Annotated in this window: 47 protein-coding genes and 3 pseudogenes (1 of these 50 running past the window's edge); 25 read left to right on the top strand and 25 right to left on the bottom strand. The window is 41.9% G+C overall.

Annotated elements, in window-relative coordinates; genetic code table 11:
- A protein-coding gene (locus tag PHF18_RS10480; protein WP_300102243.1) for a NosD domain-containing protein crosses the window boundary here: on the top strand, positions 1 to 667 show its 3' end. It extends 3,254 nt beyond the left edge of the window; 667 of the gene's 3,921 nt are visible here — the last part of the coding sequence; its start codon lies off the left edge, out of view; its stop codon occupies positions 665 to 667.
- A gap of 553 nt (positions 668 to 1,220) precedes the next feature.
- Here PHF18_RS10480 and PHF18_RS10475 read toward each other — a convergent pair.
- The 6 genes from PHF18_RS10475 to PHF18_RS10450 all read right to left on the bottom strand — a co-directional run bounded on the left by PHF18_RS10475 (position 1,221) and on the right by PHF18_RS10450 (position 8,137).
- Positions 1,221 to 1,811 (bottom strand): FumA C-terminus/TtdB family hydratase beta subunit, encoded by a 591-nt coding sequence (locus tag PHF18_RS10475; RefSeq protein ID WP_300102240.1) that lies wholly within the window; start codon positions 1,809 to 1,811, stop codon positions 1,221 to 1,223.
- Positions 1,811 to 2,653, bottom strand: coding sequence for a fumarate hydratase (locus PHF18_RS10470; RefSeq protein ID WP_300102237.1), 843 nt, complete (start codon positions 2,651 to 2,653; stop codon positions 1,811 to 1,813). The genes PHF18_RS10475 and PHF18_RS10470 overlap by 1 nt, the downstream gene beginning before the upstream one ends.
- A 474-nt stretch (positions 2,654 to 3,127) precedes the next feature.
- Complete coding sequence (locus tag PHF18_RS10465; RefSeq protein ID WP_300102234.1) at positions 3,128 to 5,734, bottom strand: PKD domain-containing protein; 2,607 nt, start codon at positions 5,732 to 5,734, stop codon at positions 3,128 to 3,130.
- Between the two features lie 12 nt (positions 5,735 to 5,746).
- On the bottom strand, positions 5,747 to 6,148 hold the full coding sequence (locus tag PHF18_RS10460) for a hypothetical protein (protein WP_300102231.1): 402 nt from the start codon (positions 6,146 to 6,148) through the stop codon (positions 5,747 to 5,749).
- Positions 6,149 to 6,624: 476 nt separating this feature from the next.
- A complete protein-coding gene (locus tag PHF18_RS10455; RefSeq protein ID WP_300102228.1) occupies positions 6,625 to 7,542 on the bottom strand; it encodes a DUF169 domain-containing protein in 918 nt (305 codons plus the stop codon).
- The gene (locus PHF18_RS10450; RefSeq protein ID WP_300102225.1) at positions 7,466 to 8,137 is read right to left on the bottom strand and encodes a flavodoxin family protein; all 672 of its coding nucleotides are present in this window, start codon (positions 8,135 to 8,137) and stop codon (positions 7,466 to 7,468) included. The genes PHF18_RS10455 and PHF18_RS10450 overlap by 77 nt, the downstream gene beginning before the upstream one ends.
- Before the next feature lie 751 nt (positions 8,138 to 8,888).
- Here PHF18_RS10450 and PHF18_RS10445 point away from each other — a divergent pair.
- From PHF18_RS10445 to PHF18_RS10430, 4 genes are all read left to right on the top strand, one after another.
- Positions 8,889 to 10,004 carry an FIST signal transduction protein gene (locus PHF18_RS10445; RefSeq protein WP_300102222.1) on the top strand — a complete coding sequence of 372 codons (1,116 nt, stop codon included), beginning with the start codon at positions 8,889 to 8,891 and terminating at the stop codon, positions 10,002 to 10,004.
- Positions 9,997 to 12,213: a response regulator gene (locus tag PHF18_RS10440; RefSeq protein WP_300102219.1), complete on the top strand. Its 2,217-nt coding sequence runs from the start codon at positions 9,997 to 9,999 to the stop codon at positions 12,211 to 12,213. Before PHF18_RS10445 ends, PHF18_RS10440 begins: the two co-directional genes overlap by 8 nt.
- Positions 12,210 to 12,599 (top strand): response regulator, encoded by a 390-nt coding sequence (locus PHF18_RS10435; protein WP_300102216.1) that lies wholly within the window; start codon positions 12,210 to 12,212, stop codon positions 12,597 to 12,599. Before PHF18_RS10440 ends, PHF18_RS10435 begins: the two co-directional genes overlap by 4 nt.
- A gap of 218 nt (positions 12,600 to 12,817) precedes the next feature.
- Entirely contained in the window at positions 12,818 to 13,198 is a 381-nt protein-coding gene (locus PHF18_RS10430) for a hypothetical protein (protein ID WP_300102246.1), read from the top strand.
- A gap of 66 nt (positions 13,199 to 13,264) precedes the next feature.
- On the opposite strand, the gene PHF18_RS10425 is transcribed toward PHF18_RS10430, so the two are convergent.
- Positions 13,265 to 13,909: a TetR/AcrR family transcriptional regulator gene (locus tag PHF18_RS10425; RefSeq protein WP_300102213.1), complete on the bottom strand. Its 645-nt coding sequence runs from the start codon at positions 13,907 to 13,909 to the stop codon at positions 13,265 to 13,267.
- A 158-nt stretch (positions 13,910 to 14,067) separates the two neighbouring features.
- On the opposite strand from PHF18_RS10425, the gene PHF18_RS10420 reads away from it, so the two are divergent.
- The 6 genes from PHF18_RS10420 to PHF18_RS10395 all read left to right on the top strand — a co-directional run bounded on the left by PHF18_RS10420 (position 14,068) and on the right by PHF18_RS10395 (position 19,113).
- A complete protein-coding gene (locus tag PHF18_RS10420; RefSeq protein WP_300102210.1) occupies positions 14,068 to 14,208 on the top strand; it encodes a hypothetical protein in 141 nt (46 codons plus the stop codon).
- Between the two features lie 67 nt (positions 14,209 to 14,275).
- Positions 14,276 to 15,445, top strand: coding sequence for a hypothetical protein (locus PHF18_RS10415; RefSeq protein ID WP_300102207.1), 1,170 nt, complete (start codon positions 14,276 to 14,278; stop codon positions 15,443 to 15,445).
- A gap of 5 nt (positions 15,446 to 15,450) precedes the next feature.
- Positions 15,451 to 16,620, top strand: a complete 1,170-nt coding sequence (locus tag PHF18_RS10410; RefSeq protein ID WP_300102204.1) for an ABC transporter permease — start codon at positions 15,451 to 15,453, stop codon at positions 16,618 to 16,620.
- A 165-nt stretch (positions 16,621 to 16,785) separates the two neighbouring features.
- Positions 16,786 to 17,955: an ABC transporter permease gene (locus PHF18_RS10405; RefSeq protein ID WP_300102201.1), complete on the top strand. Its 1,170-nt coding sequence runs from the start codon at positions 16,786 to 16,788 to the stop codon at positions 17,953 to 17,955.
- A gap of 70 nt (positions 17,956 to 18,025) precedes the next feature.
- Complete coding sequence (locus PHF18_RS10400; protein WP_300102198.1) at positions 18,026 to 18,709, top strand: ABC transporter ATP-binding protein; 684 nt, start codon at positions 18,026 to 18,028, stop codon at positions 18,707 to 18,709.
- A gap of 152 nt (positions 18,710 to 18,861) precedes the next feature.
- Positions 18,862 to 19,113 (top strand): hypothetical protein, encoded by a 252-nt coding sequence (locus tag PHF18_RS10395; RefSeq protein ID WP_300102195.1) that lies wholly within the window; start codon positions 18,862 to 18,864, stop codon positions 19,111 to 19,113.
- Between the two features lie 209 nt (positions 19,114 to 19,322).
- Here the strand turns inward: PHF18_RS10395 and PHF18_RS10390 are convergent, their stop codons facing one another.
- Positions 19,323 to 19,901, bottom strand: coding sequence for a helix-turn-helix domain-containing protein (locus PHF18_RS10390; protein WP_300102192.1), 579 nt, complete (start codon positions 19,899 to 19,901; stop codon positions 19,323 to 19,325).
- 86 nt (positions 19,902 to 19,987) lie between these two features.
- Between PHF18_RS10390 and PHF18_RS10385 the strand changes: the two genes are divergently transcribed.
- Complete coding sequence (locus PHF18_RS10385) at positions 19,988 to 20,113, top strand: hypothetical protein (RefSeq protein ID WP_300102189.1); 126 nt, start codon at positions 19,988 to 19,990, stop codon at positions 20,111 to 20,113.
- Between the two features lie 101 nt (positions 20,114 to 20,214).
- On the opposite strand, the gene PHF18_RS10380 is transcribed toward PHF18_RS10385, so the two are convergent.
- Positions 20,215 to 20,451 (bottom strand): DUF3006 domain-containing protein, encoded by a 237-nt coding sequence (locus PHF18_RS10380; protein WP_300102186.1) that lies wholly within the window; start codon positions 20,449 to 20,451, stop codon positions 20,215 to 20,217.
- 2 nt (positions 20,452 to 20,453) lie between these two features.
- Positions 20,454 to 21,902 (bottom strand): lamin tail domain-containing protein, encoded by a 1,449-nt coding sequence (locus tag PHF18_RS10375; protein WP_300102183.1) that lies wholly within the window; start codon positions 21,900 to 21,902, stop codon positions 20,454 to 20,456.
- Positions 21,903 to 22,279: 377 nt separating this feature from the next.
- On the opposite strand from PHF18_RS10375, the gene PHF18_RS10370 reads away from it, so the two are divergent.
- Positions 22,280 to 23,311, top strand: coding sequence for a class I SAM-dependent methyltransferase family protein (locus PHF18_RS10370; RefSeq protein ID WP_300102180.1), 1,032 nt, complete (start codon positions 22,280 to 22,282; stop codon positions 23,309 to 23,311).
- Positions 23,312 to 23,375: 64 nt separating this feature from the next.
- On the opposite strand, the gene PHF18_RS10365 is transcribed toward PHF18_RS10370, so the two are convergent.
- From PHF18_RS10365 to PHF18_RS10355, 3 genes are all read right to left on the bottom strand, one after another.
- Positions 23,376 to 24,011 (bottom strand): hypothetical protein, encoded by a 636-nt coding sequence (locus PHF18_RS10365; RefSeq protein WP_300102177.1) that lies wholly within the window; start codon positions 24,009 to 24,011, stop codon positions 23,376 to 23,378.
- A 109-nt stretch (positions 24,012 to 24,120) separates the two neighbouring features.
- Positions 24,121 to 24,690 carry a hypothetical protein gene (locus PHF18_RS10360; protein WP_300102174.1) on the bottom strand — a complete coding sequence of 190 codons (570 nt, stop codon included), beginning with the start codon at positions 24,688 to 24,690 and terminating at the stop codon, positions 24,121 to 24,123.
- Between the two features lie 184 nt (positions 24,691 to 24,874).
- Complete coding sequence (locus PHF18_RS10355) at positions 24,875 to 25,006, bottom strand: hypothetical protein (protein WP_300102171.1); 132 nt, start codon at positions 25,004 to 25,006, stop codon at positions 24,875 to 24,877.
- Positions 25,007 to 25,163: 157 nt separating this feature from the next.
- On the opposite strand from PHF18_RS10355, the gene PHF18_RS10350 reads away from it, so the two are divergent.
- Positions 25,164 to 25,574, top strand: coding sequence for a DUF3303 domain-containing protein (locus tag PHF18_RS10350; RefSeq protein ID WP_367279187.1), 411 nt, complete (start codon positions 25,164 to 25,166; stop codon positions 25,572 to 25,574).
- Between the two features lie 54 nt (positions 25,575 to 25,628).
- Here PHF18_RS10350 and PHF18_RS10345 read toward each other — a convergent pair whose 3' ends face one another.
- On the bottom strand, positions 25,629 to 26,141 hold the full coding sequence (locus tag PHF18_RS10345; protein WP_300102165.1) for a GNAT family N-acetyltransferase: 513 nt from the start codon (positions 26,139 to 26,141) through the stop codon (positions 25,629 to 25,631).
- A gap of 297 nt (positions 26,142 to 26,438) precedes the next feature.
- Between PHF18_RS10345 and PHF18_RS10340 the strand changes: the two genes are divergently transcribed.
- A complete protein-coding gene (locus PHF18_RS10340) occupies positions 26,439 to 27,338 on the top strand; it encodes a DUF2156 domain-containing protein (RefSeq protein WP_300102162.1) in 900 nt (299 codons plus the stop codon).
- A gap of 898 nt (positions 27,339 to 28,236) precedes the next feature.
- Here PHF18_RS10340 and thiC read toward each other — a convergent pair.
- Positions 28,237 to 29,523 (bottom strand): phosphomethylpyrimidine synthase ThiC, encoded by a 1,287-nt coding sequence (gene thiC, locus PHF18_RS10335; protein WP_300102159.1) that lies wholly within the window; start codon positions 29,521 to 29,523, stop codon positions 28,237 to 28,239.
- Between the two features lie 529 nt (positions 29,524 to 30,052).
- Here thiC and PHF18_RS10330 point away from each other — a divergent pair.
- The gene (locus tag PHF18_RS10330) at positions 30,053 to 32,638 is read left to right on the top strand and encodes a DNA topoisomerase (protein WP_300102156.1); all 2,586 of its coding nucleotides are present in this window, start codon (positions 30,053 to 30,055) and stop codon (positions 32,636 to 32,638) included.
- A 218-nt stretch (positions 32,639 to 32,856) separates the two neighbouring features.
- Positions 32,857 to 33,561 (top strand): type 1 glutamine amidotransferase, encoded by a 705-nt coding sequence (locus PHF18_RS10325; RefSeq protein ID WP_300102154.1) that lies wholly within the window; start codon positions 32,857 to 32,859, stop codon positions 33,559 to 33,561.
- A 354-nt stretch (positions 33,562 to 33,915) separates the two neighbouring features.
- On the opposite strand, the pseudogene PHF18_RS10320 reads toward PHF18_RS10325, so the two are convergent.
- From PHF18_RS10320 to PHF18_RS10300, 5 genes and pseudogenes are all read right to left on the bottom strand, one after another.
- A pseudogene (locus PHF18_RS10320) lies at positions 33,916 to 34,500 on the bottom strand (transposase); the annotation flags it as partial.
- Positions 34,501 to 34,553: 53 nt separating this feature from the next.
- Positions 34,554 to 34,832, bottom strand: a pseudogene (locus tag PHF18_RS10315) (DUF1670 domain-containing protein); the annotation flags it as partial.
- Positions 34,829 to 35,632, bottom strand: coding sequence for a DUF1670 domain-containing protein (locus PHF18_RS10310; RefSeq protein WP_300102151.1), 804 nt, complete (start codon positions 35,630 to 35,632; stop codon positions 34,829 to 34,831). The gene PHF18_RS10310 and the pseudogene PHF18_RS10315, both read right to left, overlap by 4 nt.
- Before the next feature lie 137 nt (positions 35,633 to 35,769).
- Positions 35,770 to 37,431, bottom strand: coding sequence for an IS1634 family transposase (locus PHF18_RS10305; RefSeq protein ID WP_300102148.1), 1,662 nt, complete (start codon positions 37,429 to 37,431; stop codon positions 35,770 to 35,772).
- A 139-nt stretch (positions 37,432 to 37,570) separates the two neighbouring features.
- Positions 37,571 to 37,717 (bottom strand): hypothetical protein, encoded by a 147-nt coding sequence (locus PHF18_RS10300; RefSeq protein ID WP_300102249.1) that lies wholly within the window; start codon positions 37,715 to 37,717, stop codon positions 37,571 to 37,573.
- 349 nt (positions 37,718 to 38,066) lie between these two features.
- Between PHF18_RS10300 and PHF18_RS10295 the strand changes: the two genes are divergently transcribed.
- Entirely contained in the window at positions 38,067 to 39,302 is a 1,236-nt protein-coding gene (locus tag PHF18_RS10295; protein ID WP_300102145.1) for a TULIP family P47-like protein, read from the top strand.
- 15 nt (positions 39,303 to 39,317) lie between these two features.
- Entirely contained in the window at positions 39,318 to 41,051 is a 1,734-nt protein-coding gene (locus PHF18_RS10290) for a TULIP family P47-like protein (protein ID WP_300102141.1), read from the top strand.
- An 863-nt stretch (positions 41,052 to 41,914) separates the two neighbouring features.
- On the opposite strand, the pseudogene PHF18_RS10285 reads toward PHF18_RS10290, so the two are convergent.
- Positions 41,915 to 43,485 (bottom strand): annotated as a pseudogene (locus PHF18_RS10285) (IS1634 family transposase).
- A gap of 75 nt (positions 43,486 to 43,560) precedes the next feature.
- Between PHF18_RS10285 and PHF18_RS10280 the strand changes: the two are divergent.
- Together PHF18_RS10280 and PHF18_RS10275 are read left to right on the top strand one after the other, a co-directional pair.
- Positions 43,561 to 43,977, top strand: a complete 417-nt coding sequence (locus PHF18_RS10280; RefSeq protein ID WP_300102138.1) for a hypothetical protein — start codon at positions 43,561 to 43,563, stop codon at positions 43,975 to 43,977.
- Positions 43,974 to 44,675: a hypothetical protein gene (locus PHF18_RS10275; RefSeq protein ID WP_300102135.1), complete on the top strand. Its 702-nt coding sequence runs from the start codon at positions 43,974 to 43,976 to the stop codon at positions 44,673 to 44,675. Before PHF18_RS10280 ends, PHF18_RS10275 begins: the two co-directional genes overlap by 4 nt.
- Before the next feature lie 319 nt (positions 44,676 to 44,994).
- On the opposite strand, the gene PHF18_RS10270 is transcribed toward PHF18_RS10275, so the two are convergent.
- Positions 44,995 to 45,198: a hypothetical protein gene (locus tag PHF18_RS10270; protein ID WP_300102132.1), complete on the bottom strand. Its 204-nt coding sequence runs from the start codon at positions 45,196 to 45,198 to the stop codon at positions 44,995 to 44,997.
- A gap of 471 nt (positions 45,199 to 45,669) precedes the next feature.
- Between PHF18_RS10270 and PHF18_RS10265 the strand changes: the two genes are divergently transcribed.
- Complete coding sequence (locus tag PHF18_RS10265; RefSeq protein WP_300102129.1) at positions 45,670 to 46,203, top strand: 4Fe-4S binding protein; 534 nt, start codon at positions 45,670 to 45,672, stop codon at positions 46,201 to 46,203.
- Positions 46,200 to 47,963, top strand: a complete 1,764-nt coding sequence (locus PHF18_RS10260; protein WP_300102126.1) for an aldehyde ferredoxin oxidoreductase family protein — start codon at positions 46,200 to 46,202, stop codon at positions 47,961 to 47,963. Before PHF18_RS10265 ends, PHF18_RS10260 begins: the two co-directional genes overlap by 4 nt.
- A 119-nt stretch (positions 47,964 to 48,082) precedes the next feature.
- Here the strand turns inward: PHF18_RS10260 and PHF18_RS10255 are convergent, their stop codons facing one another.
- Entirely contained in the window at positions 48,083 to 49,663 is a 1,581-nt protein-coding gene (locus PHF18_RS10255) for a dicarboxylate/amino acid:cation symporter (RefSeq protein ID WP_300102123.1), read from the bottom strand.
- A gap of 513 nt (positions 49,664 to 50,176) precedes the next feature.
- On the opposite strand from PHF18_RS10255, the gene PHF18_RS10250 reads away from it, so the two are divergent.
- Entirely contained in the window at positions 50,177 to 50,941 is a 765-nt protein-coding gene (locus tag PHF18_RS10250; RefSeq protein ID WP_300102120.1) for a P-loop NTPase, read from the top strand.
- Between the two features lie 195 nt (positions 50,942 to 51,136).
- Here PHF18_RS10250 and PHF18_RS10245 read toward each other — a convergent pair whose 3' ends face one another.
- Entirely contained in the window at positions 51,137 to 54,934 is a 3,798-nt protein-coding gene (locus PHF18_RS10245) for a NosD domain-containing protein (protein WP_300102117.1), read from the bottom strand.
- Between the two features lie 1,302 nt (positions 54,935 to 56,236).
- Here PHF18_RS10245 and PHF18_RS10240 point away from each other — a divergent pair.
- A complete protein-coding gene (locus PHF18_RS10240) occupies positions 56,237 to 56,452 on the top strand; it encodes a hypothetical protein (RefSeq protein ID WP_300102114.1) in 216 nt (71 codons plus the stop codon).
- Positions 56,453 to 56,564: 112 nt separating this feature from the next.
- Here the strand turns inward: PHF18_RS10240 and PHF18_RS10235 are convergent, their stop codons facing one another.
- Positions 56,565 to 57,479 (bottom strand): hypothetical protein, encoded by a 915-nt coding sequence (locus PHF18_RS10235; protein WP_300102109.1) that lies wholly within the window; start codon positions 57,477 to 57,479, stop codon positions 56,565 to 56,567.
- Positions 57,480 to 57,671 lie beyond the last annotated feature (192 nt).

Below are 57,671 nucleotides of genomic sequence, written 5' to 3'. Positions count from 1 at the left end.
TGTTCCGGGAGATTCCGGAGCTTCAGATGTGAAAAAGGTTTCCGGAGCCCAGCAGAGAGTAACTGCAGGAAAGGAGTCACATTTGCAGTTTAACGGTGCCGAAGCAGATGTGCTTGGGGTCGTTTTCACGGCAGAAAAATATTCCGGAATTGTTGTTGCCAGGGTCGAGGTTCTCGATAAATCGGTCTCCGGGTCTTCTGGGAACGCAAAAGGAATCGTTTACCAGCAGATGAACCTCCTGGTCGGGAATGAACGCTTTGAAAGTTCTGAAAATATCAAAAAAGCATACATAGATTTCAGGGTTCCGAAAACCTGGGTAGAGGAAAACAATATCGACGTGTCCACAACCACCCTTAACAGGTTCAAGGATGACAAATGGAATCCACTTTCAACAGAGCAGACAGGTGAAGACAAGGAATACTTCTATTTCAGGGCCGAGACGCCAGGCTTCTCTCTTTATTCGATTACCGGAAAGAAATCAACAGCATCCGGCACTCCTGAAGAAAGCGGAAAAATGGAATTGGTTCCCGATCGTTCAGCTTCGGAAGAAGCCCGTACCTCCACCGCCTCAGCTCCCATAAAAGAAGAACAGTCCCCCGGTTTCGGAACAATCGCAGTTGCTGTTTGCTTGCTGCTTTCGACCGGTTTAATAAAAAGGAAGATCTGAATAAATATATTGAAAAAAAATAAATTGAAAAGATAAATTGAAACGATGAATTGAAAAGATAAATTGGAACGATAAATTGAAAAGATAAATTGAAACGATGAATTGAAAAGATAAATTGGAACGATAAATTGGAACGATAAATTGGAACGATAAATTGGAACGATAAATTGGAACGATAAATTGGAAAGATAAATTGAAAGGAAAGTTTAAAGGGTAAATTTGGTGGTGAAAACCGACATAAACCTTTAACTTTCCACAGGTTTGCTGCCCGGTCCCATCAGTGGATAACCGGGAAGCATTTTTTTGGTTTAACGATTTTTTTGGCTTCTCCCTGCTACATGGTTGATATTCCAGGCTGAGAGTTCCCGGTCCGAATAATGATTTCGTTTTCATCTAATGTACACCGGCGGGCTCAAGCGGGGTACAGCACATGGAGGACGAAAGTGAAATACTAATACTACGGTCATTCCGGAATAATAACAACCAATTAACCAGGGAGCATCGAATTTTTTGAAGAGATTTTTTTGTAAAGAGTTCTGTTCTTAGAAGGGTTTCATTTCTTCATCTCTTCAAGTACTTTTTCAGCTTTTTCTCTGACCTCTGCAAAAATATCTTTCCCTTTTGTATCGATTCCTACAATGAGAGGCCCGAATTTCTCAACCCTGAGCACCCAGACTGCTTCAGGCATACCAAGGTCAAGCCAGTGGACGGTTTTCACCTCCTTTATCAGTTCTGCGGCAAGGGCTGCGCATCCTCCGGTGTACGCAAGGTAGACGCACCTGTCCGTCATGGATTCGGAAACGTTTTTCATCCCGCCTTTTCCGATAATTGCCCGGACATTGTGGGCTTTCAGGAGAGGAGGAGTCATTTTTGACATCCTGCCGCTGGTTGTGGGGCCTGCGGAGACCACTTTCCATTCCTCCCTAACTCCTTTCCCGTTTTTCTGCATAAGGGGTCCGCAGTGATAGACTACTGCTCCTTCAAGGGAGAAAGGAAGTTCTTCTCCTTTTTCTTTCATCTCTAGAATTCTTGCGTGGGCTTCGTCCCGGGCTGTCAGGATCTCTCCGGAGATATAAACAATGTCTCCAGCATTGAGTTTCTCAATATCATCTATCTTCAGCGGGGTTTGCAGATGATACTCCATTATTTCTCCCCCCCGAAAACGACTGAAGCATGTCGGTTCGCCCAGCACTGGATGTTTATGGCTACAGGAAGGGAAGCCGTATGGCAGTGTGCAGTTTTCACATGCACGGCAAGGGCGGTTGTGCTGCCTCCAAGCCCCATACAGCCGATTCCAAGGGCGTTTACTGCGTCAAGGATTTCCTTTTCAAATTTGTTCATAGGGGTGTCAAGGGGTTCAAGAAGGGCTTCTTTTGCAAGCCTGGCGGCTTTGTCAAAGGAACCTCCGATACCCACGCCAAGAGTCAGAGGCGGACAGGGCATCCCGCCTGCGCTTACCACGGTCTCAAGCACGAAGTTTTTGATACTTCCGGTTTCAGTTGGGTTCATCATCTTGAGTGCGCTCATATTTTCCGAGCCCGCACCTTTCGGGGCAACCGTGATCTTGAGCTGCTTTCCGGGAACAAGCTTCCAGTGAATATCCGGAATTCCGATTCCTGTATTATCTCCGCTGTTCTTGCGGGTCAGGGGGTTCACGGCATTAGGACGGAGAGGAATCTCAGCTGTTGCAAGGACAACGGCTTCTCTGATAGCAGCTTCCAGGTCAAAGCCGGATTGAAATTCCGTCCCGAGCTCGGCAAAAAAGATCATTATGCCTGTATCCTGGCACATGGGAACCCCATGATTTTTTGCAAGCTCGATATTCTTCAGGATTGCCCGGAGCTGGGACTTAGCAACCGGTTTTTCTTCCCGGGTTTCGGTTTTCCTGAGTGCTTCAATCACATCATCAGGAAGCTCTATTTCTGCTTTTCTTAGAAGGTCTGCAATAGACCGGATGAAGGTTTCACGGCTAATTTTCGAAGACAAAAGACCACCATTGTATGGGAGAAAGGAATTTCTTATAATTTAAGAGGGTAGGCATGAATGCAGGTAATGAATGTATTGAACGTATGTATACAATGAAGTCGGTGAGGCTCTCAATAAGCTAGTGAAAGCCTTAATAGTAGAATATCTAAAAGCTAGAATATTTAAGGGCTAGAATATATATAGGCTAGAATATCAGGACACCTTTTTGCTTTTAATGTTTAAATATCGAGCGCCCGAGTATTCTGAGAATATTGTGCAACTGTTTAACGTTCTGGTATGCTGGAGTAAGATAGGGCTGTTTTTTCATTCTGGTATAGTGAGTGAAACAAACAGTTGTATAAAAGGTATTGTGGAAATAAAATAAGGTCTTGCGGAACTATGCTGGAATTTAGATTTCCCAACATTTTACCTCTAGCTGCTTGCTCTTGCGTAAGGTATTGAAATATCCCAGAAGTTTCGCAGGTATAAATCATTTCAGGATACAACAATTTCTACAGGCATGGATGTACTCTTGCCTGCTTCATTAGTTATTGTTAAAGTGACATAATAATTTCCAGGACTCGTAAATGTGTGTGTTGCATTCATTGCGTGTTTTGAGTTAATTCCATCTCCAAAGTCCCAGTACCACGAGGCAGGTTCTTCTCCTGTACCGGTATCGGTAAAGAGTACCACAAGAGGTGCATTTCCGGAAGTCACATTCGCCGTGAATTCGGCTACAGGTGGGTTCAAAGCTGTTACTGTGATATATTCTTCCCTGGTTTTGGTACTGCTATCTGCTTCATTAGTTACTGTTAAAGTTACGGTGTACGTTCCGGGTTTGGTGAAGGTGTGGGTAGCTGTTTGGGCATGTTTAGAGTCAATTCCATCTCCAAAGTCCCAGTACCACGAGGCAGGTTCTTCTCCTGTACCGGTATCGGTAAAGAGTACCACAAGAGGTGCATTTCCGAAAGTCACATTCGCCGTGAATTCAGCAACTGGGACTTCAGGGGGGAGAGCTAAAACTTCAAGAGTAATTGTCCCCTGTTTGTTTTCTCCATTCGAGTTAATCGTAATGGTTCCTTCATATATCCCTGGATCCAGATCATCTGTATCAATTGTAACGGTAACTGTTTCTAAATTTGTTCCTCTCTCAGGTTTTAGAATTATCCATTCCTTATCGGCACTCACATCCCACTCAAGAGCTCCCTCTCCTTCATTTGAGATTATGAATTTCTTAGATTCCGATTCTCCTTTGATTATTTTAAATTCAAAGGAAGGGTCAGGATTAACGACTAATTCCGGATCTCCATCGGGGCCATTGGAGGGGGGAAGCACATCAAGATGTATAGTAAATTCTTCGCTGCCGTCATTCGAGTTTATCGTAATGGTTCCTTCATGTTTCCCCGGATCTAAATCATCTGTATCAACTGTAACCGTAACTGTGTCTGTATCTGTACCACTTTCCGGGCTTAGTTTTATCCAGGTTTCATTTTCACTCACGTTCCAGTTAAGTGTCCCCCCACCTTTGTTTGTGATCTGAAGCTCTTTGGAAGCCAATTTCCCTTCGCTCAAACTAAAACTTAAGGAATGAGGGTCCGGGGATAAAGCAAGAATTGGGGGAATACTTTTAGATTCAGTAACCGGCGCAGGAGTAGTAGTATGTGTAGAAGTATTATGTGTAGAAGTATTATTAACTGGATGATTGTCAGGTTCAGGGGTTGGTGGGAAGGGTAGTAAGTATATGATCAATATCAAAATAATTCCGCAAATAATGCAGATTGTAATCAGCTTTTTCCCTGAAAAACTCTCTTGTTTTTTTGAAGGAGGCGAAGAGGCCTGGAATTTCGAGGTTTCCTCAAGCTTCTTCCTTTCGGTCTCTTCTCTATGCTTTCGGAGTTTTGCCTGCTCTTCCTGCTCTCTTCTGGCTTTTTCTTCTTCTTTTTTGGATTCTGTTTCCTGTTCTTCCGTCTGTTTTGCTTCTAGAACTACTCTTTCTTTTTTTTCTGTTTTCTCTTCTTTTTGTCTGTGAAGTTCTTCCTTTTGTTTTACCTCCTCTGCTTTCTTTTGGAGCTCATGTTCTTTCTCTTCTTTCTCTCCTTCCTGTATTTCCTCCTGTTTTTGCTCTTCTCCTCTTTGCTTCTGACGTTTTTCCTGATATTTCATGATTTTTATATAATTCTCAACTTCAATTTTGCCATCAAGAAGGGATTCAAGGTGAGGTTTTATGTTTACTTCCATGGGGTCTAAAGCCGATGGGTCTTCGTAGATTTTTTGAAGGATTGTAAGAGATCTATATAACACATCAGGAGGAGCAGAACCAAGATATTTCATCAATCTTTCGTTTTTTTCATCAAGCTCTTTATGCTTAATTTTTGGGATATTTCTTCCAAGGATCATTTCTCCTTCGTATGATCCTTTTTTCTGGGGCCGCTGTAAACCTTTAGCTTTAGTTTCATTAAAAGTATACTTGTAGAGATCATCGACCGTTATAATTCCATCATTATTATCGTCAGCTGCCCAATCTTTCAATCCTTTTAATAAGTAACTTGTAAAAACTCCATGTTTGAGTTCTCTGTCTTCTTTTGCTATATTCGAACCCGTTTGTCCCGTTGAGGTGAGTAATATATTACCGGAACCTGAGTACGTTGAGAGCATCTCGTCGAGATAATCTCCTTTCATACCGGCAGTCCCGCTATAACAGCAGTCAAGAATTATGACCAGGCGTTTGCAGGCGGATTGTTCTTTACATTCATTAATGTAATCAAATTTTAGTGAAGTTGCCAGCAAGCTTTCAGGATCACTGTCCCTGAATAACAAACACAGATCAAATTTATAACTCGGTTTTCCATGACCTGAATAATAAATCAGAACTTCATCGTTTTGTTTTGCATCTTTAAAGACTTTTTCTATAGTCTGTGAGACCGCTTCTTTCCCTTTATCTATTAACTGGATAACTTCGTCAAATCCGCAGATATCCGGATCCAAGAGTGTCTTTGCCATCTCTCTTGCATCACTCTCTGCGAACTCTAATTTGTCCATTTTTGAATATTCATTGGTACCTATTAAAATCGCAATTCTTCTGCCGCGCTCAGTTTCAATCACTTTACTCCCAGCTTAAATTTTACTTGCCTGTAGCGATTTTTCAAATAAGCCTAAAACTTCAGATTTGGAAAAACCTGTTACTCCCGAAATCTCAATCTCATTTCCGTTTGGAAATTTCATTACGACCTTTGCTTTCGGTCTGAAGTCCAACCACACTTTGACCACATCAAATACATGCCCAACGCTTTTTATAGATAAACCGGAAGCTGAAAGAATGTTAAATACTGTAATTATTCCAGCTCTTTCGCCCTCTGCAGCCTTACAGGTTAAAGGCTCTATTGAGCCTTCCATAATATTTCGGTTAATTGCATTGTAAAGAGTGCAGCACTGCTTTTGCCAGTATTCACTTAGCTCTTCGGCTTCTTCGGATTCTAGTAAGAGTTGAAACGGAGGTATTTTTGTTTCCTGTTCCATTTGATCCCCAACGTTTGGTGCCCATTTTTATTTGAGTAGTTATATTATTAGTATTATATTTATTACAACTATTTATTACTCTCAGTACTATTGTTACATGGACAGAAAATTTTATTTTTTCTTTTCCACTGCCTGCCCTCAACATGAATAAAGTGAAAATTATACCCCAAGGTAAGGAAGAACTTAAAGAGCATTCCAGAAAAACAGCCTACTTTTAGCTGCACAATTTTATAATATGTAAACAATAATTGTTGAAGATAGCAGAACAATAATTACGAATAAAAAGTAGTTGAATAATTACCGTGAAATTCTTGAGGGACGATTAGTATGCATTGAAGGATCGGCAGTCGTTTGTTTGCATATTTCTCCCGTAAAAATTTTTATGGCTTATAGAGAATGGCTTAATAGGAATGCTTACAGGGAATTTTTCAGCTTCGCAATATCTTCAGCTCCGCGACCTCAATTCCCCGGTATTTTCATTTCTGTATGTCCTTTCCCCGCGGCTTTATGACAACACGGTTTTCAGGATATGCTATCCTGCTCCGTTTGCAGATAAAAGACTTTTCCAGATCGGCTGCCATCTGCTGCGCAAGCGCTGAGGGTATGCCCATGACCATCAATTCCGGAGGCAGCCAGGGGTTCCCAGTAGGATCGATAGGACCGACAAAAGCTGAGTCTTCTGGTGCGTTTTCTGCCATGCCCGCCGGAAAAGCAAGCATCAAAGCACAGGTTGGCCCTCCGGGTATTATCGTTCTAAAGAAGGGGTCGGAGTTGCTGAACTGCGCCAGTCCGCAGAGGTTCCTGATCTGCTCACTGCCTGCGAACAGGATAAAGGACCTGACAGTTTCAGGTGCAATGTAATCAGTACACGGGACAATGACGGTGTATTTTCCGGGAGGAGTAATTTTTCCTGCGCGTTCTTTCTGTTCATCGAACAGCTCAGGGGTTGCCTTTAAATGTTCGGCGGCTCCACCCCGGAAGTCCGGTGTGCCTACAGTCACGAAGTACTTTAGCTTCGGGTGCGGTTCAGCGAGCCCCATCCAGACCATTCCGCCGGGACAGCACTGTTCGTGAGATGCTTCAATGTAAATTGAAGGAATTTCTTCAAAAAGGGCGGCAGTATAGACTGCTTTTGCTACACAGCGGTCTACCGTATAAGATGGAACTGCTCCTTCCGGAAGTTCATCCGTGCCATAGACGCACAGAGGACGCAGTTTCAGCCTGCCGGCTTCGGCAAGCTTTTCCCCCAGCTCTTCAACGCTTAACATCGCAGCTTTCCCCATTGTATCACTTTCCCCGGTATCAAGCTTGAAAATCTTATTCTTTGATCCAGCCCTTTTCCAGCCAGTAATCGCAGTTGTGCGTCCAGTTGTCTTTGTTGGCAAGGATAACATACTTGAAGTGGTCTCTCCATGCCTCATGTGCAACTTCCTGTTCCGGGTATTGCCTCTTCTCTTTTATCGCTTCAACAAGGTCTTTGCCCATTTCCCTCGATTTTTCAATTGCTGCTTCCATTGCTGAGGGGCCCTTTGCCATTGCGCAGCCCACTCCTCCGATGGTGTTGCCTCCGCAGTGTGCCATATAATTATTCATAATGTCGAGGACAAAATCAATCTCCCCGCTGCCTGCAGTTGTCAGAGAAAAGCTATATTTTCCGGCAAAGAGTTGCTCATGAATAACAAGAGGGCTTCTGTCGAACAGGGTCTTGAGCTGAGCTGTCACATTTGTTATGTAATTGGGACTGCTAAAGATTATGCCGTCCGCAGCCAGCAGCTTTTCCAGCACACCGTTATAATCGTCTTTTATTGAACATACGCCTGTTTCCTGGCAGGTATTGCATGCTGTGCAGTATTTGATCTTCAGTTTCGCAACGTCGATTGACTCGACTTCAGCTCCTGCTTTTGCGGCTCCTTCCAGAGCTGCATCCAGCAATTTTAAGGTGTTGCTGTTTTTGCCTCTTGGACTTGATGATATCCCGACTATTTTCATGGTATCCCTCTATGATTTTTTACAAAATAACACTACTGTATTCAATTAAAACTTTATTATCTTCTCTGATTGGAAAAATTAATAATCACAGTAATTTCAAGATCGAGCTTCTTTCTGGGAGCGATTTGAGAATTGGAGGCCATTTGACTCCAAAATCCACAAAAACAAGATTTTCACATTCCCGTTTTTCTTTTTAACACGTCTGTGGAATAAAACTCTCTATCCAGGCAGAGAAACTTAATTTTGAAGTCCAGTCTTTTGATGATGTTGATAAAATGGGTGAGGCATTCAATTTTTGTTACAATGTCTGGAGTTTTTAGGTTTATAATTGTTCCTGGGTTATTACTATGAATATCTGTAGTCGTAACACTGACAATTTTATCTTTATACCACAGTTAAGGGCCCAGCAATTTTGGCTCAGACAGTTCAAAAGAACTTTCATACTATAATATCTGTGATCGAGTTTTGTTGGTAATATTACAGATTCAGTAAACAACGTGCGATTGACAAGGGCGGTAAGTAATGAATTCATGGGTGAATGAGCAAATGGTATATTCGGATATTAAGAACCAATTCTTGTATACTTAATCTAAAAATAAGATCTTTTTCAGCCAATACATTTCAATAATTTTAAAGTAACGAAAATCAGAAATTATATATATCACTACTGTAATAAATCTAAACTAAGTACTAATGTAAAACGCGAAACTTAAGACTATTTTTAATAAACAGTCTTCGCGAGAGGGAGAAAATGTATATTCCTGCTTCAGGTTTTGATGAGATTATTACAGCGGCGGAAGGACTTAATCCAAAAGATGACGAAGTTGTACTTATACTGCTTGCTGAGGAACAGATGCCCGATATAACCACCCTTATATCATCCCTTAATCAAAGAGGTATCAACTTTATCGGGGGCATATTTCCCAGAGTCATTCATGGAGAAGACCTCCACAGGTCCGGCGCTGTAGTGAGGCTGCTTCCTCTGGTGAATAAACCTTTACTTGTGACAGAACTGAGTACAAGCACAATTAATATCCAGCATCAACTATCCGATTTGAAATTTTCGAAGGGAAGTACTGCCTTCATACTTGTGGACGGTCTTTCTACTTCCATACACTCTTTCCTTTCCCTGGTTTTTCAGCAACTTGGTGTATCGGTCAAATACTTCGGGGGAGGCGCCGGTTATCTAAGTTTCCAGCAACAACCCTGCATCTTCTGCCCCCAGGGGATATATAAGGACGCCGCAATAATTGCTTTTATTGATATGGACAGTGAACTTGGGATACGGCATGGTTGGAAACGCATAGCTGGCCCCTTTGTGGCAACAAGATCTGAAGGGGGTGTCATCAAGGAACTCAACTGGAGCAATTCTTATGATGTATATAAAAAGGCCGTTGAACATGAATCCGGCCTTAAATTCGATGAACACTCTTTTTTCGAGATTGCCAAAGGCTACCCATTTGGTATCTATAGTGAGGGTAGTGAGGATATTGTAAGGGATCCTTTTCAGGTAACCGAGAAAGGGGAAATCATATGTGTAGGTGAAGTCCCTGAAAATGCCGTGCTCAACATACTCAAAGGTGAAAAATCTGCCCTCATAGATTCAGCAAGGCAGGCAATCAAAGATTGTTTCAGTTCAGGCTTTAACAACATTGAATATTGTTTGGTAATGGATTGTATATCCAGAGTGCTTTTCCTTGAAGAAGACTTTAAAGAGGAACTTGTGTCCCTATCACGAGAAATAAGCTTTAATAATTCATCAGTTGTGCCGGAGGGAGCTCTCACAATTGGAGAGATAGCTTCTCGTGAACAGGGTATCCTTGAGTTCTACAACAAAACTATCGTAGTGGGCGCTTTCCATGAGTGAGCAGATGAAATCCAGTGAAATGATCGACGAAATATCACTATTGTATGAGCTTTCTCTGTCTATAGGCACTTCTCTTGACCTGCAGGATAACTGTGACATATTCATAAGAAAATTGCTTTCCCGTAAAAACCTGGACTTTGCCTCTGTCTGGATTAAAGAAAGTGCTCTGTGTTTCCAGGACAACGACAATGCCCAGGTTGTATACGCATATCCTCAGCACAGAATCTCACTCACCCAACTGTCTACCTCGCACCCTGTCTTTTCCCTAAGTGAAAAGTGTGAAGTACTGGTTGTGAACTCTTCTGATGAAAATTTTAGCCAGTTCATCACTGAAAAAGAGGTTTTTTGTGGTACTTTCATAATTATTCCTCTTGGAACAATAGGCATCTTGAAGCTGTATTCTGTAAAGGAGATGGAGGACACAAAGGCTTCCAGAATAGCCAGTCAGCTGCGCAATATTCTATCAAAATTCGAGGTGTCTCTGGAAGCTTGCCTCATGCATAAGCGTACTTTGTTAGAGATGAGTGAAAAAGAGAAATTAGCGAAAGAACTGTTTTATTCAAAGATAGTCGCAGAGACTGCAAATCGTGCCAAGAGCGAATTCCTTGCAACTATGAGTCATGAACTGCGGACACCACTGAATTCCGTCATAGGTTTCTCTGACCTGATGATAGCAGGCAATGTTGGAGAGCTGTCTCAGATGCAGAAAAAATTCCTGGGCAACATATCCACGAGTGGGAAACATCTGCTTGCTCTCATAAACAACGTACTCGACATATCCAAGGTCGAAGCGGGTAAGATGGAGTTGAATTGTGAGATCTTTGCCGTTAAAGAAACGTTTACTGAAGTAAAACAGCTGACATCACCCCTTGTTGAGAAAAAGGGGCTTAAAGTGGAGTTCTGTCTGGACGAGAAACTTGCAAATATATATGCTGATAAAATAAGGTTCAAACAGATTCTTTTCAATCTTGCGAGCAACGCCATTAAGTTCACTCCTGCGGGTGGAAAGATGACCATCTCCTCAAACATGTACGGAGAAATGGCACAGTTCACCGTCAGAGATACGGGTATAGGGATAGCTGAAGAGAATAAGCACAAGCTATTCAAGCCTTTCACACAGCTTGATTCTGCTACAAACCGCATGTACGATGGGACAGGGCTTGGGCTTTCCCTCGTTAAAAGTTTTGTAGAGCTGCATAAGGGGGAGATATGGTTTGAAAGTGAAGTTGGGAAGGGCACAGCTTTTACTTTTGAGATACCTTTAATTGCCGGCTTAAATAAGGAAGGCACTGCAGAAGCAATAACAGAGGACACTGAGACGATCCCAACAAAGGATATTGAGAATATCCCTGAACCCATTATCTATATCCCGCAAATAATCGAACCACTTTATAGCAGCAGGGATGAGCCACTGATACTTGTGGTGGAAGACGACGATGCTTCAAGGGAGTTGCTGGAGGTCACCCTGACGCAGGAAGGTTACCGTGTGGTATCTGCTCCCAATGGAAAAGAGGCCCTTGAACTTGCCAATAGGATGAAACCATTTGCAATTACTCTGGACATTATGATGCCTGGAATGAACGGCTGGGATGTCCTGAAGTATTTGAAACTGGAGGAACATACCCATAACATTCCAGTAATAATCACTTCTATGCTGGATGAAAGAGAGATGGGTGTCATATGGGGAGCTGTGGAACACTTCATCAAACCTATTCAAAAGGACACATTACTTTCCACACTTGATAAAATCAAAGAAAAGGCAGCAAAATCGTCTCTCAGTGTGCTGGTGGTGGATGACGAAAAAAGTGCAGTTGAACTGGTAGCTGCGATGCTGGATGGAAAGGAGTTCAATGTGTTGAAGGCTTATGGGGGACAGGAGGCCATAGATCTTGCATTCAAAGAACGACCGGACTTAATCGTTCTGGACCTTATGATGCCTGATATCAGTGGTTTTGAGGTTATAAAAGCGCTTAAGAGCAAGCCGGATACCATCGATATTCCCATAATTATCTGTACTGCAAAGGATTTGGAACCAACTGAAATGAATACACTGGATGAGAACGTGTCCTATATCGTACACAAGGGTATGTTTAACAGGGAGAATCTTATTGGCATTATAAAAGGTGTTCAAAAAAAGACCTGTAGAAAGACGGACTGTTACCATAAGCAGCAATATGAACACGCATTAACAATTGAGAGGTTCCTATGACAAATATACTGGTAGTAGAAGATAATTTTGTAAACATGGAACTGGTAGTCTTTCTTCTTGAGTCAAATGGAATGGAAGTTACGTCGGCTTTCGATGGATGGGAAGCATTAGAGATACTCAAAGATAGTTGTTTTGATATTATATTGCTCGATATACTGCTACCTGGAATAGATGGAATGGCAGTTCTAAAACATATTAAGGAAAACCCAGCCTTACAGCACATACCTGTTGTGGCCTTAACAGCACTTGCCATGCAAGGGGACGAACAGAGATTAATTGGTGCTGGTTGTATAGGCTATATTTCAAAGCCTATAGATATATCCCAATTCCTAACAACCGTAAATTTCTATCTAAACAAGGGCATTAATCATGCGAATACGCAATAAGAAGCTGATGATATCTGTTAAAATTGAATGGCTTCTCAGAAAAGCTGCGTGAATACCTTTCAGTTTGTGTCAAGACACTTTGTAGCCCAACCTTGATCCTCTTTGCCTCTACAACTCCAAGAATTTTTCCCATTCACAGAGTGCATAATCTGAAGATCCAAATTCCATAGGGTACTCTTCAATCTCATCTTTTTTGTGAACCATATCTAGTTTCTCGCATCATCCAGATCCTGAGGGACCAAACTTTAGACCTCCACGAAGCCATCTTCAAGGCCTTCGATCGCTTCGACGAACATCTCTATGAGTTTTCACTTGGCGTGGGTCCGGATGATAGGTCTGCTGTCTACTCACTACCAGCGGAAGTGGAGTTCTCTGGCCTGGAAGAAGAAATGGCTGGCGATGTCCGCACCACTACAATTGATTCCATGGGCCTGGAAGTAGGCCGAGCTTTTGGGTATCGCTTCGATTTCGGGGACGACTGGCTGCACCAGATAGACGTCACAGGCATTGATGGTTATTCGGGAAAAGGAAAGTATCCGAAGATTACAAAGAAAGTGGAACAAAGCCCGCCGCAGTACCCTGATGAGAACAACGAATAAGGAATGGTTTCTTAGAATTAACTTTTGACGCGGAATAGCTACTGACTGGCTTGAGCCTGAAAAATCTCAGGGTGCCTGATAACCCCATATCTTCAAGGAAAGGTCTACCATCAGGTCGGTCAGGGATTCCTCACTCTTGATGAAATTCGGTGAGTAGATTGTATAGAAGATAATGCCATCTACCATAATCCCCCAGTCCGTAAAGACTTCCAGAGGATCTTTGTCGCCTATCTCAACGCCGTTGAAACGGCAAAAAAATTCGGATGCTGCTTTGTGTTTTTTATATTCAAAATCCATTTTATCCATTTTTTTGTATTCTTCCATAATTTCGCCGTCGAGTAGTGCAGACAGGATTAATGCTTTTGCTAAAAAGCTATTGTCTTTAGCGTATTGCAGAATATTACTTATTACATTTCTTATGTAGCCCGGAAAATCATTAAAATTAATATTTTCGGGTTTCTCTGTCATCAATAGCTCGCCCGTGTATCGAGAGCTAATTTCCTTAAGGATGTCAAACTTGCCGCCCGGGAAATATTTATAGATCAGCCCTATGCTCACACCGGCAGCCTCAGCTATGTCCCTGATGGTTACATTTCCATAACCTTTTGTCTCTATCAGCATGTACGTGGCCTCCTGAATAGAGATAATTTTCGCCTTTTTGTCCCGTTTGACATTCGTCTGATTGTCCTTATCGCGTTTTTTAGCTAGCATATAATATCCCCTAAGTGAACATTGTTCAAAAGCCTTATTAATAAGTTGTGCTAATCACCTCCTATCAAGTGAACATTGTTCACCAACCATGAGCAAATCTATTTATATGAGGTAAATATCATATGTTATATAACGTGTGTTATTTAACGAAGGTCTGTATGCTGCCCAAAACAAAATTTTACAGAGAAGCCATTGTGGAAGCCGCTTTTGCCATTGCAAAAGAAGAAAGCTTTGCCGGCATCACCGCGCAGCATAGCGAAACGTCTTCGTTGTTCGGTTGCGTCGATCTTCGTGCATAGCTCAAAAAAATAATTAAAAGTCTTTCAGATCAAAACAATGTGTTTGTTATCGAATCGGGGTAAAATCATGAAATCAATACTTTTCGTACTTGCTTTGCTTCTTTTATCGACCCTCCATGCCTCTGCAGCAGACACCTCTCAGGTCGATGGAACGGATCCAGCTTGCATAGTCGAACTATACAGCGATCTCGAGTCCTTTGATGTAGCAATCTACTCAGCCCAGCCGGAAGAGAACCTGACCCTTGAGACATCTCTGATCAGGCCGGGAAGGGGGAGTGAAGAAATCATTGCTACACAGGAATTTTTAACTGGTAGTTTTCCTGCGAATACAAGAGTTATGAAAGTTGGCTTATGGAATGTCAGGAATCCCGAGCGTGGGGCTTATACTCTGAGAGCAAGGCTTATGGAACAGGGGCAGGTACTTTCGGAAGCGGAGTATGATTTTGTTTACGGCAGCTACTCAGCTCCCAGACTCCATGTGGATGATCTTGTCCCTAACTCCGATGGGATCTCTGTTGTACTCTCCCCAAATCAGGCTTCACTTTTTGATATCGAATATATGCTTGTAAACGGGCACGACGTAATCTATGAAACAAAAACCGAAAAGGCATCCTTGACCAGCGTTCCGGAAACCTTTTCTGCGCCCTGGGGGGCTCTCCTTGAGAATAATAAAGAGTATTATGGGAGAGTAAAGGTTCATGTTTACTCCCCAGGCCAGGGGTTTATAGCTTTAACAGAGCGTTTCACTGCCAGAGACGATGCCGAGATTACTGACATCTATGAAGATGAGACCGGAGCAAGTGCAACTGTTTTAGGGCGTTCCCAGGTGCCTTTTGGAGGAAGTCTGGTTTTTTCCGTATATGAAGTGCAGGAACCTTCAGGACGCGGCAGTCCGATGTTTGTTGAATCCATCCGCGAGAGAGTCCCGGTTCTTTTGACCGATGACGATGAGACCGTTGAGGTCGCCTGGAAAGAAAGGCTCACTGAAGGAGTTTACAGGCTTGAGATTGAACTTATCGGTAACGACGGAGATGTTATCGAACGCAGGGAAACCATTATTGAGTCTGATCTTTCTCCTATGAATGAGAGTGAGACAGTCCCTGATACAGGAAATGAAAGCTCAGAAGAAGACGATGGGAATGGTATCACTGGCTCTTCTATTATTGCAGGAACTGCGGGGATTGCTATGGTTTTTGCCTTTTTTAAAAACCATAATAAAAACTCAAAAAGGCCGTGAATCCCATGCGTTATGAACTTTTAATTGCTCTCAGGCAGATTCGGGCAAGAAAATTTCAGACCCTACTTTCGGTAGGAGCAATAGCTCTCGCTGTAATGGTACTTACAGTTTCCCATTCTCTTTTGGTGGGTGTTACAGGGGAGCTTTATAACATTACCGTGGACAAACTCCCTCAAGTCTCGGTCTCTCCGGAGGAAGGTGAGGATTACATCTATCTCTACGGCACTCTGGTAGAAAGGGTTAGTTCAATTGAAGGAGTTACTGCAGTTTCTCCTTTCCTTACAGGGCAGGCTTCTTTCAAGTTCAAAGACAATTCCCTTAACTCCGAGCTTAGAGGCGTGATCCCTTCACAGGAAAATGAAATCAGCTCTATCGAAGAGGATATGGTTGAAGGCAGTTTCCAGGAAATCGAGTTTTCGAGAAATACGGTGGTTATAGGCTCAAAGCTGGCGGAAAAACTGGAGGTTAATCTGGGGGATTCCGTAGATGTGTCTTTTCCGAATGCAAATCCCCTCTCTCTCAGAGTTGTGGGGATCTTTCATACCGGATCTCCTCTTGACGAGGTCCTGACATATACCTCCCTGGATACTGCCCAGCAATTCTATGATGCCTCGAACGTGGTTAATGGGGTTTCAGTCCATCTCAGGGATTTTAACAGGGATAGAGAAGTCGCAAACGAGATCAAAAAACTTGGTTATAATGCAAAGAGCTGGACAGAAACAGATCCTGCAATCCTCCGCACCATTGCTATCGAAAGCACTTCAAACGCTGTCATATACGGGCTTATTGTTGTCATAGCCTCTTTTGGTGTGGTCAGCACACTGAACCTTTCGGTTATCAGTGCAACGGGTCAGATAGGTATGCTTCGCGCTATGGGTGCACAGGTCTCAGGCATCCAGAGGATTTTCATCCTCCAGAGCGGGATTATTGGCCTGCTGGGCGCTCTTTTCGGCACTTTTGCAGGAGTCCTTATAGCCCTGGCAATAGGACAGTATGAGATCCCGGCAGATCAATCCGATCTTTACGGAAGTATTTCCTTCATCCCCATTGCCGTGCGCCTTCACGATATATTATTCATCATTTTCGCCGTTTTTCTGCTGAACCTGATTACCGGCATTTATCCTGCGCGACAGGCGGCGAAACTGGACCCTGTAAAGGCTATCAGTTCAAAGTGAGTGCAGCTGTAATACAATTTCACAGCATATTTCTAAATTAATGGTAAATGTGAAAATGTAAGTATTCTATTGGCTTAAAATCTTAATAAATTTAATAATTTGAATATTATAAAATCTCCATAGTCTAAAAACTCTATACATATTCATACCAAGGAGCTTATTCAGATGTATGAGCTGAAAATCGCTTTGAGGCAGGTATTGTCCAGAAAAAAGCAGACCCTTTTTGCCATACTTGCCGTTGCTCTGGCAGTTGCCGTAATCACGATGATGATGGCAATGATTTCGGGTTTTCAGGATGAGCTTGTAACTTCAAGCATCGAAAATAATCCCCATATTGTTATCAGCCCTCAGGATGAGGAAGAAGAGGTCATCCATCTTTACAGGTATACGTCTGCCATGATCTCAGAAAAGGAAGGAGTTATAGCCGTCTCCCCCAAATATCTTGGCCAGGCGGCGCTTGAGTACAGGGACAATGCCGAAGGGGTTTCTCTTCAGGGAGTTGACCCTATGGCTGAAGAGAGTGTCATGAGAGTAAATGAGGATGTTGTTAAAGGCGACCTCATGACCCTTGTTCATACAAGATACGGGATCCTGCTTGGGGATCAACTTGCAGAAAACCTGGAGGTAAATGTAGGAGATCAAGTAAATGTCGTTTTTCCGGGCTCGCAAACAACCTCTTTTAAGGTTATAGGCCTGATCCATACCGGCACTGCTGCGGATGAGGTCACAGCCTATGCGAGGCTCGACTCGATTCAGGATTTTTTCAATGAACCGGGAGTTGTAAGCACCATAGGAGTCAGAGTAGCAGACCCTTATCAGGCAGACATCATTGCAGGTTCTATTGAGAGAGAAACCGGACTTGATGCTGTAAGCTGGAGCGAAGCAAATGCTGCAATTCTCAGTCTCTTAGAGTCCCGGGCGATCTTTGCAAATATTTTCTATTTCCTGATTTACGGAATTGCAGGCTTCGGAATTGCAAACACCCTGATCACAATCGTTGCTCAGAGAACCAGGGAAATAGGCATCCTGAAAGCTATGGGAACTTCGCAAAAGAGCATTATGCTTGTCTTTCTTTTCCAGTCCATGATCCTTGGAGCAGCAGGCCTCGTGCTCGGGACAATTCTCGGTTATATTGCGACAATTGCGCTCCAGAGCTATGAAATAGAAATCCCTCAGGAGACGTATTTCGGGCTTCAGACTCTTCCTCTTGAAGTCGAACCGCTTAATTTTGTGTATGCGGCTTTCTTTGCTTTTATTGTCAATATCCTCTCAGGAATTTATCCTGCGCGGAAGGCTGCAAAACTTGACCCTGTAAAAGCCATTGAAAGTGCCTGAACTGAAAAAGAATAGCAGTAAACAATTAATTGTCTAAATTTCAATAATTTTAAGGAGGTATCGGAAAAGCATGACAGACGAAAGCACGGTTATAGAGCTTAAGAACCTGACCAAAGTTTACCAGAACGGAGTTGAATTTCGCGCTCTCGACAATGCAAACCTGAGAATTGAAAAAGGGGAATTTGTTGCAATTGTAGGGCCTTCCGGTTCAGGTAAAAGTACGCTTATGCACTTAATAGGTCTGCTGGACACGCCAAGTTCAGGCACCCTGCTTATAGATGGCAAAGATGTAACCAAAATGTCAGATAAGGAGCGTTCCGGAATGAGAAACAGGATACTGGGATTTGTCTTTCAGTACCATCACCTGCTTCCCGATTTCACAGCTCTGGAAAACGTAATGATGCCGCTCCTTATTGCAGGCAAGAGCAGGGAGAAAGCAAAAAATGTCGCCGAAGAGCTTCTGGAGAAGGTAGGGCTCGAAGGAAGAATGGACCACAGGCCTGGTGAACTTTCAGGAGGGCAGAACCAGAGGGTTGCAATAGCAAGAGCTTTGAGCTGTTCTCCTGCAATCGTACTCGGAGACGAACCTACAGGCAACCTTGATACAAAATCGGGTGACATGATCTATGAACTACTCAGGCAGCTAAACAGGGAGTATAATCAGACATTTATCGTAGTTACTCACAACGATGACCTGGCTTCAAAAGCTGATAAAATTATCAGGCTTGTAGATGGGAAAATTACAGTTCGGTAAGGAGAAAAATGTTAAAAAATAGCAACTGAACACAAAAAACTTAAGGAAATAGTCACATTAGAAGATTTTCCTGGTTGAATTATATTTGCGCTATTTTCGGCGATTCTCATGAGATTGTTTATAAGACCATAATTTAAACGGAGATGTGAAATATGACCCGAATTACTAAAAAAGCATGGTTTGACAAGAGGATTCTTGGATGGGGTTATCGTCCCATCAGCTTAGAGGGTTGGTTGGTAACTGTAGTAGTTTTAGTTGCGATTTTTGCTAGCATAACTTATCTCGAGGAAACGGCAACTCGTTATGTCATTCTTGCTGTAATCCTGATAGTCTTTCATATTATTATTTACCTGACTGGCAATGCCCCGGGCTCTAAGTTATGGGATAAGTTAAGGAATAAATAACGGAAGCATGTAAGGTGATTTGAGTAATTCAAAAGTGTTGTAACCATTGCAATTTTCTAATGCCTTATGACTTTTTGGATAGGTACTAAATCAAAGGTCACAGATCGTGTAGTTTAGATGTTGAAAGGGGAACTACTTTCAAAGCCATTTTTCCGGGTAAAGATACCGGCGCTCAATCCGGCGATACCCACTTATAATGATTATTTTTTTCATTCCCCCTTCTCCTTTTGTTTTATTTGCTGTATACGCAGGATATCCTCCCCCATTTCCATAAGCAGCTCCTCAGCAGCCTGATCATCAAGCCAGGACGGCAGATGACCGTTGGCGACCATGACCGAGAGACCCGTTTGAAAAATCCTCATTTTTAAGAGCAGGCGCCTGCGTTCCTCGTACGTCAAATCACGCAGGTTTTCATCTTCAGCCATTGCTTCAACCAAAGCATCCTGAACGGTTTCGTACGAAGCCATGTACGGATTTTTCTGAATTACCAGTTCACGAAACAGGACCGGGTATTCCCGCGCAAACACTAAACTGGCTTTCCCTATATTTTCGAAAAGGTCCGATCCGTCTTGTTTTTTCAGCAGTTCATCCGAAAGGGCAAAAACACGCTCGACTACAGCCTTGATCAAATCATCAATTGTTTCGAAATTAAGATAGATCGGCGCAACCGAACAACCAAGACGTTTTGCCACGTTGCGTGAGGTGATCCCGGCAAAGCCTTCTTCTTTTGCGATCTCAAAAGCGGCTTCTACAATGGCTTCTCTGTCAAATTTTGTTTTTGGTGGCATACAGACCCTCCTAAGACTAACACGTGTTATGTAACATATGTCATTTGTTATAATAAAAAGATATTTGTCACGAGAAAAAATGCAAAATGTTAACAAACGATGCGAATATCGGAAGGGGAAGGAAAAAACAGATCGAGTATGTAAGTAACCTGACAGAAAACCACAAAGAAGATGTTCCCTGGACGGAAGAAAGGCCGTCCGGACAACTGTAAGGTGCTTATTTACAGGCACGGGAGATTATGTGTTTTTTTTTTCTCTACCTTGATGAATATATATGTGAGTTATCTTAAATCCGGAAGAAGGAGAGATAGTTTCATTTAGCCCCATAATTTTTATTTTTAAGTTTATCAAGCAAAGCTGACACTCTTTCTTTAGCGGCTTCTGTTTCTTGAGTATCTCGGACAATGCTGATATCCAGAATATCGCCCTCCTTGCTCTCCGGAGGCAGTAAAAAAAGAGGGATGTCAATTTTTATTGACTCCTCGTCCCTTAAAAGCAGTACCGCAATACTGCCCTCTATTCTGTCAAGTGTAACTTTGAAGCTTTCCATTTTCACCTCTCCAATACATCAACCAGCTTCTCACTGTCATCATAGAGATACGCTGTGTCTCCATCGTTGTTCCAGATTGGGCTTTCTCTCCAGTATAATTCGGTAGCTGTATCAGTGCCCTCTCCGGTATACAAAGTTAAAGTAGTTTGGGAATCCAGCGTACAGGAAGGAAACGTATAGGTGTGCTTACTGCCTTCATCCTCGATTTTCCAGCCTTTCAATGAAACAGGAGAGGACCCTTTGTTTGTAATCTCCACCCATTCATCCTGCAGGCTCAGGTCGCTAACATAGACTATTGATTTTGTAGAGCTGGAGGCTACATTCTCTTCGACTTCAGCGTCTTCAGGTTCGTTTTCTTTAATTATCATCGAAGCCGAAGAACTGTCAGCTCCACTCTCAGCAGGCTCGGTTTCGATCACTTCTTCTCCAGATCCTGCTTTCTGAGCAATTACTGTATAGGCAGATCCGTCAGTTGTAACTACAATCGAGCCGTCAAGATCGGTCCTGTAAACCCTGGAAACCTTTTGTAACCTTTCAAGGACTTCGGGATGGGGATGCCCGTAGTCGTTATCTGCTCCAACTTCGATTACGCTTATTTCGGGACTTACGGCTGAAATAAATTCATCTCCGCTCCCGGATCGGCTGGCATGGTGCCCGACTTTAAGAATATCAGAGTCCAGGTCATACCCGGCATTCATGAGGTTTTCTTCAGTTTCAAGTCCTGCATCGCCCATAAGCAGGAATGAAACTTCCCCGTAGCTTACTTTAAGGACCACGGAATTTTCATTCAGATCATCGGAGTATTCGGGCCCGGGGTTCAGAACTTCTACATCAACAGCAGGGTCAAATTCAATTTCTTCTCCTTTTTCAGCTACCTCAAAAGGGATATTTTTCTCATCAATAGTGATCAGCATATTCTCATAGGTTTTTGAGGTCTGTGGAAAGCCGCTGTCAATGAAATGTTCAACCTGGAAGCCGTTAAGTATCTCGTCCATGCCCCCTATATGATCCGCATGAGGATGGGTTGCAACAACATAATCAATGCCGGAGATATCATGCTCGTGAAGGTATGCTGAAATCCCTGATCCCTGGTTTCGTTCCCCTGCGTCTACCAGCATAGCTTTTCCATTATATTCCAGGAAAATTGAATCTCCCTGGCCAACGTCAAGAAAATGAACTGTTAAGTTTTCATCAGCCGGGTATCCACCGTTAGCAAGATTATTTTCTGCAAGCCCGCTGTCCTGGCCTGATGCTGTCTCTTCAGCACGAACCTGAGCCTCAAGATCTGTATCTCCTGCCTGCTGTGCGGTCTGCTGGGGCTCTTCAGCAAGTGAATCGTCTTTTATTCCCGCGTTTATTCCAGCGATAACTATTAAAACAAATATTAAACCAATAATCCAGCGCAATAGGCCGCTTCCGGATGCTTTTCTTGGTTTCGTCAAATTAATCACACCACATTTTTAACTAAATAATATAAACGACTTTTATATTAAACTGTCTTTTTATTTTCCACTTACACTTTTAAAATTGCGATAGTTTGCCAGTAGTGTGCGATAATCTGCAATAGCGTATCTCAGGAATTCTGTTGCAGGCAATCCGACAGGATACGTAAAATAACGTTATGCACAAAGATCCGTATCCAGGCCAGAACCTTTTTTGCTTATCATCTTCATTCCAGGTAAGAAAACCAGAATTATATGGCATCATGGCATCATGGCATCATGGCATCATGGCATCATGGCATCATGGCATCTTTAAAACTGTTTTTTCTTGATTAGTTTTCACGAACAAAAAACATTAATCCCATGCAGGATATCCTTCAATTCCAATGTACAGAACTATCCGTGTTCCGCTCGAAAAGGGAGAAGAAGCCCGTCGGGAAGTTATAACTGCAGATCTCTTTGACGACACCCGAAAAATCCGTAAACTTCAGACCGAAAAAGGCACTTTTCTGGAAATCCCTGTCACTGAGGCTGCAGGAGAAAAAATAGGACATTTTCCGGTAACCGAACAGGAAAATCCCGAATTTCGGGAAAAAACCTGGGCCCTGAAAGAATACCTCAAAGACTCCTTCTCCGAAGCCGAACTCGCACGTGTTCCATCAGGCTGGCAGGTCCTTGGGGATATAGTAATAATCAGTATCCCTGAAAGCCTCAATGAAAAAAAGCTCCTTATAGCCAGAGCTCTGCTTTCCATGTACCCGAAATGCAGAAGCGTTGTAAGAGATTTCGGAATTGAAGGGCAGTTCCGCCAGCCAATAAGGGAACTTCTCCTCGGAACCTCCACGGAAACCGTCCACAAAGAACACGGCTGCTTTTTCAAGCAGGATGTAACAAAAGTGATGTACTCCAAAGGCAACCTGGATGAGAGAAAAAGGATGAGCAAACTCGGGCAGGGGGAATTCGTGGTGGACATGTTCGCAGGGATAGGCTACTTTTCAATTCCCATGGCTGTCCACGCGCAGCCGAAAAAAATCATCTCGATAGAAATAAACCCTGAATCCTTTGCCTACCTGAAGGAAAATGTCAGGCTGAACCATGTGGAGGACATTATTACCCCGGTTCTGGGAGACTGCTCACAGGCTGCTCCCGAAGGGGAGGCAGACCGGGTTATTATGGGGTATGTGGGAACAACACACCACTATCTGGAACAGGCTATAAAAGCCCTGAAAAAAAGCGGAGGGGTCCTGCATTACCATGAAACGGTACCTGAAAATCTCGCCAGGGCCAGGCCTGAAGAAAGGATAACAAAAGCTGCCGGACGCCTGGGAAAAAAAGTTGAGATCCTGGCAACCCGAAGGATAAAGAAGTATTCTCCGGGAGTCCTGCATGTGGTCGTGGACGCCCGGATCTTTGAGTGAAGGTTTTAACTCTGATTTTTAATTGAGGGCAGATTCTCATCCTTTCCATGTTATTAGCTTGCGATCAGCTTTTTTCCGGGAATAAACGGCGATCTGACTTTTTTACCCCGTGTGGGGAGCCTGATATGACACTTACGTTCATGCCAAGAATCTTCCTGTAAATATTTCTTTTCTGCACAATAGGCCACCACCCATAAAGAAAAACATAAATCGGCTCCCACATAGCAACCCAGCCGATGATGGTCAGGCCTTCAGAAAGCATGGTCTTTAGCAGCCCACCTTCAAAGGTTGAAAGAAACCTGATCATAAGCAGGCAGAGAAAAAGGAAGAAAACGGCGATTGTCATGTTTCTTCTCCCCCGTTGAAGAAGCCTCTTCAGGTCTATTTCCGTAAGGACTTTTTTGTAGAGGAAATGATTTCTGATCGCTTCTTTAAGGGTACGTTCCGTTTCTCCATTAAATTCGGAAGGGGGAACATGAATTATAATTTCAAGAGGTTTTTTAAGAGGGAATTCCCCAACTATATTATAAATATACACTTCTGCGTCTTCATCAAGTTCTTTTTCGTGAAAAGGAGCAGGATCAAGTGAATTAAAGATCTGCATCATACTGTGAAGTTCAAGTTCAATTAAGAGTTTCCCTTCTCGCTCTCTGTAAAGGGCTTCCGTCCCTTCAGGGGGAAAATCCACCCTTCTGACCATTTTGTATCTACCTTCTATAGAACATTTTTTAGATTCATAAGGACATCATTTAAAATATTATTATGTTCTATATAAGGATTTACTTTTCTGGTTTTGGATATTAAGCCATTCAGGGAGCTTTTTTTGCCGTAAAACGATATTCTTGAGACCTCTCTCCTGCTGGAGATCTTTTCCCGACGTAGACTTCCATCTGCATTATTTTTTCGTAAATGTTACGCCTGTGGACAATTGGCCACCAACCGTAGAGGAAAATATGTATCGGCTCCCACATAGCAACCCAGCCTATGATAAGGAGCCCTTCAGAGAAAAGAGTGTTCACCAGGCTTTCTTCAAAAGTCGAAAGCAGCCGGATCACGACCAGGCAAATAAAAAGGAAAGTCAGGGCTATTATAAGGTTTCTTCTCCCCTGATAAAGCAGTCTTTTCAGTTCTATTTCAGTAAGGAGCTTTTTGTAAGAAAAATGATTTATTATAGCTTCTTTAAGGTCGGTTTCGATTTTTGCGTTGACATCGGCAGATGGAAGATATATCATGATTTCAAGGGGCTTTCTAAGGGGGAATTCATCTACAGCATTATAGAGGTATTCTTCTGCATCCATATTCAGTTCTTTTTCGTGAAATGGAGCCGGATCAAAAGAATCAAAGAGCTGAAGAAAGCTTTTGAGTTCGAGTTCAATCACAGGCTTTCCTGCGTGCTCCCTGTAAAGAGCTTCTGTCCCTTCACCTGAAAAATTATTCTTCCCGCCTGATCTCGTGCCTGCTCTAATATATTTCCCCTCTGACAGGTTTCATAAAGATGTATCTCAATAAAAGATTATCTTTTCGCTAAGGATGATTGAATTCGGCAGCTAATTACGCGATTTTTCAGGGAAGGTTCCAATTCAGGTTTTTTCCGATTTTTTTTCTAAACATTCTTTCCTGAACGTTTTTTCCTGAACATTCTTTCCTGAACGTTCTTTCCTGAACATTCCTTCCTGAACATTCTTCCCTGAACATTCCTTCCTGAACATTCTTCCCTGAACATTCCTTCCTGAAAGTATATGCCCGTTTGAAGAGAAACAATACTAAACTTTGCTAAATATATTTTTGGATCCAATTCAAGTTAGATTGAACAGGATTTGGACCCATATTTAATCTGGGGGTGTCAGACGCAATGTTATTGATGGATATAATAACCTGGGAGCCGAAAGACTCAGAAAAAACCGGGAATTTATATATGAATTATGAATACCCGAAGGACATAAAAGTAATTGATGAATGGTTTGACCTTACGGGCTACCGCATGTTCCTTATTTATGAGACTGAAGACGAAAAGGCTTACGCGGCTGCAAACCTTCCATTTATAGGGCTGTGCAGGTTTGAGACCTTTCCGGTCATGAAAGCAGAAAAATACATGCAGATGGCTCAGGAACTTGCTGAAAAATCTGGAGGGAAAGGGGCTGAAGCGGCGGCACCTGGTGAAGGAGCCGCTGGAGAAGAAATCCTGACTCAAATAAAAAGGCTTGAAGAGAGAGTCCAGCGTCTGGAACACCACTCTTTCATCCAGCAGGAGGACACGACCTGAGCCTTAAAGAGCGAGAGGAGCATAAGTTAACTCTCTCGAATTTATTTTTCAAGCTTATTTTTCAAGCGCGCTTTCGAATTTTTCTGCACCCATGCGGTAGATGTGCCATCCATCAACAGGCCCGGCCCCGAAGTATTCATAGAACTCCCTTGCAGGGTTCCAGTCAAGCACTGTCCACTCCATTCTCCCGCAATTCCTTTCTTTTGCAAGCTTTACGCAGTGGAGGAACATTGCTTTTCCTATCCCTTTTCCCCGGAACTCGGGTTTCACAAAAATATCTTCAATATAGATTCCTTGCTTCCCAACAAAGGTAGAGAAGTTGTGGAAGAAGACTGTAAAGCCCGCAGGCACCCCCTCGAGTTCGGCAAAGAAAACTTCAGAATAGGGCCTTTTCCCGAACATGGACTCTGTCAGAGATTCTTCGGTGGCTGTGACCAGGTGGGAGAGGTTTTCAAACTCAGCAATGCCTTTGATAAATTCAAGAATAAGGGAAACATCTTCTTTTTGTGCAGTGCGGATATTCAAACCGGGTTTTGTCTCAGTTTCAGCCATTTTTATTCCTTTCATTTTTATTTACATTTTTTAAATTTATCAGTTAATATTATCCTGTTATCCCAATAAGTTTGAAGAGGCTCATGTACTTGATTTCACTACTCAGATGTGTAAGTTCTGTTAGATTGAAGATAGTATTTTAATGTAATTTATAGAAGTAAGTGTAAATATAGAAGCAGGCCTCATCCATGTAAATTCTGATGGATAAACGATTATTTAGTAAAATTTTATTATTTGGAGAGTAATTAACTGACCATACATGATTTTTGTCAATTCAAATAAATTTAAAACAAACTTAAAGTCTGGTTTAAAATGCTCAGCCTGGAAGATTTCAAACCGGTAACGCTTGCCGACAGGGATTTTTTTGAGCGCCATTACACGCTCTACCCGCAAACCCATAGCAGCAACACGTTCACGAACATGGTCTGCTGGAACCATTTTACACCGTACCGATACGCATACGTGAACGGGAATGTGATTCTTGCGTTCACCACCGCAGGGGTTACCCGGTTTCACCCGCCAATCGGCCCCCGTGACCCGGAGCTTATGCGTGCGCTTATACGGCTGGCGCTGGACGTGAGCGACGATACACCCCTTTTATTCATCGATCCGTATACGGCGCGGTGGATGCAGGAGCTCGAACCAAGTCTCGTGCTGGTGCCGGACCGGAACAACTTTGAGTATGTGTACAGGACTGCCGACCTTGCGAATCTCCCGGGAAAGAAATACCTTAAGATCCGCAGCCATCTCAACAGGTTCCGAAAAAATTGCCTGAACACGGTCGAGCCGATAACATCCCAAAACCGGGAAGAGGTGATGGAGTTCCTTAAGAAGTGGCACGAGTGGAAGGGGTGCAAGAAAAATTTAGTCCTTGCCAACGAAATAGAGGCAGCCCACTATGCGGTAGAGCATTTCTCCGAACTTCTCCTGAGGGGGCTTTTGATCCGGGTCGATTCAGAAATCGGCGCCATCTCCCTATTTGAGCGTCTCAACGCGGATACGGCGCTCATTCACTTTGAGAAAGGGCTGCCGGACTGCGAAGGGATCTATAAGGCTATCAACGCGGATACGGCAGCGGTTCTTGCCAGCGAGGTAGAGTACATCAACCGGGAGAGCGATCTCGGGGTCGGCGGACTTCGGGAAGCAAAGCTGCGGTATCACCCGCACCACATGGTCGAAGTGTATTTGCTCAAACGCCCGAATTGTGAGTAGGGAGCCCGCGATCCTTTTCGCTGCCCGAATTGCGAGTCGGGAGCCCGCGGTCCTTTTCGCTGCGCTCAAGAAGACTACTTGATGGATTTTAGCAGTGAACTTTGCTCAGGGGACTAAATTATGGGTGTTAGTGTTAATAATGAACTGCGCTCAAGAGGACGAAATTAGATCTTTCTGACCCGTACACCGTCATTTGCTCTACCACCCGAATTGCGCCTCGAGATCTCAGGAAATCGGAGATTTTCTGGGAGTTTAACTAACAGTACGCGGTCCTTTTCGCTGCGCTCAAGAGGACTACTTTATAGATGTATCTGACACGTACAACATTATTAGCTATACAGGGTCTTTCTTGTCACGCTCGACGCAGGAGAGCGGTTTCAGGTAAAAAAAGAAGAGAAATAAGCCAGAAAGTGAAATCTACTGATGACACCTGTAAGAAATTAACATGTAAAAGTGATCCAAAAAACCGATAACTCTCTGTTTTTTGTTCCTTTCCATTTTTTTTGCAGAACCTCCAGACAAGCTGGCGGAGGCTCTTTATATTTACCTGCGGATTAAATAACGGTTTTCAAGGTAGGGAAAAGCATTTTTTAGGCAAGCGAGACATTTCTTTTGAATAATTGGTTTTTCTTAAAACCAGCATGAGTTCGACTGTTATTTCTTCTGACATCGGGAGACTGGTTTTAGTCCCAAAGGGCGTAGAAGATAAATATGAATATTTTATTTCCGGATGCCTGAATAATGCTAATCGACCAATAAAGGACCGCCCGTCCTTTTGAGAAGGAAAAATAAATTGAAAGAAGAAAAGGAATTGAAAGAAAAAAACGTACATGAAATTCCCGAATTTCAGGCACAAAAAATGAAAGTACAGGAGCACTTTCATGCCAAATGAAATAAATTACTCTTCTTTCTTCTTTTCCGCGAAAGCTTCTTTTACGATCTTAACTGCGCAGAGTTCGCCGCACATGGAACAGGCGTCGCTTTCCGTCTTTCGGGCGTCCCGGATTTTGCGGGCGCGGTCGCCGTCGATTGCCAGTTCGAACTGCTTTTCCCAGTCCAGGTCCCTGCGGGCATAGGCCATGGCTGTGTCCTGCTCCCAGGCGCGTTCCCTTGGGCCTTCTTTTATGAGGTCGATAGTGTGGGCTGCAATCTTTGTTACGAGCAGGCCTTCTTTGATATCTTCGAGGGAGGGGAGGGCGAGGTGTTCGGAGGGAGTTACCATGCAGAGGAAGTCCGTACCGTACATCCCGGCAACTGCGCCTCCTATTGCCCCGGTGATGTGGTCAAAGCCAGGAGCGATATCAGTAACCAGGGGGCCGAGGAGGTAAAGGGGGGCTCCGTCACAGAGCTCTTTCATGCCCCTGACGCTGAGTTCAATCTCATTTAAGGGAACGTGGCCAGGGCCTTCCACGAAAGTCTGGACATCGACTGCCCTTGCGCGTTTTACAAGTTCTCCGAGGGTTATGAACTCCATAAACTTGGGGCGGTCAGAAGCATCGGCAATACATCCGGGGCGCATGCCGTCTCCAAGGCTCAGGGTCATGTCGTATTCTTTTGCGATTTCAAGGAGATAGTCAAATTCGGCAAAGAAGGGGTTGTCTTCCCCATTGTGGAGCATCCAGGCAAGGGTAAAAGAGCCTCCACGACTGACCACGTTCATGATCCGGTCGCTCTGGCGCAGGCGTTCGAGGGAATTTAAGTTGACCCCGGCGTGCACGGTTACAAAGTCCACGCCCTGTTCTGCATGCTTTCTGACAGCGTTGAACATGTCATCAGAGGTCATTTCCACGACAACTTTCTGGGAAGCTGCAGCCTGGTAGATCGGGACAGTGCCTACGGGGATGTTTACGGCTTTGAGGATACGGGTGCGGATTTCATTCAGGTCCCCACCTGTGGAGAGGTCCATTACTGCATGAGCTCCTAAGGCTTCTGCAGCTTTTGCTTTTTCTATTTCGGCATCTATGTCGATGCAGTCCCTTGATGTGCCTATGTTGGCATTGATTTTTGTGCTCATGTATTTGCCAATCCCAACAGGAAGGGTTTCTCGCCTGTTGTTTCTGGGAATGGCTATCAGCCCTTTTGCCACGCAGGAGCGGACAGTTTCGGGGTCGATTCCTTCGGCTTTTGCCACGGCTTCTATTGAGGGGGTGACGATTCCCTTTTTAGCGTCTTCCATCAGCGTCATTGTTACTCCGTATGATGAGGGGAAATGGGGGTAAGTATAAGAATATATCAGTTGTACAAAACGATCCAGATATAATGATTAACTAAAACGATTAATCTCCATGATTATAAGGATTAATCTATATGGTCCAGGGTTGCAAAGTAGAACAAACGGTATACTGATATATAACTTTTCATTCTGCGGAAAGCCATCCAATAATCTATAAATGGCGAAATATATAAATCATGTGCAGATCCATTACATGGATATATAATGTGCATATTGTGTTTTGATCTGTACATTACATGGATATCTAATGTACATATTGTGTTTTGATCTGTCATTACATATGTGATGTGTATATCACGTGCACATTACTTGTATATTACATGTTTGCCGCAAAAAGCGAAGAAAAACGCCTGCAGGAATTGTATTATAAAGACCTGGGGTTTTACAGGAGTGCATATAAGCAAATTCTGTAAGAAAGAAACCCGAAGATCTTTTCGCATTTCATCTTTTATCCGTATCACAGGAGTTCAGGTTTTTCATCATGACAGTTGTCGCATTTGCAGAAAAGAATAAGGCAGCGGCCCAGATTGCCAGTATCCTGGGCGATGGGGAAGTAGACAAAATCTCAGTGGAAGGGCTGCCTGCTTACGAGTTCAAGTGGAAAGGGGAAGAGTGGTTCGTGATGGGGTTATCCGGACACATCATGAACTATGATTTTCCTGAAAAATATAACAAATGGAATGATGTTGACCCCGGTGTCCTCCTTGGAATTTACCCTGAAAAGTTCGTAACAAGGGCAGAGTACGCAGCTGCAGTGAAAAACCTGGCAAAAAGGGCAGACAAAATTATCCTTGCATGCGACTACGACAGGGAAGGGGAAAACATAGGATTTGAGGCCAAGACTCTGTCAGAGGAAGTTACAAACGTGCCAATCTCAAGGGCACGTTTTTCGGCCCTTTCCCCAAAAGAAGTCAAAAAAGCTTTTGAAAACCCTGTAGAACCTGACTACAACATGGCAATGGCTGCGGAAGCCAGACAGATCCTTGACCTGAAAATGGGGGCAGCTTTTACGCGTTTTGTCACGCTTTCGGTCAGGGAAAAAGCAAGGACAAAGGATATCCTTTCAATAGGGCCCTGCCAGACGCCCACCTGCGGTTTTGTGTATGAGCGGGAAAAGATCATCCGGGCTTTTGAGACTAAGGACTTCTGGAAGATTACTGCAATTTTTGTTGCAAAAGGCGGGGAATTTGAGGGTATCCACAGGGCAGGAAACATCTATGAAAAAGAAAAGGCAGCTGAGATCTTCAAGAGGTTAAAAGGGGCAAAAGAAGGTCTTGTCGTAAAGAAGACGGTAAAGGAAACAAAGACAAGCCCTCCAAATCCTCTTAACACTACAGAGTATCTGAAGCGGGCTTCAAAGTTCCTGGGAATCAGCCCGGAAGCTGCTCTTGAAGTTGCAGAACAGCTCTACCTTGCAGGGTTTACAAGCTACCCGAGGACAGAGACCAACAAATATGCAGATGATTTTGATTTTAAGTCTCTTGTCTTTGATTTTGCAAGGCAGAAAGAGTATAAGCCTTTTGCCGAGTCAATCCTCTCTGCCCCTATAGTGCCGAAAAACGGGGAAAAAGATGCACACGACCACCCTCCTATCCATCCTATCCGGGCGGCTGCAAGGAGAGAAATCAGTGCTGCAGTAAACATCCCGCAGGCGGCAGAGGCCTATGACCTTATTTCAAGGCATTTTCTGGCAAACCTGATGCCTGCAGCGGTTTTTGAAAAGACTCACCTTCACCTGCACGTGCATGAAGAACCTTTCGACTCCTCAGGGACCGTGCTTAAAGATGCGGGATGGCTCGAAGTCTATCCCTTTGAAAATAAAAAAGATAAACTTCTCCCGTTTGTAGAGGAAAAAGAGAAAGTAGACATAAAAAAGCTGAGCAACACAAAGTCCAAAACCAGCCCTCCGAAGAAGCTTACCGAAGCCGAGCTCCTAACCCTTATGGACAAGCACGGGATAGGAACAAAAGCAACAGCTCCGTCCCATATCGAAACAAACAAGAAGCGAGGGTATTTCGAGACCAAAGGAAAGACAGTCTCGATCCTTGATACAGGCTTTACCCTGATGGAAGGGCTCTCCCTGACCGTGCCGATCCTCGTCAAGCCGGAAATCCGCTCAAAGATCGAAGCCCTTATCCAGGAAGTCGAAGACGGGAAAAAAGAGTTCGAAGCTGCCCTCGACGAGGGTACAGCTCTGATAAAAGAGATGTATGCCCAGCTTGAAGCAAACAAAAAGGAGCTTACTTCAAGCATTGCAGGCACGATCAAGGACGAAGCTGCCCTTGAGGACAGGAAAAATTACATCGGGACCTGCAAGGTTTGCGGGCACGTGCTCAGGATCGTGCAGACGGATACGGGGCGTTTTGTGGGCTGCTCAGGTTACCCCGACTGCAGAAACTCGTTCCCTCTTCCTAAAACGGGAGCCCTGAACGTGCTCAGGAGCAAAGAATGCAAAAAGGAAGGAGCAGCCGTCCTGAAGGTAGGCAACAAATACAACTGGGCTGTCGGCATAGGCCCCTGCTTCAAATGTGAGCTTGAAAAAGAATGCTATCCTCCTGAAACCGTAGGACCCTGTCCACAGTGTGACGGGAGCATGTTCCTTATCACTTTTAAGGATACCCGATTTCTGGGCTGCACAAAGCGCTGCGGGTACACGCATTCGGTCCCGAAGACCGGAAAACTTACCCTGCTTGATAATACCTGTGAGACCTGCGGCTGGAAGCTGTTTCGGTTAAAAGAAGAAGGGGACAGCCCGGAAGTGGATTTCTGCGTAAACCGGCGCTGTACGGAAGGCATAAAATACTGGAGAAAAACAGGTCCAAGAAATGAGTCCAGGGGTCAGGCAAAGGCTTCTGTAGATTCTACACCGAGGCCGGAAGCAGGAAGTACAGCAAGAAATATGGACAGAAGTACAGCAAGAAATACGGACCGAAGTACAGCAAGAAATACGGACAGAAGTACAGCAAGAAATACGGACAGAAGTACAGCAAGAAATACGGAAAGACCGGTACCAGGTAGAATTTCAAAAACACCTCCTGCAGAAGGCAGGCGGAAAGAAGACAGGTGAAGGTAAGATAAAAATTTTTAAAATTATGTAATTTGGGTGAAAATAAGTTCCAATACACGTAAAAATGAGTTATGCTCACCCAGCTTTAGAATTTAGAACTTTTTGTTCCAAAATTGAAGCACTATACACGAAGCAATTCCAAATCCCGATGCAATTCCAAATAACAAATCTGGAAGAGTATAATTTGACAATGTCAAGCTAAACAGAAGGAATTCATCATGAAAATCCACTGCATCCAGCATGTCAAATTTGAAACCCTCGGGACCATTACCGAATGGGTAGAAAAGAAAAATCATTTCCTGTCAAGCACTCATCTATACGAAAACGAAAGCTTCCCGGAAGTCGACACTTTTGACCTCCTCGTAGTCATGGGTGGGCCTATGAATATCTACGAGTATGAAAAATACCCCTGGCTGAAGGAAGAAAAAGCCTTTCTCGAAAAAGCCATTGCAGAAGGAAAAGCAGTGCTTGGGATTTGCCTTGGAGCCCAGCTGCTTGCTGATGTCCTGAAGGCTGAGGTATTTCAAAATAACTATAAGGAGATCGGGTGGTTTCCGGTATCTGCAGTTAAGGATGAAAAATCCGAAATTCCTCTTCTCAAAGGCATCCCTGACGAATTCCCTGCGTTTCACTGTCATGGAGACACCTTCAGCCTGCCGGAAGGGGCAAAGAGGCTTTTTGAAAGTGAAGCCTGCAAAAACCAGGGGTTCCTTTATAAAAACAGGGTGATTGGGCTGCAATTTCATCTGGAAATGAGCAACCAGGCGATCAGAAATGTCATTGAAAATTGCAGGGGTGAACTGGTGAAAGGAAAATATATCCAGAAAGAAAACGAAATGCTGGGCAGGGCTGATCTCCTTAAAGAATCCGGACAATTAATGTGCAGGTTGCTGGACAACCTTGAAAAAATAATTATGGCCTAAAACAATATCGTTCAATATCGTTCAATATCGTTGTCAGTTTCAGGGCAGGCCGGAAACCGTTGTGAAAACACCATGAAACGTTAGCATTATACCAGAAACATGGCGATAACCGCAGCTAAAAGAAACAGTAAACCGTATGTGCCAACTATCAGAATGTTCTGCTCCATAGGGAACCCTCCATATAAAGATGTGTCAAATATAACACATATAATTACTATTATACCCTTATTTAAGCTTACAATTACTTAAAATGTGTTTTAACATGTTGTCTCAAAACCATTTTTCATTCTACAATTGGGTAATGCCCTTTCAATTTTTATTTCATTTCAACAAGAAAAAGTAAATTTTCATAGCTCAACATGGCTTATTTGCTATTCCCACTCGACTTTTCCCTTCATTCCAGCCTTTACTTCCTCCTCCCCCTATCATTTTCAGCATATCTTTCAGGTTTTTCCCTTGTCTTTTTATGAAATCTGCTATTTTCTTTATATTGTGTACAGTACACATCATAACAAATTCAATTCCGGTTTTCCTTTTCCCTCTCAACAGAAATTCCCTAAAGCCTCTATCTTGTTTCATCTGTCCAAACACAGGTTCTATGGTAGACATTCTTTTCTTATACTCTTCCGTACCCTTTTCTGTATTCAGTTTAGCCCTCATATCCTTTATTAAATGTTCTCGAGGGTCTCTTGTTATCGTTCGATTTCCACTCTTAGTACACGCATTTTTCAACACATACTGAGAACAATAGCTACAGACATAATATTGTAAATCAGGTTCACCTTTCCTTTTTTGTATTCTTGTAAAGGGAATTTCAAAAGCAGCAGGATAATAATAGCAGTCTTTTTCGTCGTCGTATTTAAAAAGAGACTTTCTGAACTTCCTGGTTTTTCCTTCTTTTTCAGCTTTATAGAAGTTGTCAGGAATATAAGCATCAATTCATTTTTCTTTACCTTCGTGATCCTGTCCTGAATATCTTCGGGACTTATCAAGGTTAATGTAACAGGGAGGAGCTGCATATCGCTCAACTTTTTACTCTTTGAATACTTCTGCCCTGCCTTTAATGCAAGCCACCTCATTTGACCTGGACGAACAAATTCTCCTTGTAGATAGTATTGGTTATTCAACTCAACAATTTTTTTAGCAAACAGTTTGACTACATCAGGACCACCTATGTATCCAAATTCTGTCGTTATAAGGTTGAACAAACTTGTTTCATAGGTCTTTGCCGCAGAAGGACCATATGCTTTTCTATACCAGTCCTCTTTCACATTCTCATCCCCGCATTTTTTTTGAAACTCATTGGTGAATCATAAACAGTTACGTTATCTATCAGCTCTTCAACTCTTTGTTTATGGTCCCCATCCTTGTATTTTATGAAAAGTTCCTGGTACTCTTTTATCAAACGTTCTGAAATTCCAACGATTAATCGGATATTGTCTATTGATTCTCCTCTCTGTGTAAGAATAGAGACACGAGAAAAGTCTTTGATGTAACGTTCTATGCTTTGTAAAGAATGTCTTGTTGATCTCTGGATCTCAGTGGACGTATATCCTTTCACATATAACTCTACAATTTTTGATTTATGTGATGAAGGACCAATGTCTTTAACGATACCTCTTAGGGGAACATAGAGTTCTCTTTCTCGGAAGTACTTTAGGTCTCTTTTTATAGTGCTGTAACTGCTTTTGAAAAGTTTTACAAGATCTTTGATCGTTAAAAGAGCGTTCTGATCTCTGGCCTCTTGTGTGATCCTTAGCAATATGTGCTGTCTGTATGCTGATAAACCAAATTTCTTGTAGACATCCATATCTTCAGGAGCATCTAATGTCAGGATAACCTCTACATGTTTCGAATCAAGAACAGACTTGCCAGGACCTTCTTCATCAGAAATGGCAAGATAAATAATTTGACCATTACAAACCCCAGAATTATCATTTTGAAAGAAATCTTTACTCAGATCAACTATTGCGTCTGCAATTATAGGGGCAAAATTGAATCCATTTATTAAACGAAGACGAAACATTTGTTCCTTCGTCATCCCACTCTTTGTAACATATATATCGTTCATATGAACCGCCAATGATACATTTAAGTCACAGGGTCATATGAACCAATAGGACTTTCAAAGATGATTGATTTTTCGATATCTTGTGGCTTAGTTTGTGTATTACTAAGAAATGAATAATCCTAATGATTCTGTTTTCATTAAGATGGCAGGAATTTTCCCAAGTTTAAAAAAGAAAATAAAGATGCTTGTTTTGTGTCCATCTCTTCCAGAATTATTTCACATAAGTTTGATTTTTTTTCCTGAACTATAGCCAGCCTGATCTCTGACAATTTTTCAATGAGTTTTCTCATAGAAAATCCATATCTCTTTGTTTCCCAGGCTAAATATCTGTAGAAAAGTAAGCCGATTATAGATAGAAACACGTGAACTCTGATATTTTCGTCTTTATGGTGATACACAGATCCTACAGGGACAAGCAAGTGATCATTCAACAGCTTAAAATCGTCCTCGATATTGTTTTTGTTGTTGTATGTCTGCACAATTTTTTTAGTATGCCACTGATGTTTGTCTGTAAACAGTAGATTTTTCCCAAATGATTTTTCACACTTGTTTTCATTCTCCTCATCAATCCAGAACTTTAACTGAGGCTTTTTCTGACCTTCTATAGCATCAATTATTTCATATTTTACAACACTTCTGTATTTTTTCATAATTATGTCTGCAACCTCTGTTTCAACGCTGCTCCTGCTTCTTGCTTTTCCTCTGTTGCTTTCGAGTCTTCTCTGTAGATCCTCCAGATTCTCAATTATTTTTGATTTGTTTGACTCATAAGTTCTTTTTTGAAGTTTATAGGTTCCTTCATTGAAAGTAATTACTGTTGTAAATTCTGTCCCGTAAAATTGATGCTTTGTACGATATCCATAAATTTTGTGGTCATCTGAGCTTTTATACAGAAATTGATAGTTAGATAAAGGTACTTCAAGAAGCTCTTCGGCCTGATTTGCTTTTACAGCCCCTACAAAATTCATCTTTGAAGTTACCTGGTTAATGTTGTCCTTTGAATTGTTTCCCTTTTCGAAGACAAGGACAAGATCTTCAGAACATATGTTCAATTCAGTCAATTGATTTATGATTTTATCTATTAGGCCTGAAAATTCTTCCGAATCATGAACATTTCCAGGATATGTTTCGTGAATAAAAGGTATATTATCATCATTTGTAGCCAATGCCACACATATCTGATTTTTGTCTTTACGATGCTTTTTGTTATACCCTTTATGGAGAAGTTCACGTTCTTCATCGTAATTAGTAGCATAGGTAAACCAGTTTGATTCATCCACAAAAAGTACTGAGGGGGTTAATCCTTTTTCTACGAGAACTCGGCACAGATCATCCTCAATATTTTTCATAGTGTCAGAATTAATATAGCTCATTTGATTCAAGATATTCTGACAACTTAATTTGTGTGGGAAGTCCAACATAAAAGAGAAGGCAGATTTTTTAAACCATTCTCCTATGCCGTTTTCACTTAAAACTCCATGACTTTTTCCTACTATATCAAGTAAAAGATATTCCCCAACACTTAAACCTTCTATTGATTTTTTATTAGTATGCTTATTCACGATGTCAACGAATCCAAGCTCTTCATTCACATGGAGAAGTGCGGCAAGTTTGCCATACTCAAAGGATTTCATTTTTATGTAAGGTAATGATTCACACTGTTTTTTCATCTCAACAATATTATCTGCGGTTCCGAGATACACCTGAGAAACTATCCTCGGTTTTCCATTCACCCTTGCAGATTTTACCGCATAAAAGTATGCATTATCATTAATCATTTTTTTTATGATTGTAGTCATAATGGTATATAGGTAATACATATATAAATAATTTCTGTAAAAAAACCGTATCTATAGAGCTTTTAAATCGAATTTAATTATTAGGTAATACAATTATGAATTTGCAATGATGCTCATCGCTAATGGTTTTTATTACAAATTATGGCAAAAATAGTGTTTCTTTGAAAGCTGAGTCTAAGGTTATTAATCTTTCAGTGAGTTCTTTATTTTGAGATTCAAGACTCTCAATGTAAGCAATAACTTCAGGGTTTGAAACACACAGAGCAAGAATCTCTTCACGTTTCATCAAGAAGAGAATTGATTCATTTTAGATCCAATTTTTCCTCGGATAGAGGAAAAATTGTGGAGCTCTAATAAGGCTATCTGAATAGTTACATTTTTCCTCGGAAAGAGGAAAAATTGCTTTTACTCAAGGTATGGCTGAATAGTTACATTATATTTGGGATATGTTCTATAACTTATTTAATATATTTCTATAATTCACTATGATTATATAGGAGTTTCTATATGTTACAATGTGGCTAAGTTTGAATGTTGGTATGTTTAAATGTTGGTAAGTTCTGCCTATTTAATTCCAAATGTAAAGAACTATACTTTTACTCAACAACACATTAATTTTTCTAGAAGTTGATTACATGCTAACAAAAGGATGGGACACAATCAGCATTGTAAAGCTAGAAAGGATTAACTCCGATTTGGCAGGTGTATGGGCTGGCGTTGATTCACACTTCAGTTATACGAGTTCTAAGCCGGAGGTTCACATCAATGGGTTGTTTGCATGCTGGAGTATAATTGAAGGTGGAGGGGGGCGTATCTTACGGCTTAAGCTGCCCATTCAATCCGGTGAGATTACTCTGGGGCAAACTAAAGTAAATTTAGAAAATACTAGCGCAATCATCGAAATTACCCTTTCGTTGCTTCCGTCACAAAACAATATCACTGTTTTGAAATCTGAGTATCAAAATTTAGCGAAGAATCGTTCAGAAATGATTCCGGAAACAAACGGCTGGGTACTCCCAATCACGTTTTTAGACTCCGGGGGAAAGGTGGGGGCATTATCCAATGTGGTATTGGACTCAATTTGTAAATACCTGATATCCAATCCAAAACAATTTGAACTAATTTTTGCGGAAATCAGTTTTGCAAAAAGTGGCAGTCCTACTTGGGCAATTCCACAAAAATGTGCCTATTCATATCTTGATTCAGGCTATCTTGCTATTCTATCCGTATGTAGCGATAAGAATATCTCTCAGCTTCCATTAGATGTCGATATAACTGGTATTTCGCTAGGAGCTAGTTCCTTTTATGTAATGTCCAGCGAGCTCATGCTGAAAAACCTTATTTTGCCTGGCTTGGCGGATATTTATCAAAATTGTTCTTCCGACTGTTTTTTTTTCAGAGACCGTGAGTTTCTCAACAGGGAAGACCTTCGCTTGCACGAAATTAAATCTGGTGCAATTTATTACACCCCAATTGTTTATAAAGAAATGAATATTGCAAGAGCGGAGGGCGACAGAATCATGGTTTGCTACAATGGAAAATGCGACATGTATGTTGGAATTGCAATGTACTGGAACGGAAATGTTAAGATGAACGCATTGTTAGATACCCAAGGTAGTATTTCGTTCTATCAAAATGGCCGTGATTTTTCACATACAGTGGACATTCCGTGGTATCTTAAATGGCTTTCGCCAATAGTAGGGGTAATTGTTACGATTGTGGTTTCTGTAATTTCCGACGATCTTATCAAATCAATCGAAAGCAGAAGCAGTTCAATAAGTGCCAATAAAATCAATACGGTCACATGGTGCAAGAATCAGGCCGTAGTGAAATCTGTATATGTTAGTGAATCGCTAATTTTTGAATATTAATTAGGAGGAAAAGTCATGTGTAACGAATCTGAAAAAGTAGTATACTCTGGTATCAACCAACCTATTAAGGTTGATTTTGTGAACTTAAATCTTGCGGCAGTGGAAAGTATAAAAAATTCCAAGCTGTACAAAAATGCAGCAAAAGTACACCCAAGTGCCGAGAATCATGAAAAATTGATGCTTGCAAGCACGGTGACCACGAATAATTGGGATACCGTTTCGATCTGTAGGGTTACTGCTTTAAATGCACGTATTAAGAATCAAAAAACCTATCCAGCTGATATTTCATATACAGAAAGTTCATTGTCTCTTTCTGGTAATTTCGATGCATGGCAAATCGTCCCCGGAGGAGACGGACGAAATGTGAAACTCAAACTGCCGATGAAATCCGGAACGTACGTTGGAATGGATTTTGGAAAGGGAACTTCTTTTGACCTTGCCAACGTGTCAGTTGATATATATGTAAAACTCAACTATTTGCCTGTGCCGGAACCTACAGCCAAAGATGGCACATATGATCTTCATGTTAATACGACAAAAGTTAGTGAATCAGAACCAATCGCTTCTGTAATTTCCTTGGACGACCCAAGTGAAACAATTGACAATCTAAACAAAAGTATTTTGCGTGGTCTGTTTGAAAAATGGCTAAATCTATCTGAAAATCTCGAAAAATTTAACACATTATTCGCAACAGTATTAATTAACAATATGGGGGAAAAGTCAGAAGATTTTAAGTGGCTGCGAGCAACCTCAATCAGTTATGCCTATACAGATAAGAACACTGAGGATAGCAGTATTTTCGGTATTCTTTGTATGACTAATAATCGTTCGGCTGCTGGATTGCCAAATCAGTTACCTGCAGTTGATCTGCAACAAGATGACAATGCTGTTTTCCTCATTAGCCGTGAGATATTTGTAAAGTATCAGCTTATACCATCACTCCCATATGTTTTCTCTGATTCCCCAGATGCTCAATATATTGTGGATGAAGCTGGAACTACTGTTACCACCCATAACTTAAAGATGGACAATGTAAAGGTGGGTGCCATTGACTATCATCCTGTAGCCGAAAATTTCGAAATTTGTTTTGATGAAACCTTTATCCGGACGAGTGCAAAGATCCGCACAAATATATCACCGGGCATCGATGCAACAACCACTATTACGACAAAGCAGACACTTGGCCTTGGTAAAAACGACAAGGGCGAGCAAGTAATGACATATGAAATGATTGGTGACCCAGATGTCCAAAACTCAACAGATATTGCTGCATGGGTTGTTGTTACAGAGGCTGTTATTGCCTTAATTGGTGCTGTTGTCGTTGCCATTGTAGCAGTAGTGGCAAGTTTGCTGGTAGCAACAATTGTCGCTATTGTTGTTGCTATAGTAATTGCTGTAGTTGGCATAATCATCCATGTGATAATTCAAGAAGCAATCGCCGGATCTGTAACAGGTAAATTACCAAATATAGCACCAATGGTAAAAGTGGCTACAAATCAGATAAAATGGCCGTTCTGCGCGGAGGATGCTTTTGTACTGAAAGATATTGATTATTCCGGGGCCATTTCTTTTAATGGGAATCTTAAACTGCTAGATTCTTATAAGATAGTGAACAAAAGACTGGTTCCCATTGCCTTTGGTGCAGAACACGATGTTGTGGACCGACTTGAAAGCATAGAAGCTGAAATTAGAGAAATAGGGAATAGACTTAGAAGAATTGATCAACGCCTTTCAAAAGTAATCATGTGACTTGAGCAGATCGCCAGAGCAAAAATGAGTTAACATCCTTTTCGTGATGTGGTTCAACCTATTGATTGACTCTTTTTTGTCTTGGTTCCCAGCTGAATACAGCAATCTACCTGTGGTAGATACGGGAACCCGGCGAAACTGCAAAGTGAACATAGCAAAAAAGGTACTGTGTAGTTGACAGTGGTTGACTCTTTAACGACTTCGAAGCCTATCGAATATTTATCCCAATTCCGTAGATTACACAGAACCATATTATATATCGTTCACAAGGAAGTAAGCTGTAAAATGGAGTAAGTTCAGGAAAGCTTGAAACCTTAAACGGCTCTTCGCTGTTTCGAGTGGGTAATTCATATATACTTCCTGAATGTGAAAGTAACATGCCCAATATTTTACAACATTTGTTGTGGGATATCACATGCAAGATCGATGTTTGTTTTTTTTACATGATAACTTTCTGACTATATAATTATTTTCAATCCATATAAAACAGCGAAGAGCCATAAATAGCTTCCTATTTAACTCAGCGACAAGTTATTTTGCACAGTACCATCATTTTTGGAGTAAAATATGCGATTTTTTCAGCTTTGAGAACCTGAACTATTTTTGCCTGGAAATGTCATCCGACATTCCGCAAATATCCACAAAAATAACATTATTTTTATTAAATGGCCAACTTTCCAATTCTAATTGACCTTTGTTAATGGCAATTCGTTGATTTTTTAGCACAACACTAACTGAACTTATTAGTGTCCCACATTTTTCATACTGTATGATTGGTATTTCCTGAATTCCATAATAGCATCCGCTACTTGTGCTACCTGAAACCTTTGAGATTTTTTAGTTAATGAGCCTATACCCTCATCTCAAAAATAGTATTTTTCACAACTCTTTCCCATCAACCTTATTAACTTCTCCTTAATCTCATCCAGGTTGGCAACTTGAATTTTCGTTTTTGATTTCGTTTTTACTTCCACTTCCGTAATCCCCCTCATCAGCATGAAAACCCATTTCAACGTCGGCTTTTGAGTTTGTTTTTTAACCTGATTCGGTATTGATTCCCCTGTTTCTTTTAGTTTTTCTCTAAGCTTCCATTCTGCTACCGAGTAAACCATCAGAGTTAAAACCATGATCATTGGCAATGCTTCAATTCTTTCGGGTTTCTTAAGATAAACCTCCGAAACCCTGAAACTTTTGTCCTTTATGAACCTGAATCCCTTTTCCACTTTACTCTGGTTTTTGTATTTTTCCAACATCTCTTCAGAATCAAGATCCAGGTCACTGCTTCCGATTATAAATCTTACATGGTACTTCTTTTCATGCTGTACGAGTTCTTCATTCCTGATAGCTTTTGCATCTACAACATAATGAGTGACAAGTTTTTCACCCTTTTTTGGTCTGCCCTTCTTACCGTTTTCTCTTTTTGAGATTGTGGAGATGTCAACTGTTTCCAGCAAACAGTAAGGGTTCTTCTTCTTCCATCTTTTCAGAGCTGCTCTTGCGTCCTCTTCACATGTAAACTCTATTTTTTTAAGCTCTTTAAGATCTTTCTGAGCTTCCTTGACTATCTTTTTTATTTTCTTTTCAAGCGTAATGTCTTTTCTTTTATGCATCTCGGTGGAGTGAACAACTACCCATTTTTGTTTTATGCCACCATATTCAACCATTGTTTCATAAAACGAGTAGCGTGGATCTTCTCCCTGTTTAAACTCAATGTCAGAAATCAGTAGCTTTTTACAAAGATTTATAGTTGAGGGAACACGAGTGATCCACTTCATGTCTTTTAATGCTTTGACATTACCTTCAGAATACAGAGAGCTATCAGCTATGAAATAAACATCATCAGGGAATTCTATGTTTTCTTTAAGTCTTTTCATGGCTTCTACTATGGTTTCTTTGTCGGATGAATTTCCAGAATAAGCCTGCGTAAATAATGGCATACCATACTGATTTACAATCATCCCCATGAAAAACGCTTCAAATCATATATCTTATCTTTTGCCTGACCATAAGTGAGTTCAATGGCAGAGCTACTATCTTCAGGTTCATAGTCTCCATGAACGCTGAAATTGGTATCATCGCAATGAAGTTGCATTACCTTAAGGTTCACAATTTCCATCATTTTCATGGAAAGTTTCATGAACAATTAAGTCGGATCTGCTTCGTATATCTTATCAAGAGTTCGCCCTAAAACGTCAGCAGTAAGATCTGATGCACTAACTCCAGGACCAAGTAATCTTTCAACGGGAAGATTTTCAAAATATTGAGAGTACAAGTAAAGGCGACTGTCAGTGAATCCAAGGCAATTAAGAATCATTGCCTTTATTACTATTGAATGAGCTAACTTATGCTGCCCAACTTTGGGAAGCACTTCATCTATAATACTTCCAATTTCAAGTTCATCGAAAATTCCACAAACTATACCGTGATGGTCCAGGGCGGGTCGTGTCCGTGAGTCATTTCCATAATTTTATATTTCTTCAATTATATATCTTATTTCAGGTGTGTGAAAATGGCATCTGAAATAGATTTGTCACAATTTTGGTGCTGGAACGAAGAGTGTCCAGATTATGGGAAACAAGACCATGGAAATATCGTCATCAAACAAAGGTATGGTAAAGACAATCGTGCACTTCTTAAGTGCAGGACATGCAAGGGTTACTTTAGCGAAACAAGAGGTACAGTATTTTTCGGACTTGATACTCCCCGAAAAGAAGTTCTAAGAACACTTTCAATGATTCCTGAAAAAGGAAGCATTCGTGGAGTAGCGCGAGCTACTGGGCACGATAAAGATACAATCTCAAAATGGCTTGAAATTGCAGGAACCCATTGTGAAGAAGTTACAAAGTATTTTCTACAAGATCTCAACTTAACAAGAGTAGAGGTCGATGAGATTTGGGAATTCATAAAAAAAAACAAAAAAACTTGAAAGATTATGACCCCGAAGAGTATGGCGATGTCTACTCATTGACAGCTATGAAAAGCGATACGAGGCTGTTTCTATGTCATCATGAAGGAAGTCGAACTTCTAAAGATGCTATGGAGTTATTTGCTATGGTTGAACAGATGCGTTCAAAATCATCTTTGACTCCGGTGTTTACTTCAGATGACTGGGATCCCTTTGAAGAAGGATTGGTAAATATTTATGGAATTCTTGAAGTTCCTCCATACAAAGGTATAGGCAGAAAACCACTTCCAAGATTGATTCCTCCAGAAGACTTGAAATATGTTAAAATTGAAAAGAAAAAGGTGGGGGAGACAGTGGTTGAAACGGTTAAGAACATCGTTTTTGGTAATAAAAAGGATATATTAAAAATGCTTGAAATTGAAGAAAACGGATATATTGGTACATCCTATGTAGAAAGATTTAACCTCACAATCCGAGCCTCTCTTGCAAGATTTATACGGAGAGGAATGAATTTCAGTAAAAAAATGAGGATGCATACAAAGGCATTGGATTTATTCCAAGCATGGTATAACTTTGTCAAACCTCATGATTCACTAAAAATAAAGATAAATTGTGGGAATAGGCGATGGGGATATAGAACACCAGCAATGGCAGAAAAATTTACAGATCATATTTGGAATTTAGGTGAACTATTGGGATTTAGAGTGCCTGTTAAATAACTCACGGACACGACCCCAGGGCGTTAGTAGTAATGTGCATAAAAATTCAAAAATTCAATAGCAAGTTACAGTATTTACAGTTTTCCAATAAAAATGTCTGAATAATAATCCGAGATATGCGGAAAGTCTGTTATGTCCAAAAAAGTGACCCTTAAATATGCTGTTTGAAAAAAGTAACTCTGAAATATGCTGTTTGAAAAAAGTAACTCTGAAAAATTCTATTCGAAAAAAGTAATTCTTAAATCGAAGAAAAATAAAATTTCTTTCTCGTCTCCTGAAACTCAAATTTCTTTTTCGCCTCCTTTGCCTTCAGGGCCTGTTAAAGTAATGATGAGTCGTTTTCCGTTGTTTTGGGCCAGATCCTTTTTTCTACAACGTCTTCTGCAGGGCCTGCCAATAAGCTGGAACCATTATCAACCTGTACGACCTGCTGGGAAAAGCCCAGGGAAACCCTGGAAGTCCTGAGGTACAGGATGAAATTCTGGAAACTGATTGGAACCACAAAGAAAATACCCGGTTCCATATCTGCAACGCTTTTTGCGTCTGAGCTTCAATCCACCGGGTTTGAGGTAAGATCCAGTAAAGTCAGATCCAGTACAAACTGATAAGCGCCAACAAAATGAACAGTAAACTAAAAGTACCAATTATCAATTTGTTCTGCTGCATCATTTTGTTGTGCTGTATTATCTCATCTTGTAGCATATAAACCATCCAGACCAAATATTTCCGATAGCTATTTATACAACAATTCAACAACTAGGAATCCTATATCCTATTATGGGCTCCGAGAATAAAGAGTTTTCTATTTACATTCAAGGGGCGGTTTATTTCAATTCAGTCTTAATATATAATATATCAAATACAACGCAGGAAATCTTTACCATTTTTCAAATTTTCAATAAATCCAAGGCTCGATTGCTGCTGTATTTCAATGCTACATTATATAAACGAAGGGACCTATTTTTCGTAAAAGGGAATCCAGGGTGGGAACGTAATGGCAAAAAGGTTAAAAGTTGCAAATCCGGCCCGCTGCATAGGCTGCTATTCCTGCATGATGGCCTGTGCAAGGACCTGGTACGATACCATATCTTTGAAAAACAGCAGAATTAACATCCAGACCAGCGGTGGAATCGAAACTCCTTACAATGCAATTGTCTGCCATGCCTGTGTTGATCCTCCATGCATGAGGGCCTGCCCTGTTGGCGCGCTGACCAAAAGGAAAGGGGGAGGAGTCATTTTCAACAAAGAAATCTGCAACGGCTGCGGAAACTGTATCGAAGCCTGCATAGTAGGGGCAATTCATCTGGATGCGGAAAAAAAAGCAGTAATCTGCAAACACTGCGGGGTCTGCACAAAGTTCTGCCCGCATGATGTACTTGAAATGATTGAGGTCGAAGACAGTGGAGAATTAAAAGTCACGGATACGAGCCCGGTTGAAGATACAGGTCCGGAAAGCCCTACTGCATCCCATAAAGATCTTTACGGAGAAAAAGATTCCGGGGAAAAAGAGCCTGAGGGGGAAAAATGACAACAGAGCAGTATGCGATTCCGGGCCTTAGAAACATACTTTACATTGACCTGACCAGCCAGAGTTATCACGTTGAGGAGAGGCCAGACCTCTATGAAAAGTACCTGGGAGGCATAGGAGTTGCCACGAACCTCATGCTCGAAGAATATAAAGAAGGCACAGGTCCTCTTGATCCTGACATGCCAATCATTTTCAGCACAGGCCCTCTTTCAGGCGTGTATCCGACCTGTACCAAAACCGTTGCATTGTTCCGCTCCCCCCTTAACGGAGAACTCGGAGAGTCCTATGCAGGAGGGCACCTGGCCATGTCCATGCGCTATTCCGGGTACGAAACAATCGTTATCAAAGGCTCTTCCAGGTATCCTGTGTATGTGACGGTACACGATGATAAGGTTACTTTCAGGGATGCATCTTCCATATGGAACCTTTCTTCTGCAATTGATGTGGGGCAGGTCCTCCGCAGGGTAGAGCCCGGAGCAGGAAGGCGCAGCATTATCAGGATAGGTCCCGCAGGAGAGAACGGTATCACGTATGCAAGTGTAAACGTTGACACCTACAGGCACTTCGGGCGCCTCGGGCTCGGGACAGTCTTTGGGGCAAAGAAGCTTAAAGCTATTCTGGTTGCAGGAAACAGGGAAATTAAAAGCCCTGACCACAATGCCTACAGGAAAATGTATGGGAAACTTTACGAAACGATTGTAAAAACAGGGCTGATGGAAAAGTACCACAACCTTGGCACAAGCGAAAACATCCTGGTCTTAAACGAACTCAAAGGTCTTCCAACTCGGAACCTGCAGGCAACCTCCATTGAGGGTGTAGAAAATATCTCAGGGGAGAATTTTGCGGAGAAATACCTGATCCGGCGGGTGTCCTGCGCCGGCTGTCCCATAGGCTGCGTCCATATAGCCATGCTAAAGCGCCCATTCTCAAAAGCTCATGAATATGAAACCCTTAACGTTTCCTATGACTTCGAACTAATCTATGCGCTTGGCTCAAATCTTGGAGTTGCAGACCCAGAAGCCGTGCTTGAACTTATTGATTTATGTGAAAAAACCGGGGTCGATATAATCAGCATGGGAGTTGTACTCGCCTGGGCAACCGAGATGCAGCAGCGCGGGAATATATCCACTGAAGAGACCCTGGGGCTCAAACTTTCCTGGGGAGACAAAGCAGCGTACCTTCGGGCAATAGAGCTTGTAGTCCAGGCTCCTAACGAATTCTATTCAGCCCTCGGAAAAGGGGTGGATTATGCCTCAAAAAAATATGGAGGAGAAGATTTTGCCATCCGACTGGGTGGGCTGGAGATTCCCGGCTACCACACAGGGCTTGGAAACATACTTGGGCTTTCTGTTGGAGCCCGGCACTCCCACCTGGACAATGCAGGTTATTCCGCAGACCAGAAAGCATTTAACCAGCCAATATCGGATGAGAAAATTGTTGACTACATTATCGATGAAGAAGACCGCCGCAGTGTCCTGAACTGCATGGTTGCCTGCCTCTTTGCGAGGAACGTCTATACATACGAAAATATGGTTCAGGCCCTTAAGTGCATAGGGATAGAGAAAACTGAAGAGGATTTGAAAGAACTGGGCCGGGATATTTTCAGAAAAAAATACGAGCTTAAGACGAAATTCGGTTTCAGATTCGAAAACCTCACTCTCCCGAAAAGGTTCTTTGAGACAACCTCTACCACAGGAAAGCTCGAAGAAGAAACAGTCAGGAAATCAATTGAAATGTATAAAGAAAAAAGAGGAGTATAAGTTCCCTCAAAGCTGTTACAGCCTGAAAGTCCTCAAATTAAGGTTAAATATCTTATAAGTTAAAAAACCCTTAAGTTATACCCAAAAAGTAAATTAAGATCATTTTCGGAAAAAGGGTTTTACGTTAGAAATTGTATATTTGAGTATTCCGACGCTGTAATATCTTTATTTACCTTCTTATTGTCCTCTTTTTTCTCCTCCTTTTTTTCTTTGGGGGCTTTTTCAACTTTTGTATCGGCTATTTTATCAGCCTTTTCTTTAACTTCTTCTCCAACCCAGCGGTCCATAACCTTGCAGGCAACAAGGTCTCCCGCTACATTCACTGCAGTCCTGGTCATGTCAAGAATTCTGTCCACTCCCATTATGAGAGCTATTCCGCTTGTAGGAATCCCGACGCTGTTGAGAATCAGGGCAAGGACAATAATTCCCACCCCCGGAATCGAAGGCGTCCCTATGGATGCTGCAACAGCCATGACCATTACAACAAGGAGCTGGAAAGGCCCGAGGTCTATTCCGAATACTTCAGCCAGAAAGACTGTAGCTACGCCCTGATAAAGCGCAGTCCCATTCATATTTACTGTAGCTCCGAGAGGGACTACGAACTGTGAAATAGAAGACCTGACCCCTAACTTTTCTTCCGCGGTTTTGATAGATAAGGGCATAACTGCAGCCGAGCTGGATGTAGAAAAAGCAAGGAGCATAACGTCCCGGATAGCTTTAAGGAACTCAAAGGGATTATACCTTGCAACAACGGTGACAATAAAGAGGTTCAGGCACATAAGGAGCAACAGGCTTGCAAGTACTGTGCCCACATATACCATCATTCCGAGAAGGGCATCGATGCCCAGTTTGATAGTAAACTTGGTAAGAAGCCCGAAAACTGCAATCGGGGCAAGAGACATGCTCCATTTGACCACTATCATACAGACAGCTTGCAAAGAGTTCAGAAAGCTGACCATTGGAGTTGACTGGTCCTTATTCAGGGATACAAGAGCAACACCTATGATTATTGCAATGATCACAACCTGCAGCATTTCTCCATTAGCCAGAGCCCCAAGAGGATTCGAAGGGAGGAGGCCTCCGATAAGTGATGAGGGAATAGTCAGAATTGAATGATCGAAACTCAAACCAGTGGAGTCTACCTGAACTCCGCTTCCCATTGCACTTTCAATAAGGTCTCCACTTATATACTGCCCTGGATGAATGTAAAGCGCCATTCCAATACCAATAGCAGTTGCAATTGCAGTCGTTATCACAAAATAAACCGCTGTTGAAAGCCCTGTCTTTTTGAGGGCGCTCATACTCTGGCTTGAAGCCACCCCAAGAATAATGGAGGCAAAAACAAGCGGGACTACAATCATCTTCAGAAGCCCGAGGAAAATATAACCCGGAAGAGCAATCCATTCTCCTATGATTTCTGCAGAGGCCGGGTCAACATACCCTCCAAAAGGGCCGAGAAAAAGCCCCATAAATACTCCAAGCATCATGCTTATGAGGATCTTTAGCCAGAGCTTTTTTTCAAGTAAATCACGAAGCTGATAGCTCATGTTTTTAAGGGAATGGTTGTGCCAGAAATCTAGAGGGTAATAAATACGCGTGATTCCGTTAGTGATTCCTCGGCGAATTACTTTCGTTTCCTCTGCGATTTCATGCGTGAATTCCCTCGGGTTCGGGATGTAACGGTGGTCTTTGCTTTTCATGGAGGATCACAATAAAAATCGTTGGGGATTTAAAAAGTTTAATTCATTTTTCAAAAATTTGATTCAATTGTATAAGTTTAGTTGTATCTTACTTTCACATTAAATTATATAAAAGCTTAGAAAAATACATAACAATTTTTAAAGTTGAGCTGGTTCCACAAATATAAACCTCTTTATACATAGTTGTATGGGGATTATAAATAAGTTTAAAGAACAGGTGACAAAACTGGCATTATACGGTTGTTTTCAAAAGACCCGTTGATTACATCGATGTTTCACTTTGAGATTATTTTCTTACAAACTCTCTTTAGTTTTATTTTTGCTCTTACTCCCTATTTTCCAGCCTTAAATGATCCTCCCGATTTAGAGATTATATAATCATGAAAATTCCGAAAGTTTTATTTACTTAATCTTTATGTATACATTTGGCATAAAAATGAACAAAATATTAATATTAAATGCCATTAATTCACAAACCGGTTTGGTTAACTATTTTTTAGAAGAGGTGTAAGTATGAAAGTTCTTGTATGTGGAAAAGGTGGTAGCGGTAAAAGTACGATTACTGCTTTGCTTGCAAAATCCATGGCTAAAAGGAGTTACAATGTACTTGTGGTAGACAGTGACGAGTCGAACTTCGGGCTTCACAGGCAGCTTGGTGTTGGAATGCCTGAAGATTTCATGAATTATCTCGGAGGAAAAAAATCCCTGGGAGATAAAATGAAGCAGGCATTTCTGAAAGGGGAACCAATAAGTGTTTTTGAAAATAAATGGCAAATATCCGATATCCCTCGGGCTTATACGGTAGAAAATGGAAACATAAAAATGATGGCTGTAGGCAAAATCCATGATTTCGGGGAAGGCTGCGCCTGTCCTATGGGTGCTCTTGCAAAAAATTTGCTAAAGAACATGGAAACTACATCTGAAGACCTGGTACTCGTGGACACGGAAGCTGGTATAGAGCATTTCGGAAGAGGGGTTGAAGAGGGGTGTGACCTTGTATTAATGGTACTTGATCCGTCTTATGAATCCATACGGCTTTCTGAAAAAACCAGAGAACTTGCAGAAAAAGCTGGAAAACCTCTGTATTTTATTCTCAACCGTGCGGATAAAATCGGGGTTCAGTTCATGCTGGAAACCGTGGACAAAACTCACGTCCTTGCTTCAGTGCCATCGGATATGGAGGTTTTCCAGGCAGGGTTTGCAGGAGAGGAGCTGAACGTGGAACTCCCGGAAATTGAATCCATTGCTGATTTTCTGGTTTCGGGAGCCTATCACTGATCAGGACAGACCCTATAAGGACAGACCCTATAAGGACAGACCCACTCAAAATAATCATTTTCATTTTGGATGCGCCTGCAAAAATGAGGGGTTGAGAAGAAAAATAAAACAAAAACAGCTCGAAAAGAAAGGTTTAACGGCAAAAAAGAAGAGAAAATCAGGGAATATGAAGTATCCCCTTATTTTCCAAATTATTTATTTTAAAACTCTTTTCTTTGCAAAGAACCCCGAAACAAGGACCCCAAGAACCGCAAAGATACTTTCGAATCCAGGTGTACTCTTTTTGATATCCTCCTGCCTTTCTCCGGTAACTGTACCGGTTTCTTCCACTTCAGCCGGAGTGATTATTTCGGTACCGAACTTATCCCCTGTAATAGCATAACGAGAGAGACCCGGAGTTTTTGCACTGAAATAGTAGAACTCCTCATCTTCGCTGGTCATTTTGGTGGAAAGCGCATTCCATTCTTCGTCGTGGAACCTGTTCATTGTTATGGTGGAGACGTCAATATTGTTTTCTTCTACCCAGCTCCTGGATATCCTGAAGTTAATATCCGCTCCTTTGATGTTGGTCCCACTTTCAAACCGTTCGTTTCCTACCAGGATGTTCATCAACCGATAGACTTCTCCTTCAGGTTTTTCTCCGGAACTTCCGTCTCCAAGCACCTCAATCCTTGAGACAACATTTCCGGAATACTGCTGTGACGTGAAACTGAGCTCCAGTATGCCTGAAACAGGGTTATTGAATCTAAAGCTGGCCTCAGTTCCTGCAACAACCCTCTTCTGTGAACTATCAGTACCTGTAACACCGGCACTTTCTCCCCTTGAGGGAACGTAGCTGGTGGAGCTTTTGTGTTTGGTTGGTGTGGAGGTAATGGTTGGTGTGGGGGGAATAATCGTAAGGGGCAAATAGTCAAAGGTTCCGTTTACGATTTCATAGGAGGAATCTGCAATACCGTCCTTGTCAGCATCCGTGCAGTTTTCTGAAAAGCCTGTCCCATTGGGATTTGTCCAGTAGTTGCCTCCCAGATACGGGCCTCCAACTATACTTTCCCCTGAAATTTTACTGGTGTTCCAGGAATTGTTTGCCTCACTACTAATGAGGGTGTTGTTTATGTTGTTGAAGTAATTGTTGTAAATTGTGTTATTTCCGCTTTCGGGACCTTCCAGGATTCCTACAAGCCCGTTGGCTGTCAAAAGGTCGTCTTCTTCGGATTCAATGACAAGTCCTGCCAGGCTGTTCTGAACCATTGTGTTACCATATATCAGGCTGTTACCCACATTATAGAACACCATGCCGTAAGAATTTTCGGATAAAGTATTCTCGGCAAAGGTACCTTCTCCTGTCGCCAGCATCCCGATTTCATTTTCGGATAAAGTATTTCCGGCAAAGGTACCTTTTCCTAGTGCCAGCATCCCGATTTCACTTCCGTCTACCGTGCAGCCTGCAACTGTATACCCGGTCCCGGGGACCTTATCGAAGTTCAGAATAACGATTCCTGCGGAAGTACAGTTATTTAAGGAGCAATCCCTCACGCTACAATTGTCATTCATGAAATCAATAAGTCCAATCATACAGTTTTTAATAGTGTTGCTTTCAAGTGTTGCATTTCTCGATTCATAAAGATAAATTCCCCCTGCAGGATAACAGTCCTCAACTGTGTTGCCCTCAAACCTGAGGTCCTGTGATAAACTTATAAATACTCCACATCCTGAGGGTCCAAAGCTTACGCCTACAAGGGGGGAATTGACAAGAGGGGAACTGACAAGAAGGGAACTGACAAGAGGGGAATTTTCAGTTGTATAGAGTTGAGTTTCACCTGTTATATTCTGAACGGTGTTATCCAGAAGTTCTACACTGGAAGAGCCATTCGAGAAAATCCCCATGTATTCGATTTCCCGTATCGAGTTTCTCACAAGCCTGACATTCTGACAACTCTCAAGATAAATTCCTGCGAAGTCTGACTGGTCAACGATATTATTCTCAAGTTTGAGGTCCTGGCAATCTTCTGAATAGATTCCATAACAATAGGATTGCTTGGATTGTCCGAGGTTCGAGTTTATGAGCGTATTATCCCTTATGAGGGTGTTTTCCTCACCTTTAACAAGCTTCGAATTTACAGAGTTATAGTAGGAATATTCTTTTGTGGCATTCTGAACGGTTTTATCCAGAAGTTCTACACTTGAAGAGTCATAAACATAACTCGTTATGTATCCTATGTCCCGTACCGAGTTCCTCACAAGCCTGACATTCTGACAACTCTCAAGATAAATTCCTGCGAAGTCTGCCTGGTCAACGATATTATTCTCAAGTTTGAGGTCCTGGCAATCTTCTGAATAGATTCCATAACCATAGGATCGCGTGCCCTGTACGAGGTTCGATTTTATGAGGCTATTTTTCCTTGTGAGGGTATTTTCCCTTGTGAGGGTATTTTCCCTTGTGAGGGTGTTTTCCTCACCTCTGACAAGCTTCGAATTTACAGAGTTATAGTAGGAATATTCTTCTGTGGCATTCTGAACATAATTGCCCTTAAGCGTGCAGTTATCGGAATCAAAGGTGACAATTCCATATGTAGAGTTCTGAACTGTATTGTCAGTGAGAGTGATATTCATATCCTCTTCAAACACGATCCCAGCCCATGAGTTCTCAACCCTGCTGTCCGAGAGGCTTACGTCATCAGAAGAGAAAACCGTGATTCCAAATTCGGTGTTATTTATGGTGTTGTTCTGCATTTCCGAACTCGTATTATACAGGAAAACCGCATATGAGTTGTTCTGTAGCACAAAGTCTTTAATTTCGACTTCTCCGCAGTTTATGCAGTAGATAACCCCTGCATCCCTTCCAATTGAGGGAGTTTGCTCTCCTTCAAGGTAATAAACCGCTTTCCCATCGACAAGATTGCTGGTATCAATAATATTCCCGGTTGAATTCTCAAAATCGTTGTAATAATAGGGATCAAGGTTAAAATTGTACCAGTTTCCAGACATGATATTGCCTGTAAGTGTGCAGTTTTTGATATCCCAGAGGCTGATTCCATATATTCCTGAACTTGCAGTGTTGTTTCTCAGGACGCATTCACTGGAATAAGCCAGAGAGATACCGTAATCAGCGTTTGAGATTGTGTTGCCAGTAAGATTACAGCTTTCAGACTCATACAGATAGATACCATCATCATCAGTGTTTGAGATTGTGTTGCCGGTAAGATTACAGCTTTCAGACTTATACAGATAGATACCATCATCATCAGTGTTTGAGATTGTGTTGCCGGTAAGATTACAGCTACTGGAATAATACAGATAGATGCCATCAGAAGGAGTGTCTGAAACTGTATTACCAGCCAGGGTGCAGTTGTCGGACTCAGACAGATAGATGCCGTAATCAGAAGTGTTTGAAACTGTATTGCCGTTCAGGACGCAGCTTCCGGAATTAGACAGATAGATGCCTTCATAAGAAGTGTTTGAAACTGTGTTGTTGGTCAGAATACAGTTACTGGAAGAACGAAGATGGAAGCCATAACTGGTAGAACCGGAAACTGTATTGTTGATCAGATTGCATCCGCTGGAACTTTCCATCTGAATAGCGCAATCGTTCCCAGAAAACTGATTATTGACTATGTTAACCCCTGAAACCCCAGTTATAAAAACTCCTGTATAGTATCCTTCCCCGGTAATGTTGAATCCGCTGATAGTTACATCATTGGCAATTACTTTGAAGTTGTGGCTCGGTGAAAGCGTTCTTACAATTGTATCTTCAGGATTTCCAGAAAAAGAACGAATGGTGAGGCTTGCTACATTAACATCTACAACTTCTGTATACGTTCCCGGATAAACAATGATTGTGTCTCCAGAACTTGAGCTGTCTATCGCAGCCTGGATAGTTGTATAATTTCCGCCGCCCGCTGCGCCCACGTATCGCGTGGCAGGTGTGTGAATATCCTCCCCAGTAGCAACTGCGGTTCCATTCACAATAAGAAAGATAAAACACGCAATTGTCATAAATTGTAACTTTGTTTTTTTACATAGTAATGCCATTATTTTAAAGCTCCTCTCATTTCTATTACACAAGCAGAGGCATAAATTAAAATTTATTTCAGATGAAATATCAACTAAATTTTTATAGACTGTGTGTTATATGTGTAATTTAAAGTATAAATAATTTAATAATTTGATCCTGAAGGGGATTTTTTGATCATACATCGACACCACTGTGTAAAATAGATCTGCAAAAAATTATAAAAATCAGAAACACGGACGAAGGGCTGCAGACCTCCCTTGCTTTGTTATCTAGTGGAAGTATTTTCTTTTATCATTTTTCAGCAGTCCTGCCCGAGTTGCGCCACCCGAATTGCGCCACCCGAATTGCGCCTCGGGAGTACGCGGTCCTTTTCGCTGCGCTCAAGAGGACTACTTGATGGGTTTTAACAGGTAGATTCACTCAAGCGGACTAGATTACAGATCTTTCTGACTCGGATAACCATATTCTCTAGACCGAGCCGTTTTTGTCACTCCCGAGTTTCGCTTCGGGAACACGAGGTCCTTTTCGCTGCGCTCAAGAGGACTACTTGATGGGTTTTAACAGGTCGATTTGCTCAAGCGGACTAGATTACAGATCTTTCTGACCCGTACAACCATATTCTCTAGATCGAGCCGTTTTTGTCACGCTCGACGCAGGAGAGCGGCTTTCAGACAAAAAGAACAGAAGAGAAACGAAAAGAGGAAAAAGCCAACAGTAAAAATGACTGATACCGCCTATAAAATACTTATAGGTAGAAATGCCCGGAAAAACCTATGATAGAACAACAAAAACGAACAAATAATAGCGACAGAAAAATCAGAATTAGCTCAACGAAAGCAAAATTAAATTCTCTCTGAATAATACTTTTTTCGAGTCTCCTTTCTATTTTTTACTTGAGGTAAATTTGCTGTTTGGTGCTGTTTGATGCTGTTTGGTGCTGTTTGATGCTGTTTGATGCTGTTTGATGATGTTTTTGCAGGGCTGCCAGACAAGCTGGCGGATACTTCCGATATTTATCTGTGAATTGAAAAGCGGTTTCCGGGATCAAGGGAAGTATTCTTCGGGTCAGGATGATATTTCACTATGATTCTCGTTTTCTCTTAATACCAGCCTGAACTCACCTGTTATTGTTTTTCTTGCGTGAATGGCGAGAAGGCTTCAGTCTGCAAGGCGCAGAAGAGAAAAACAAAAGATTCCAGCTTTGGATATTCTGAATAATATCAACCGATTAATCAGGATCATCCAGAGAATTAAAAATTGCATTTTTAATAAAGGAAAATTAAATGGGCTTTGATCTTCAAACTCTTGAGGGGGATGCAAATATGGATGCTGAAGAAATTCGGGCGATTTTCAAGTTTTCAGCCCTGGAAAAAAGTATAATTTCCAGTTTTGGAATTCAAGAAGAGCTATTTCTTCCTTTTCTGCTTTCACTTAAATCGGGGGGCTCATGGAGTTATACATCCGAAGAAACAAAAAGTATTGCAGTAAAATCGCAATAGAGGCTAGTGTCGTGTCAATGGCAAAATGTCGTATGAAATCGGGTGCAACTATTCCGGATTGACCAATATTTGATGAATGACTCGACACTAGCTTGATAATAGTCAGTTCTGGTTATCCTGAGCTTTTGCCTGCATTTCGACGAATTTTATCTTTAACAAGATAGAAGAGGCCTCCATAGGAGAAAGCTGTGAGTATTGGGAATATAATGAGTCCTTCTTTGGCTGCCTCCATATCCCCGTTCAAGACTTGAACTATGGCCATCATGTCTACAGCGGTTCCAATGGTAATGAAGAATCCAAAGAACAGGAGCAGTATTGAATATGCCTTTTTTGGTTTTGAAAGCATCAGGAATAGCGCCAGAAAGCCCAAGGGAATACTTATTCCAAGGTCAAGATACCTGATGGTCCAGAAGGCAGTTGGAGCCGCTTTGTATGAGCCATCGGTAAGGTCTCCGGTATTTGTAACTTGTTGGATTTGAGATATCCACATCACTGCAAAGAGCAGGAAGAATAAGGTCATTAGACCCACGTAGATTCGCAGACCTCCTGGTTTGAAGTCAGGAGCATCAGCTTCGGTAAACATAGATAAGCTACCCAAAAGCAGGATGAGCCCGCCTATTATAAGGGTGCCGAAAAGCCACCAGTAGTCCTCAACATTGCCGCTGTAGGCCGAATTGCTCCATTCCTGGCCAATCCCGATGGAAAGCCCTGTATACATTAATGTTATCGGTGTAAGTATCAATAGGTATTTCGAGCCGGCCCTTCTGGCCAAACATAGAAATCCACCAATTAGCAGTATAGGTGCGATCAGTACCAAATTTGCAAGATCCTGCCCGGCGATCTGCCATATACCAGATTGAGAGGTTCTATACTGGATTATTCCCTGGCCAATGGGTCCCAGAAAAGCGATTAAAATCAGAGTCGCTGCGCAGATGATTGCAGTTACTCCAATTACGTACCAGGGAATTAAGTACTCATTCGCTATTTCACTTCTTGTTTCAGATTGCTTTTTAAAAAAAGAAGTCATGCTTTAGAATAAAATTTCCATACTTATATAGTCCTCTCTTTGTTTCATTGTTCAGAGAAGGTTTGTAGTGTCGAGTCAACAGCGAAATGTCGTGAAGAATATATTGTATACTGTTCATAATGAATCCAAGAGGATCAATCATGAATAGATACACTGTGACACTTACCGAAGATGAACGTGAAGCCCTTTGTG

This window comes from Methanosarcina sp. (genome assembly GCF_028693135.1).
Lineage (GTDB): Archaea > Halobacteriota > Methanosarcinia > Methanosarcinales > Methanosarcinaceae > Methanosarcina.
This window is presented reverse-complemented; position numbering and strand designations above follow the sequence as displayed.

Excerpts from the sequence above, each read along its gene's own strand:
- PHF18_RS10475 (WP_300102240.1), bottom strand. The coding sequence starts at position 1,811 with ATGGAGTATCATCTGCAAACCCCGCTGAAGATAGATGATATTGAGAAA.
- PHF18_RS10460 (WP_300102231.1), bottom strand. The coding sequence starts at position 6,148 with ATGGAACAGGAAACAAAAATACCTCCGTTTCAACTCTTACTAGAATCC.
- PHF18_RS10455 (WP_300102228.1), bottom strand. The coding sequence starts at position 7,542 with ATGTTATCCTTGCCAACAAAGACAACTGGACGCACAACTGCGATTACT.
- PHF18_RS10450 (WP_300102225.1), bottom strand. The coding sequence starts at position 8,137 with ATGAAAATAGTCGGGATATCATCAAGTCCAAGAGGCAAAAACAGCAAC.
- PHF18_RS10445 (WP_300102222.1), top strand. The coding sequence starts at position 8,889 with ATGTATATTCCTGCTTCAGGTTTTGATGAGATTATTACAGCGGCGGAA.
- PHF18_RS10440 (WP_300102219.1), top strand. The coding sequence starts at position 9,997 with ATGAGTGAGCAGATGAAATCCAGTGAAATGATCGACGAAATATCACTA.
- PHF18_RS10435 (WP_300102216.1), top strand. The coding sequence starts at position 12,210 with ATGACAAATATACTGGTAGTAGAAGATAATTTTGTAAACATGGAACTG.
- PHF18_RS10425 (WP_300102213.1), bottom strand. The coding sequence starts at position 13,909 with ATGCTAGCTAAAAAACGCGATAAGGACAATCAGACGAATGTCAAACGG.
- PHF18_RS10420 (WP_300102210.1), top strand. The coding sequence starts at position 14,068 with ATGCTGCCCAAAACAAAATTTTACAGAGAAGCCATTGTGGAAGCCGCT.
- PHF18_RS10415 (WP_300102207.1), top strand. The coding sequence starts at position 14,276 with ATGAAATCAATACTTTTCGTACTTGCTTTGCTTCTTTTATCGACCCTC.
- PHF18_RS10410 (WP_300102204.1), top strand. The coding sequence starts at position 15,451 with ATGCGTTATGAACTTTTAATTGCTCTCAGGCAGATTCGGGCAAGAAAA.
- PHF18_RS10405 (WP_300102201.1), top strand. The coding sequence starts at position 16,786 with ATGTATGAGCTGAAAATCGCTTTGAGGCAGGTATTGTCCAGAAAAAAG.
- PHF18_RS10400 (WP_300102198.1), top strand. The coding sequence starts at position 18,026 with ATGACAGACGAAAGCACGGTTATAGAGCTTAAGAACCTGACCAAAGTT.
- PHF18_RS10395 (WP_300102195.1), top strand. The coding sequence starts at position 18,862 with ATGACCCGAATTACTAAAAAAGCATGGTTTGACAAGAGGATTCTTGGA.
- PHF18_RS10390 (WP_300102192.1), bottom strand. The coding sequence starts at position 19,901 with ATGCCACCAAAAACAAAATTTGACAGAGAAGCCATTGTAGAAGCCGCT.
- PHF18_RS10385 (WP_300102189.1), top strand. The coding sequence starts at position 19,988 with ATGTTAACAAACGATGCGAATATCGGAAGGGGAAGGAAAAAACAGATC.
- PHF18_RS10380 (WP_300102186.1), bottom strand. The coding sequence starts at position 20,451 with ATGGAAAGCTTCAAAGTTACACTTGACAGAATAGAGGGCAGTATTGCG.
- PHF18_RS10370 (WP_300102180.1), top strand. The coding sequence starts at position 22,280 with ATGTACAGAACTATCCGTGTTCCGCTCGAAAAGGGAGAAGAAGCCCGT.
- PHF18_RS10365 (WP_300102177.1), bottom strand. The coding sequence starts at position 24,011 with ATGGTCAGAAGGGTGGATTTTCCCCCTGAAGGGACGGAAGCCCTTTAC.
- PHF18_RS10355 (WP_300102171.1), bottom strand. The coding sequence starts at position 25,006 with ATGTTCAGGGAAGAATGTTCAGGAAGGAATGTTCAGGAAAGAACGTTC.
- PHF18_RS10350 (WP_367279187.1), top strand. The coding sequence starts at position 25,164 with ATGTTATTGATGGATATAATAACCTGGGAGCCGAAAGACTCAGAAAAA.
- PHF18_RS10345 (WP_300102165.1), bottom strand. The coding sequence starts at position 26,141 with ATGAAAGGAATAAAAATGGCTGAAACTGAGACAAAACCCGGTTTGAAT.
- PHF18_RS10340 (WP_300102162.1), top strand. The coding sequence starts at position 26,439 with ATGCTCAGCCTGGAAGATTTCAAACCGGTAACGCTTGCCGACAGGGAT.
- thiC (WP_300102159.1), bottom strand. The coding sequence starts at position 29,523 with ATGACGCTGATGGAAGACGCTAAAAAGGGAATCGTCACCCCCTCAATA.
- PHF18_RS10330 (WP_300102156.1), top strand. The coding sequence starts at position 30,053 with ATGACAGTTGTCGCATTTGCAGAAAAGAATAAGGCAGCGGCCCAGATT.
- PHF18_RS10325 (WP_300102154.1), top strand. The coding sequence starts at position 32,857 with ATGAAAATCCACTGCATCCAGCATGTCAAATTTGAAACCCTCGGGACC.
- PHF18_RS10310 (WP_300102151.1), bottom strand. The coding sequence starts at position 35,632 with ATGAACGATATATATGTTACAAAGAGTGGGATGACGAAGGAACAAATG.
- PHF18_RS10305 (WP_300102148.1), bottom strand. The coding sequence starts at position 37,431 with ATGACTACAATCATAAAAAAAATGATTAATGATAATGCATACTTTTAT.
- PHF18_RS10300 (WP_300102249.1), bottom strand. The coding sequence starts at position 37,717 with ATGAAACGTGAAGAGATTCTTGCTCTGTGTGTTTCAAACCCTGAAGTT.
- PHF18_RS10295 (WP_300102145.1), top strand. The coding sequence starts at position 38,067 with ATGCTAACAAAAGGATGGGACACAATCAGCATTGTAAAGCTAGAAAGG.
- PHF18_RS10290 (WP_300102141.1), top strand. The coding sequence starts at position 39,318 with ATGTGTAACGAATCTGAAAAAGTAGTATACTCTGGTATCAACCAACCT.
- PHF18_RS10280 (WP_300102138.1), top strand. The coding sequence starts at position 43,561 with ATGGCATCTGAAATAGATTTGTCACAATTTTGGTGCTGGAACGAAGAG.
- PHF18_RS10270 (WP_300102132.1), bottom strand. The coding sequence starts at position 45,198 with ATGGAACCGGGTATTTTCTTTGTGGTTCCAATCAGTTTCCAGAATTTC.
- PHF18_RS10265 (WP_300102129.1), top strand. The coding sequence starts at position 45,670 with ATGGCAAAAAGGTTAAAAGTTGCAAATCCGGCCCGCTGCATAGGCTGC.
- PHF18_RS10260 (WP_300102126.1), top strand. The coding sequence starts at position 46,200 with ATGACAACAGAGCAGTATGCGATTCCGGGCCTTAGAAACATACTTTAC.
- PHF18_RS10255 (WP_300102123.1), bottom strand. The coding sequence starts at position 49,663 with ATGAAAAGCAAAGACCACCGTTACATCCCGAACCCGAGGGAATTCACG.
- PHF18_RS10250 (WP_300102120.1), top strand. The coding sequence starts at position 50,177 with ATGAAAGTTCTTGTATGTGGAAAAGGTGGTAGCGGTAAAAGTACGATT.
- PHF18_RS10245 (WP_300102117.1), bottom strand. The coding sequence starts at position 54,934 with ATGACAATTGCGTGTTTTATCTTTCTTATTGTGAATGGAACCGCAGTT.
- PHF18_RS10240 (WP_300102114.1), top strand. The coding sequence starts at position 56,237 with ATGGGCTTTGATCTTCAAACTCTTGAGGGGGATGCAAATATGGATGCT.
- PHF18_RS10235 (WP_300102109.1), bottom strand. The coding sequence starts at position 57,479 with ATGACTTCTTTTTTTAAAAAGCAATCTGAAACAAGAAGTGAAATAGCG.